The organism is Microbulbifer sp. SE14, from assembly GCF_059834885.1.
The window spans coordinates 57,672-115,342 of sequence record NZ_JCBAJA010000014.1; the positions used below are offsets into that span (position 1 = coordinate 57,672).

Annotated in this window: 51 protein-coding genes (2 of these 51 cut by a window edge); 24 read left to right on the plus strand and 27 right to left on the minus strand. The window is 62.2% G+C overall.

The annotated features are described in order from the left end of the window. Together AC6R19_RS11560 and AC6R19_RS11565 are read right to left on the minus strand one after the other, a co-directional pair. Positions 1-247, minus strand: partial view of a YeeE/YedE thiosulfate transporter family protein gene (locus AC6R19_RS11560; RefSeq protein WP_500579970.1) — the beginning only. Its footprint begins 284 nt before the window's first position; 247 of the gene's 531 nt are visible here — the first part of the coding sequence; the start codon lies at positions 245-247; its stop codon lies off the left edge, out of view. Continuing rightward, positions 244-792, minus strand: coding sequence for a YeeE/YedE thiosulfate transporter family protein (locus tag AC6R19_RS11565; protein ID WP_500579971.1), 549 nt, complete (start codon positions 790-792; stop codon positions 244-246). Before AC6R19_RS11565 ends, AC6R19_RS11560 begins: the two co-directional genes overlap by 4 nt. A gap of 160 nt (positions 793-952) precedes the next feature. On the opposite strand from AC6R19_RS11565, the gene AC6R19_RS11570 reads away from it, so the two are divergent. Genes AC6R19_RS11570 through AC6R19_RS11615 form a run of 10 tightly spaced genes read left to right on the plus strand, consistent with a single transcriptional unit; the run spans position 953 to position 9,233 of the window. Beyond that, the gene (locus AC6R19_RS11570; RefSeq protein ID WP_500579972.1) at positions 953-1,660 is read left to right on the plus strand and encodes a thermostable hemolysin; all 708 of its coding nucleotides are present in this window, start codon (positions 953-955) and stop codon (positions 1,658-1,660) included. Continuing rightward, positions 1,651-3,117, plus strand: coding sequence for an AMP-binding protein (locus AC6R19_RS11575; RefSeq protein WP_500579973.1), 1,467 nt, complete (start codon positions 1,651-1,653; stop codon positions 3,115-3,117). The genes AC6R19_RS11570 and AC6R19_RS11575 overlap by 10 nt, the downstream gene beginning before the upstream one ends. A gap of 10 nt (positions 3,118-3,127) precedes the next feature. Continuing rightward, the gene (locus tag AC6R19_RS11580) at positions 3,128-3,799 is read left to right on the plus strand and encodes an iron-containing redox enzyme family protein (RefSeq protein ID WP_500579974.1); all 672 of its coding nucleotides are present in this window, start codon (positions 3,128-3,130) and stop codon (positions 3,797-3,799) included. A 1-nt stretch (position 3,800) separates the two neighbouring features. Further along, positions 3,801-4,637: an SDR family oxidoreductase gene (locus AC6R19_RS11585; RefSeq protein WP_500579975.1), complete on the plus strand. Its 837-nt coding sequence runs from the start codon at positions 3,801-3,803 to the stop codon at positions 4,635-4,637. After that, entirely contained in the window at positions 4,634-5,296 is a 663-nt protein-coding gene (locus AC6R19_RS11590; protein WP_500579976.1) for a tetratricopeptide repeat protein, read from the plus strand. The genes AC6R19_RS11585 and AC6R19_RS11590 overlap by 4 nt, the downstream gene beginning before the upstream one ends. A gap of 2 nt (positions 5,297-5,298) precedes the next feature. Then, a complete protein-coding gene (locus AC6R19_RS11595) occupies positions 5,299-5,970 on the plus strand; it encodes a response regulator (RefSeq protein ID WP_500579977.1) in 672 nt (223 codons plus the stop codon). Beyond that, on the plus strand, positions 5,967-7,328 hold the full coding sequence (locus AC6R19_RS11600; RefSeq protein ID WP_500579978.1) for an ATP-binding protein: 1,362 nt from the start codon (positions 5,967-5,969) through the stop codon (positions 7,326-7,328). The genes AC6R19_RS11595 and AC6R19_RS11600 overlap by 4 nt, the downstream gene beginning before the upstream one ends. Before the next feature lie 37 nt (positions 7,329-7,365). Further along, entirely contained in the window at positions 7,366-7,665 is a 300-nt protein-coding gene (locus AC6R19_RS11605) for a cupredoxin domain-containing protein (RefSeq protein ID WP_500580020.1), read from the plus strand. Between the two features lie 28 nt (positions 7,666-7,693). After that, positions 7,694-8,506: an FTR1 family protein gene (locus AC6R19_RS11610; protein ID WP_500579979.1), complete on the plus strand. Its 813-nt coding sequence runs from the start codon at positions 7,694-7,696 to the stop codon at positions 8,504-8,506. Next, entirely contained in the window at positions 8,484-9,233 is a 750-nt protein-coding gene (locus AC6R19_RS11615) for a hypothetical protein (RefSeq protein ID WP_500579980.1), read from the plus strand. Before AC6R19_RS11610 ends, AC6R19_RS11615 begins: the two co-directional genes overlap by 23 nt. Here AC6R19_RS11615 and AC6R19_RS11620 read toward each other — a convergent pair. The 12 genes from AC6R19_RS11620 to gap all read right to left on the minus strand — a co-directional run bounded on the left by AC6R19_RS11620 (position 9,175) and on the right by gap (position 20,077). Further along, entirely contained in the window at positions 9,175-11,115 is a 1,941-nt protein-coding gene (locus tag AC6R19_RS11620; RefSeq protein WP_500579981.1) for an LTA synthase family protein, read from the minus strand. The genes AC6R19_RS11615 and AC6R19_RS11620 overlap by 59 nt on opposite strands. Before the next feature lie 141 nt (positions 11,116-11,256). After that, the gene (locus AC6R19_RS11625; protein WP_500579982.1) at positions 11,257-12,021 is read right to left on the minus strand and encodes a ZIP family metal transporter; all 765 of its coding nucleotides are present in this window, start codon (positions 12,019-12,021) and stop codon (positions 11,257-11,259) included. Further along, entirely contained in the window at positions 12,003-12,884 is an 882-nt protein-coding gene (locus AC6R19_RS11630; protein ID WP_500579983.1) for a F0F1 ATP synthase subunit gamma, read from the minus strand. Before AC6R19_RS11630 ends, AC6R19_RS11625 begins: the two co-directional genes overlap by 19 nt. After that, a complete protein-coding gene (locus AC6R19_RS11635; protein ID WP_500579984.1) occupies positions 12,881-14,368 on the minus strand; it encodes a F0F1 ATP synthase subunit alpha in 1,488 nt (495 codons plus the stop codon). The genes AC6R19_RS11630 and AC6R19_RS11635 overlap by 4 nt, the downstream gene beginning before the upstream one ends. Further along, entirely contained in the window at positions 14,365-15,105 is a 741-nt protein-coding gene (locus tag AC6R19_RS11640) for a F0F1 ATP synthase subunit delta (protein ID WP_500579985.1), read from the minus strand. Before AC6R19_RS11640 ends, AC6R19_RS11635 begins: the two co-directional genes overlap by 4 nt. A gap of 13 nt (positions 15,106-15,118) precedes the next feature. Then, positions 15,119-15,394: an ATP synthase subunit C-like protein gene (locus AC6R19_RS11645; RefSeq protein ID WP_500579986.1), complete on the minus strand. Its 276-nt coding sequence runs from the start codon at positions 15,392-15,394 to the stop codon at positions 15,119-15,121. Beyond that, positions 15,387-16,085, minus strand: a complete 699-nt coding sequence (locus AC6R19_RS11650; protein ID WP_500579987.1) for a F0F1 ATP synthase subunit A — start codon at positions 16,083-16,085, stop codon at positions 15,387-15,389. The genes AC6R19_RS11645 and AC6R19_RS11650 overlap by 8 nt, the downstream gene beginning before the upstream one ends. 3 nt (positions 16,086-16,088) lie before the next feature. Next, positions 16,089-16,364, minus strand: coding sequence for an AtpZ/AtpI family protein (locus AC6R19_RS11655; RefSeq protein ID WP_500579988.1), 276 nt, complete (start codon positions 16,362-16,364; stop codon positions 16,089-16,091). A gap of 16 nt (positions 16,365-16,380) precedes the next feature. Further along, positions 16,381-16,782: a F0F1 ATP synthase subunit delta/epsilon gene (locus AC6R19_RS11660; protein ID WP_500579989.1), complete on the minus strand. Its 402-nt coding sequence runs from the start codon at positions 16,780-16,782 to the stop codon at positions 16,381-16,383. After that, the gene (gene atpD / locus AC6R19_RS11665; RefSeq protein WP_500579990.1) at positions 16,779-18,179 is read right to left on the minus strand and encodes a F0F1 ATP synthase subunit beta; all 1,401 of its coding nucleotides are present in this window, start codon (positions 18,177-18,179) and stop codon (positions 16,779-16,781) included. The genes AC6R19_RS11660 and atpD overlap by 4 nt, the downstream gene beginning before the upstream one ends. A 140-nt stretch (positions 18,180-18,319) precedes the next feature. Beyond that, positions 18,320-18,790 carry a Spy/CpxP family protein refolding chaperone gene (locus AC6R19_RS11670; RefSeq protein WP_500579991.1) on the minus strand — a complete coding sequence of 157 codons (471 nt, stop codon included), beginning with the start codon at positions 18,788-18,790 and terminating at the stop codon, positions 18,320-18,322. A gap of 288 nt (positions 18,791-19,078) precedes the next feature. After that, positions 19,079-20,077, minus strand: coding sequence for a type I glyceraldehyde-3-phosphate dehydrogenase (gene gap, locus AC6R19_RS11675; RefSeq protein ID WP_500579992.1), 999 nt, complete (start codon positions 20,075-20,077; stop codon positions 19,079-19,081). A 143-nt stretch (positions 20,078-20,220) separates the two neighbouring features. On the opposite strand from gap, the gene AC6R19_RS11680 reads away from it, so the two are divergent. Beyond that, complete coding sequence (locus AC6R19_RS11680) at positions 20,221-21,339, plus strand: RNA-guided endonuclease InsQ/TnpB family protein (RefSeq protein WP_500579993.1); 1,119 nt, start codon at positions 20,221-20,223, stop codon at positions 21,337-21,339. Between the two features lie 132 nt (positions 21,340-21,471). Here the strand turns inward: AC6R19_RS11680 and AC6R19_RS11685 are convergent, their stop codons facing one another. Both AC6R19_RS11685 and AC6R19_RS11690 read right to left on the minus strand, forming a co-directional pair. Continuing rightward, entirely contained in the window at positions 21,472-22,020 is a 549-nt protein-coding gene (locus AC6R19_RS11685) for a cytochrome b (protein ID WP_500579994.1), read from the minus strand. 108 nt (positions 22,021-22,128) lie between these two features. Further along, a complete protein-coding gene (locus AC6R19_RS11690; protein ID WP_500579995.1) occupies positions 22,129-23,409 on the minus strand; it encodes a hypothetical protein in 1,281 nt (426 codons plus the stop codon). Positions 23,410-23,664: 255 nt separating this feature from the next. Between AC6R19_RS11690 and AC6R19_RS11695 the strand changes: the two genes are divergently transcribed. The 6 genes from AC6R19_RS11695 to AC6R19_RS11720 all read left to right on the plus strand — a co-directional run bounded on the left by AC6R19_RS11695 (position 23,665) and on the right by AC6R19_RS11720 (position 31,544). Beyond that, the gene (locus AC6R19_RS11695; protein WP_500580021.1) at positions 23,665-24,381 is read left to right on the plus strand and encodes an ABC transporter ATP-binding protein; all 717 of its coding nucleotides are present in this window, start codon (positions 23,665-23,667) and stop codon (positions 24,379-24,381) included. Positions 24,382-24,468: 87 nt separating this feature from the next. After that, positions 24,469-26,862, plus strand: coding sequence for an ABC transporter permease (locus tag AC6R19_RS11700; RefSeq protein ID WP_500579996.1), 2,394 nt, complete (start codon positions 24,469-24,471; stop codon positions 26,860-26,862). Position 26,863: 1 nt separating this feature from the next. Continuing rightward, positions 26,864-28,075: an efflux RND transporter periplasmic adaptor subunit gene (locus AC6R19_RS11705; protein WP_500579997.1), complete on the plus strand. Its 1,212-nt coding sequence runs from the start codon at positions 26,864-26,866 to the stop codon at positions 28,073-28,075. A gap of 195 nt (positions 28,076-28,270) precedes the next feature. Beyond that, positions 28,271-29,089 carry a GntP family permease gene (locus tag AC6R19_RS11710; protein WP_500579998.1) on the plus strand — a complete coding sequence of 273 codons (819 nt, stop codon included), beginning with the start codon at positions 28,271-28,273 and terminating at the stop codon, positions 29,087-29,089. Then, the gene (locus AC6R19_RS11715) at positions 29,071-29,487 is read left to right on the plus strand and encodes a TonB-dependent receptor plug domain-containing protein (protein WP_500579999.1); all 417 of its coding nucleotides are present in this window, start codon (positions 29,071-29,073) and stop codon (positions 29,485-29,487) included. Before AC6R19_RS11710 ends, AC6R19_RS11715 begins: the two co-directional genes overlap by 19 nt. Further along, positions 29,388-31,544 carry a TonB-dependent receptor domain-containing protein gene (locus AC6R19_RS11720; RefSeq protein WP_500580000.1) on the plus strand — a complete coding sequence of 719 codons (2,157 nt, stop codon included), beginning with the start codon at positions 29,388-29,390 and terminating at the stop codon, positions 31,542-31,544. The genes AC6R19_RS11715 and AC6R19_RS11720 overlap by 100 nt, the downstream gene beginning before the upstream one ends. Before the next feature lie 92 nt (positions 31,545-31,636). Here the strand turns inward: AC6R19_RS11720 and AC6R19_RS11725 are convergent, their stop codons facing one another. Further along, positions 31,637-32,488, minus strand: coding sequence for a pirin family protein (locus AC6R19_RS11725; protein ID WP_500580001.1), 852 nt, complete (start codon positions 32,486-32,488; stop codon positions 31,637-31,639). A gap of 50 nt (positions 32,489-32,538) precedes the next feature. On the opposite strand from AC6R19_RS11725, the gene AC6R19_RS11730 reads away from it, so the two are divergent. Both AC6R19_RS11730 and AC6R19_RS11735 read left to right on the plus strand, forming a co-directional pair. Beyond that, complete coding sequence (locus AC6R19_RS11730; RefSeq protein WP_500580002.1) at positions 32,539-33,555, plus strand: LysR substrate-binding domain-containing protein; 1,017 nt, start codon at positions 32,539-32,541, stop codon at positions 33,553-33,555. Positions 33,556-33,703: 148 nt separating this feature from the next. Further along, complete coding sequence (locus AC6R19_RS11735; RefSeq protein WP_500580003.1) at positions 33,704-34,033, plus strand: hypothetical protein; 330 nt, start codon at positions 33,704-33,706, stop codon at positions 34,031-34,033. 126 nt (positions 34,034-34,159) lie between these two features. On the opposite strand, the gene AC6R19_RS11740 is transcribed toward AC6R19_RS11735, so the two are convergent. Next, the gene (locus AC6R19_RS11740) at positions 34,160-35,077 is read right to left on the minus strand and encodes a pirin family protein (RefSeq protein WP_500580004.1); all 918 of its coding nucleotides are present in this window, start codon (positions 35,075-35,077) and stop codon (positions 34,160-34,162) included. 139 nt (positions 35,078-35,216) lie between these two features. Next, positions 35,217-36,113 carry a LysR substrate-binding domain-containing protein gene (locus AC6R19_RS11745; RefSeq protein ID WP_500580005.1) on the minus strand — a complete coding sequence of 299 codons (897 nt, stop codon included), beginning with the start codon at positions 36,111-36,113 and terminating at the stop codon, positions 35,217-35,219. Between the two features lie 133 nt (positions 36,114-36,246). Between AC6R19_RS11745 and AC6R19_RS11750 the strand changes: the two genes are divergently transcribed. Then, positions 36,247-37,374: an S-(hydroxymethyl)glutathione dehydrogenase/class III alcohol dehydrogenase gene (locus tag AC6R19_RS11750; RefSeq protein ID WP_500580006.1), complete on the plus strand. Its 1,128-nt coding sequence runs from the start codon at positions 36,247-36,249 to the stop codon at positions 37,372-37,374. Positions 37,375-37,386: 12 nt separating this feature from the next. Further along, entirely contained in the window at positions 37,387-38,226 is an 840-nt protein-coding gene (gene fghA / locus AC6R19_RS11755) for an S-formylglutathione hydrolase (RefSeq protein ID WP_500580007.1), read from the plus strand. A gap of 35 nt (positions 38,227-38,261) precedes the next feature. Here the strand turns inward: fghA and AC6R19_RS11760 are convergent, their stop codons facing one another. Continuing rightward, positions 38,262-38,726 (minus strand): Fur family transcriptional regulator, encoded by a 465-nt coding sequence (locus tag AC6R19_RS11760; RefSeq protein WP_500580008.1) that lies wholly within the window; start codon positions 38,724-38,726, stop codon positions 38,262-38,264. Positions 38,727-38,882: 156 nt separating this feature from the next. Here AC6R19_RS11760 and AC6R19_RS11765 point away from each other — a divergent pair, with 156 nt between their 5' ends. Further along, the gene (locus AC6R19_RS11765; protein ID WP_500580009.1) at positions 38,883-39,716 is read left to right on the plus strand and encodes a mechanosensitive ion channel family protein; all 834 of its coding nucleotides are present in this window, start codon (positions 38,883-38,885) and stop codon (positions 39,714-39,716) included. 75 nt (positions 39,717-39,791) lie between these two features. Here AC6R19_RS11765 and AC6R19_RS11770 read toward each other — a convergent pair whose 3' ends face one another. Further along, entirely contained in the window at positions 39,792-40,751 is a 960-nt protein-coding gene (locus AC6R19_RS11770; protein WP_500580010.1) for a LysR family transcriptional regulator, read from the minus strand. A gap of 115 nt (positions 40,752-40,866) precedes the next feature. Here AC6R19_RS11770 and AC6R19_RS11775 point away from each other — a divergent pair, with 115 nt between their 5' ends. After that, complete coding sequence (locus AC6R19_RS11775) at positions 40,867-41,472, plus strand: FMN-dependent NADH-azoreductase (RefSeq protein WP_500580011.1); 606 nt, start codon at positions 40,867-40,869, stop codon at positions 41,470-41,472. A gap of 91 nt (positions 41,473-41,563) precedes the next feature. On the opposite strand, the gene AC6R19_RS11780 is transcribed toward AC6R19_RS11775, so the two are convergent. Both AC6R19_RS11780 and AC6R19_RS11785 read right to left on the minus strand, forming a co-directional pair. Next, positions 41,564-43,618 (minus strand): TonB-dependent receptor, encoded by a 2,055-nt coding sequence (locus AC6R19_RS11780; protein WP_500580012.1) that lies wholly within the window; start codon positions 43,616-43,618, stop codon positions 41,564-41,566. A 182-nt stretch (positions 43,619-43,800) separates the two neighbouring features. After that, positions 43,801-44,610, minus strand: coding sequence for an aminotransferase class IV family protein (locus AC6R19_RS11785; protein WP_500580013.1), 810 nt, complete (start codon positions 44,608-44,610; stop codon positions 43,801-43,803). 138 nt (positions 44,611-44,748) lie between these two features. On the opposite strand from AC6R19_RS11785, the gene gcvA reads away from it, so the two are divergent. After that, complete coding sequence (gene gcvA, locus AC6R19_RS11790) at positions 44,749-45,663, plus strand: transcriptional regulator GcvA (protein WP_500580022.1); 915 nt, start codon at positions 44,749-44,751, stop codon at positions 45,661-45,663. A gap of 348 nt (positions 45,664-46,011) precedes the next feature. Here gcvA and AC6R19_RS11795 read toward each other — a convergent pair whose 3' ends face one another. From AC6R19_RS11795 to AC6R19_RS11810, 4 genes are all read right to left on the minus strand, one after another. Further along, positions 46,012-53,643, minus strand: a complete 7,632-nt coding sequence (locus AC6R19_RS11795; protein ID WP_500580014.1) for a beta strand repeat-containing protein — start codon at positions 53,641-53,643, stop codon at positions 46,012-46,014. A gap of 94 nt (positions 53,644-53,737) precedes the next feature. Then, on the minus strand, positions 53,738-54,433 hold the full coding sequence (locus AC6R19_RS11800; protein WP_500580015.1) for a transposase: 696 nt from the start codon (positions 54,431-54,433) through the stop codon (positions 53,738-53,740). A gap of 225 nt (positions 54,434-54,658) precedes the next feature. Next, entirely contained in the window at positions 54,659-55,045 is a 387-nt protein-coding gene (locus AC6R19_RS11805; protein ID WP_500580016.1) for a hypothetical protein, read from the minus strand. 8 nt (positions 55,046-55,053) lie between these two features. Continuing rightward, positions 55,054-57,671, minus strand: the 3' portion of a protein-coding gene (locus AC6R19_RS11810; RefSeq protein ID WP_500580017.1) for an RHS repeat domain-containing protein. The gene runs 1,948 nt beyond the window's last position; the window shows 2,618 of its 4,566 coding nt (coding positions 1,949-4,566); its start codon lies beyond the right edge, outside the window; it ends in the stop codon at positions 55,054-55,056.

Here is a 57,671-nt window from a genome sequence, read left to right on the forward strand (position 1 = left end):
GACCACCGCCGATCAGCACCGCACCGACATTCATCGCCTTGTGGCTCAGCTGGATCACCTCCAGCTGCGCCAGCAGCAGTATCCCGACCATGCCCACCATTATCGCCGACAGCATGAACTTGAGGATGGTCATGTCGCGAAACAGCAGCGCGCCAACCTGTTTCTCGAAGCGCAGCACCCTGCCCTTCTGTAACAGGAAACCGAATACGATTCCGGCCAGCAGGCCCAGCCAGTGTTCAGCGCTCATCGCCCTCCCCTCCTGTAGACTGCGTTGGCCACCAGTGCGCCCACGCTGAAAAACATCGCCAGCGCCACCAGCCCGCTGATCGACAGCTGCATCATGCCACTGAGCCCATGGCCGCTGGGACAGCCGCTGGCCAGACGCACGCCGATCATCGCGACGATACCGCCGCCGACAGCGCCCAGCGCACGCTTGCCCACCGAGGGGCCGAAGCGCTCGCGCCATATCGGCGGCACCGCTTCCAGCCTGTAGCTCTTGTCCGTGAGTGACGAGATGAGTGCGCCGATAAAGATGCCGAGCACCAGCATAAACTGCCAGTCGATCTTGACTTTGGTCTTGGCGAAGTATGCGTTCTCCGCCACATGGGCCGGCGCTATCTTTTCCTCCACCAGTCCCGCCGCGCGCACGAAGGTGGTCGACGCGCCGAGATAGTGGGTCTTGCCGAGCATTTCCGTGGTCAGCCACGCCGAGGCCACGGCCAGTATCCCGGCCAGCGCGCCGGCGAGATAGGGGCTCCAGCCGCCGTTGTTACCTTTCCTGCTTGACGACATGGCACCTCCGTCAAATTTGTCCGCTCAAGTGAATATAGCGTTGATAGCCGTTGTCGGGGGCCGCCCCGGGCGCGCGGTAGATTTATAGAGGAGCCCTTAAGGTTCACTTAATCTTGCCCCCCTAGACTGCCCTCTATCCAATCTCCCAAGAGGGTATGCAATGGAAGCGGAAGGAAACCGGCACTGCGAATCCCCCGGCATTACCCAGCGCCAGCCGCCGGTGCCCGCGCACCGCTTTGCGCTCACTACCGCCGGCGACTCGGGGCGTGCCGAGGTGGAAGCCTATATCGCACGGAAGTTCTCCGAAACCTACGGCGCACGCATCCACAGCTTCCTGCCCCAGCTGCTGTCGCTGCATGCCGGCGGCGTCCTCGGCGCAGCACTGGGGCTGCGCCGCGCCGACAGCGGCACGCTCTTCCTGGAGCAGTATCTGGACCGGCCGGTGGAGCAGCAGCTGGCGGAGGCCGCCGGGCGGCCGGTGGCGCGCGTGGACATAGTCGAGATCGGCAACCTGGTCTCCACCTCCCGCGGCAGCAGCCGGCTGCTGTTCCTGATGCTCGCCGAACTCTTCGCCAGCGCCCGCGTGACCTGGGCGATTTTTACCGCGACCCCGGAAGTGCACAAACTGCTGGCCAGGCTCACCGCCGACCATGTAGTGCTGTGCGAGGCGGACGGCAAACGCCTGGGGGCAGAACTCAAAAACTGGGGCAGCTACTACGACACCCGCCCCGCGGTCACAGCGATCAACGTACCGCTCTCGCGGGACGCGCTGTTGCAGCAGCCGCTTGCACGGGAGCTGCTACAAAAGTGCGCCATACAGGCGAAACCCCTGGCCCGGTTGTTTTTGGAGGGCAATAGATGCAATTGATCGAGAGTCTGCGCAACACCGCCGCGCAGTATCCGGAGCGGCTGGCGCTCACCGGCGACAGCACATGTTTTACCTATGCAGAGCTGGTGCGGGCGGTGGATGCCATCGCGGAGCAACTTCAGGCCCGGCGTATTTCCACCCTCGGGCTCTACGCCGACAATGGCCCCGACTGGCTGCTGGTGGATCTCGCCTGCCAACGGGCCGGCATTACACTGGTGCCGCTGCCCGGATTCTTCTCCGAACAGCAGCTGGCCCACACCCTGAACGCGAGTGGCATGCAGGCACTTTTGACGGACGACTGCGAGCGCTTTACCGCGCTGGAGCAGGTGGGCGAGGCGTCGGCGGAGATCGCCGGGCTGGCGCTGATCAGCGTTGTTCAGACGGAACCGCCGCAGCTGCCGGCGCAGACCGCAAAGATCACCTTCACCTCCGGCTCCACCGGTACGCCGCGCGGCGTCTGCCTATCGAATCGCACCCAGTTCACCACCGCGCAGGCGCTGCGCGACAGCCTCTCTGCGCTCAATCCCAGCCGTCACCTGTGCCTGCTGCCGCTGGCCACGCTGCTGGAAAACGTGGCCGGCGCCTACGCCAGCTGGCTTATCGGCGGCGGCGTGATTGCACCCGGTCTCGCCAGCCTCGGGTTTTCCGGCAGTTCACAGCTGGATATCGCGCAGCTGTGCCGCTGCATAGACACGCAGCAGCCGCACAGCCTGATCTTGCTGCCGCAGATGCTCAAGGCGTTGGTGGAGCAGAGTGTGCACAAGGGCTGGCGGCCGCCGCGCTCGCTGGCGTTTGTCGCCGTGGGCGGCGGCAAGGTATCCGCGGAACTGCTGTGGCAGGCGCGCTCCCTCGGGCTGCCGGTGTACGAAGGCTACGGCCTGTCCGAGTGCGGCTCGGTGGTGACCCTCAACCTGCCCGGAGCCGACCGCCCCGGCAGTGCCGGGCGCCCCCTGCCCCACTGCGACATCAAAGTGGCGGAGGGCGAGGTGCTGGTGCGCGGCCCGCGCTATCTCGGTTACCTGGATGATGCGGACGGCACCGGCGAGTGGCTGGCCACCGGCGACCTGGGCGAGTTCGACAGCGACGGCTACCTGCATATCACCGGGCGCAAAAAGAATATCCTGATCAGCTCCTACGGCCGCAATATCTCCCCGGAGTGGATCGAGAGCGAAGTCCTGCTGACACCACTGCTGCTGCAGTGCGTGCTGCTCGGCGACGGCCGCCCCCACTGCAGTGCATTGATTTTCCCGCGCCCGGGCACCGAGGCCGAACAGGTCGAGCAGTGGCTGCAAACCGTTAACCGGTGCCTGCCGGATTATGCGCGCGTGCGCCGCTGGGCGCCGCTGCCACAGCCACTGACCTTCCCCGGCGGCCTGCTCACCGCGAACGGCCGCCCGCGGCGCGACGCCATCGCCGAGCGCTACGCGGAAATCATTGAAAACCTGTATCAATCCTGAGGACAGCCCTATGCAGTTTTACGACCAGTTGCAGCAGCAGACGGAGGCGGCGCGACGCTCGCTTTTGGAGGTTCCGCTGATCCAGCGCGGCGCGCGCGGCGAGCTGACGCTCGACGAATACGTGTCCTTTCTGGCCCAGGCCTACCACCACGTGAAGCACACGGTGCCGCTGATGATGGCCTGCGGCAGCCGCCTGGGCGAACAACAGGAGTGGCTGCGCGTAGCCATCGCCGAGTATATCGAGGAGGAGACAGGCCACCAGGAGTGGATACTCGGCGACATCGCCGCCTGCGGCGCGGATGCGGAGGCTGTACGCAATGGCGCGCCGAATCTCAGCACCGAACTGATGGTCGCCTACGCCTATGACACCATCGCGCGCGGCAATCCGCTCGGGTTTTTCGGCATGGTGCATGTGCTCGAGGGCACCAGCATCCAGCTCGCGGACAGCGCCGCCTCCGCCATCCAGCAGTCCCTCGACCTGCCGGACAAGGCGTTCAGCTACCTGCGCTCCCACGGTGCGCTGGATATCGGCCACGTGGCCTTTTTCAAGGGGTTGATGAACCGCATCGAGGCGGAGGGGGACCAGCGGGCCATAGTGCACAGCGCGCGGGTGATCTACCGTCTGTACGGCGATATCTTCCGCGAGCTGGACTCGGCTTCGCGGCAGATGGAGGTGGCCTGAGATGCGCGCGCGCAGACGCGATGATATGCCGCAAACGGTGCTGCTCACCGGCGCCAGTGGCGGCATAGGCACGGCCATAGCGCAGGCCCTGGCGGAGGATGGCCACCGTCTTGTTCTGGTGGGCAGGAATGCGGGAAGGCTGGAGCGCCTGAAGGCGGACCTGGCCGGCAGCAAGCGGCATATCGCCGTGACCGCCGACCTGCTCGACGCAACCCGGAGAAATACCCTGGTGTCCACCTGCACCGCGCTGCCCGGCGGCGTGGATGTGCTGATCAACAACGCCGGCGTATCCACCTTTGCGATGCTGGGTGATATCGGCGACCGGACGCTGGGTGCCATGCTGAACACCAACCTGCTCGCACCCATCGCCCTGACCCGCGACCTGCTGCCGCTGCTGCAAAACAGCGAGCGCGCGGCGGTGATCAATATCGGTTCCGCCTTCGGTCACATCGGCCACCCGGGATTCAGCGTCTACAGCGCCAGCAAATTCGGCATGCACGGCTTTACCGAGGCGTTGCGCCGGGAACTGGGCGACAGCGACATCGCGGTGCACTACCTGGCGCCGCGCGCGGTGGATACCGAGCTCAATACCGAGGCGGTCAACAGCCTCAACCGCGCGCTCGGCAACAAATCCGACCCGCCGGTGCGGGTGGCGCAGCAGGTGCGACACCTGCTTACCCGAAGCGGCAGCGAGCGGCGTTTTATCGGCTGGCCGGAGCGTTTCTTTATCAAACTGAACGCGCTCTTTCCCTCGCTGGTGGATGGCGCGCTGAGTAAGAAGATGCCGCTAATCCGCCAACATGCCAAACAAAATTACATCTCAGGAGAATCCACATGAAGTTCATGCGCATAAAACATTCCCTAAAGATTTTCGCTGCGATCTTGAGCCTGGCGGTTTCCCCCGCACTCTGGGCCGACCCGGCAAACGACGCGGTCGTCGAACTGCAAAAGGCCTGGGCACAAGCCAAATACCAGACACCCGAGAAACAGCAGGAAGCGGCCTTCGGGGTGCTGGCGCAACAGGCGCAAGCCGCCACCGCCAACTACCCGCAAAGCGCGCAGGTATGGGTGTGGAGCGGGATCATTCGTGCCTCCCACGCGGGCGCCAAGGGCGGGCTGGGTGCGCTGTCGCTGGTCAAGGCGGCCAGGGCGGATCTGGAGCAGGCCATCGCCATTGATGGCAGCGTGCTCGACGGCGCCGCCTTCACCAGCCTCGGCTCCCTCTACTACCAGGTGCCCGGCTGGCCTTTGGGCTTCGGCGATGATAAAAAGGCGGGCGAATATCTGCGCAAGGGCCTGCAGTTCGGCACCGCGGATATAGACGCCAACTACTTCTACGCCGACTACCTCTACCGGCAGAAGGAATATGCACAGGCGCTGGACTATCTGCAGAAAGCACTGGCCGCACCCGCAGACCCGGAGCGCCCGGTGGCGGACCAGGGGCGGCGCGGGGAAATCCAGGTGCTGATGACCAAGGTAAAGGAAAAGCTCCGGTAGCAATGCGGATACTGCTGATCGAAGATGATCTGTCGCTGGCCGACGGCATAGCCGCCGCACTGAGGCATGCTGGCTATGCCGTCGACCACACCGGGCGGGGCGCCGAGGGCATAGCGCTGGCGCAGGCGGCGCGCCCGGACGCAATCATCCTCGACCTCGGTCTGCCGGACATGGACGGGGTCGGGGTGCTGAAAGGTCTGCGCAAGAAATCCGTCGATTCCCCGGTACTGATTCTCACCGCGCGCGACGACCTGCCCTCCAAGGTGCAGGGACTGGACGCGGGCGCCGATGACTATCTCACCAAACCCTTCGAGGTGGACGAGCTGCTGGCGCGGCTGCGGGCGCTGGAGCGCCGCACCGGCTCCGGGCTCAGCGCGGAAATCCAGCTGGGCGACGTCACCATCAATCTCGCCAATCACCAGGTCACCCGCGCCGGCCAGGCGGTAAACCTGTCCCGCCGTGAATTCTCCCTGCTGCGCGCGCTGGCAGAGCGGCCGGGACAGATCCTCAGCCGCGAGCAGCTGGAGGACAAGCTCTACAGCTGGGGCGAGGAAGTATCCAGCAACACCGTGGATGTGCATATCCACAACCTGCGCAAGAAACTGTATCCGGAATTTATCCAGACCATCCGCGGTGTCGGTTACAAGCTGGGACCAGGGCGAGGCCCTGAGTGAAATCCATCCGCATCTACCTGGTGGTCGCGCTGTTGTCCATCATCACCCTGGTCAACTTCGTCTCCGCGCTGCATGGTTACCGCGAGAGCATGGCGGAGGCACAGCGGCTGTTCGACCGCCAGCTGGCGGATACCGCCAGGCTGCTCACCGCCATGCCCGCCTCGAATCGGCTGTCTGCAGTGGTGGAGCACACCGAGCAGATGGCATTCCAGATCTGGTCCCATGACGGAAGGTTGCTGGTGCGCTCCGCCAATGCGCCGCGACAACCGATCAATGCCCTGCAGGAGGGCTACGAAGACGTCAATTTTTCCGGCTACCGCTGGCGGGTGTACACCCACTTCTCCCCCGAGCGCAACTACTGGACCCAGGTGGCCGAGCGCATCGACCTGCGCTACCAGCTGGCGGACAAGGTGGCGCTGGAATCGGTGACGCCGATCCTGCTCGGCCTGCCGATTGCGGGCCTGTTGATCTGGATAGTGGTGGGGCACGGCCTCAAGAGCCTGCGCAAACTGGCCGATGCACTGCGCCAGAAGCGCGCCGACGACCTGAGTCCGCTACCGCTGGAACCGGTGCCGGAAGAGCTGCTTCCAGTGGTGCAGTCCACCAATGCCCTGCTGGCGCGGCTGGAGGCCTCGTTCGGGCGGGAGCGGCGCTTTTCCGCCGATGCGGCCCACGAGCTTCGCACGCCCATCAGCGCGATCAAGGTACACGCGCACAACCTGGCCCGCGAGCTGCAGCAATGTGCGCTGAAAAATCACCCGGATTCTCTCGCCAAACTGGAGCGGAGCGTCGAGCGCATGGCGCACCTTGTGGAACAGATTCTCAATCTATACCGCACCACACCGGACCACTACCCGACGCAGTTCGAGCCGCTGGACCTGCACCAGCTGGCGCGCGAGGCCATTGCGGAACTGCACGGGGATTTTTCTGCAAAGGGACAATCGATCGAGCTGGCCGGCGGTGCCGCGCCGCTGCAGGGAGACCGCTTTGCCCTGGGTATCTTGCTGAAGAACCTGCTGGACAACGCCAACAAATACAGCCCCGAAGGCGGCCCCGTGGAGGTAGAAACGAAGGCGGAGGACGGCTGCGTCCTGCTCAGGGTCGACGACTCCGGCCCCGGCATCGCGGAGGTGGAGCGCGCGCGGGTTTTCGAGCGCTTCTACCGCGTGGGCGGCGACCGCCACCAGTATGCAGTCAGCGGCTGCGGCCTGGGGCTGTCGATAGTGCAGCATATCGCCGAGCTGCACGGTGCGGATATTTCCCTGGGTGATTCAAAATTCGGCCGCGGGCTCTCGGTGCTGGTACGCTTTCCGGCCGAGCCCGCAGTAACCTCTATTCATGGAGATTCCGGTGACTGAGCGATACCGCCTCTACTGGCATGTGCTGCGACTTGCCATGTTTGTCCTGTTTCCGCTTACCGCACAGGCGGCGCGACCGGAGTTCGAAATCGAGATACGCGGGCATCTCTTTTATCCCTCGGAACTCACCGTGCCCGCCAATACCAAAGTCAAGCTGATCGTCTACAACCGGGACCCGACACCGGAGGAGTTCGAAAGCTACGAACTGAACCGGGAAAAAGTCATTATGGGTGGGCAGAAGGCGATTATTTTTATCGGCCCGCTGGCGCCGGGTGTCTATCCATTTTTCGGCGAATTCAATCCGAAGACCGCCCAGGGAAAAATCGTCGCACAATGACCTGGACCATGACCTGGAGAAAAAAGCGGTGCTGCTGACCAGTGTGATTATCATTCTGCGCGAAGTGCTGGAGGCGGCGCTGCTGCTCAGCATACTGCTGGCCATGACCCGCTTCCTGCAGCTGCGTTTCCGCTGGTTTTACTGCGCCCTGGCGGCGGGTCTCGCCGGTTCAGTTCTGTACGGAACCCAGCTGGCGGCCATCTCCAACACCTTCGACGGTGTGGGTCAGGAGCTGCTGAACGCCGCCTTGCAAATCACCGTCTACTGGCTCTTGGTCGCGATCGCCGCACTGATGATCGCACACCATTACCGGGACGGAAGATCTGCGACCCTGCTGTCCACGGCCATGGTCGCCGCAGTGGCCGTGGCGGTGACCCGCGAGGGATCGGAAATATTTATCTACCTGTCGGCCTTCCGCTACCAGCCGGACGCTTTCTCGAGCGTGCTGAGGGGCGGGCTGCTTGGCGCGGGTATCGGCTTCAGTATCGGCGCACTGTTTTACTATCTACTGCTCAGTTTTCCGCGCCGGCGCACACTGCTGGCGGCCTGTGTGCTGCTGACACTGGTGGGAGGTGCCATGTGCGCGCAGGCGGCCAGGGAACTGATCCAGGCGGACTGGCTGCCCGCGCAGGCACCGCTGTGGGACACGTCAAAGCTGGTGGCGGAGGAGTCGGTCCCCGGGCAGCTGTTGTACGCGCTGGTCGGCTATGAGGCCACGCCCGCCCCGCTCGAGGTGTTTATCTATCTCGGCAGCATGTTGCTGATGGCGGTGTTGCTGTTACTCACCTGGTTGGTTCACAGAAAAAATAAGGTTTCCCATGATGTTCAAATGGCCGGCTGACCGTTGCGCGCCCGCAAAAATCCTGGCGAGCGGGTGCCTGGCCCTGGCGGCATGGGGGCCGCTGGCACAGGCGGATGGCATTGTCGTGGACAAGGTCTACGATCCCTATGTGCAGCCGCTGGAAACAGAAATCGAGTGGCGGGCCCTTGCCATGCGCGATGACGAGCAGGATGACCTGGACTCGCTGCAGCTGCACCGCCTGGGGCTGGGTCGCAGTTTTGGCGAGCGCTGGTTCGGCGAGGCCTACCTGATCGGCGAGCGGGACGAAGACGAGAGTTTCGATATAGAGGGTGTGGAGCTGGAGGCCAAGAGACAGCTGACCGAACAAGGCGAGTACGCGGCGGACTGGGGCCTGCTGTTCGAGCTGGAGAAGGAACGCAGCGAGGATCAGTGGGAGGCGGCGGCAGCACTGATCGCCGCCCGTGAGTGGGGCCGCTGGGTGGGCACCGCCAACCTGTTCGCCATCTACGAGTGGGGCGACGACATCGACAACGAGTTTGAATCCCAACTGCGCCTGCAGGCCCGCTACCGACTGTCCGAGGCCTTCGAGCCGGCGCTGGAACTCTACGCCGGTCAGGATACCGTGGGCATAGGGCCAGTGGCCCGCGGGGTACAGCGCTTCACCGGCGCGCGCCAGCTGTACTGGGAGTTCGGCCTGATTCAGGGGATTACCGGTGATAGTCCGGATCAGACGCTGCGGTTGCTACTGGAATACGAATTCTACTGAGCTGGGTTGTGGCGTCTTGAGTCGTATACCAACCCTGCCGATACGCCAGGCCGGGCCAGAGGGCGTGGGCGAGTGCCGCTTTTGCCAGCGAGTCCTGCAGTGGCCGTGGCCTGAGCACGGCGCCGGCGACTTCAAACTGTCTCGGTTTTTCGTCCGGCCGCAGAACCACCATCTGGTTGCCGCTGCGGTAGCCATAGCTGTTGCCGTACTGCATCAGCGCGCGATTCGGATTCCTGAGATTCAGGTCCTGCCCCAGCATCGGGTGCTGCCCGCTGATGCCCATCAATGACAAGAGCGTGGGCGGCAGATCCAGTTGGCTGGCGAGGCGGGAATCTTTTCGCGGCTCAATATCCGCGCCGAGAATGAGCGCCGGGATATGGAATCGATCCACCGGCACCGCGGATGCGCCTGTCGCCCGGGCGTCGTGATCGGCGACCACCAGGAACAGGGTGTGATCCCAGTAGCCCGAGCGCTTCGCCTTTTCGAAAAAGCGCCCGAGGGCCCAGTCGGCGTAGCGGACGCTGTTTTCCGGTGATTTCGCCGCGCCGGCCGGCACTATGCGCCCGGCGGGATATTCCCAGGGGCTGTGGTTGCTGACACTGAATGCCAGGGTAAAGGTCGGCGCCTTGTCCCCCTGCAGCAGCTGGTGGAGTTCGTTGAACATGTCCTCGTCGCTGGCGCCCCAGGAGCCCTGGAACTGCGGCCGGGTAAACGTCGGAAGGTCGTGAATTTCGCGGAAACCGTTGCCGAGGAAAAAACCCTTCATATTGTCAAAGTGGGATTCCCCCCCGTACACGAAGCGGCTGTGATAACCCCGCTCGCCCAGGTAGGTCGCCAGGGTAAAAAAGTTGCGCTGGGATCTCGGCAGTTTCAGCACCGCCCGTGCCGCGGTGGGGAAGAAGCCGGTGGTCAGTGCTTCCAGGCCGCGCACCGAGCGGGTACCCGTGGCGTAGAGCTGTTCGAACCACCAACCCTGTTTCGAAAGCGCATCCAGGGAGGGCGTCAGGCCGGCTCCGTCCAGCGCGCCCACGTAGCGGGCGCCGAGCGACTCCTCGACGATGATCACCAGATTGAGCGGGGGCCCGGTGCGCCGGCTCGCGGCCTGGAAGTGCAGGCTGGGTTGCTGCGGGTAGTCCGCGGTCGCCGGCAGGCCGGCGGCACTGCGAACCCGGGATACCACCTCCCGGTCCGGCATTTTGCCGTAGCGATTGCTGAGAAGGCTTTCCTGCTTCAGGGAGTAGGCCGCGTAGGCGGTACTGTAGAGGGAGTTGAGGGCCAGGGCGTTGAGCAGGTTGTCATCGCTGAAAGCCACCAGCGACGGGTTGATGGGCCGGTGATGCAGGGTGCCCCGCGCGGCGACAAAGCACAGCAGCAACAGCCCAAGGCCAACCCAGGGTCGCAGGCTCCTGCGGATGCCCTCGTCCCCGTGCTGCGCAAACCAGTGCCGGCTCATCCAAGCGGCGATGCCCATCGAGGCGAATACGGAGAAAATGACCGCTTTGTAGCCGCTCCAAAGCATGGCCGACACTTCCCCGGGGCTTTGCAGATATTCGAAAAACAGCCGGTTGGGGCGGGTGTCGTAATCGACGATAAACTGCGGCGTGCACAACTCCATAAACAGTATCGCCAGCCACCAGATTCTGTACCACCAGGCGGTCGCGTCTGCCGCCCGCGGGCGATGCCCCAGCCAGGGGGCCAACAGCAGCGGAAAGGCGGCGACCGTTGCCAGCAGGCTCAAATCGATCCTCAGGCCCCCGATCAGAATGCGGCCGAGCGCGGCGAGACCGTCGACCCTGTCGAACTGCCACAGACTCAGGCCCAGCCTGAAACAGGTCAGGGTGACCAGGGAAATTACCAGGAAGCGAAGGGAGTGCCGCCACATGGGTCAGGCCACACCGCCACGGAGTGGATTTTCGCGGAGTTGTCTGCCCTTCACTGTCATCCGTTCCTACTGCTCAGATTGCGACAACGGCAGTCTATAAAGGGCAGATTAAGGCAGTCTTAAGGGCTGGGCAGGAGGCCCCTAATGCGGGTGGAAGCAGCAGGCCAGCGCAAACATCAATACCAGCCCCAGGGCAAAGAAGCCGAAATGCAGCGCCACCGGCCCCAGACCGGCCTGCTGCTTGATCTCCGGTATCAGGTCCGACGCGGCGATATAGATAAAATTGCCGGCGCCGAACAGTACCAGCCAGGCTACGTCGAATTGTTGTGACAGCAGATAGGCGATCAGGGCGCCGAGGGGAAACGTCAGCGCGGACAGCACATTCCACAGCAGCGCGCGGCGCCGCGACCAGCCGCCGTGCACCAGCACACCGAAGTCCCCCATTTCCTGGGGTATCTCGTGGGCGACGGCGGCGATCCAGGCGGAGATACCGGCGCGGGGATCGATCAGGAAGGTGCTGGCAATGGCGAGGCCACCGATAAAGTTGTGGATGCCGTCGCCGAGCAGTATCAGGTAGGTCACCGGCCGACGGCGCTCCTCCCGCGCGCTGTGGGAATGGTGCCAGTGCAGGAACTGTTCCAGCAGCAGGAAGGCGCTGAAGCCAGCCACCAGCCAGGCGGCCGCGGCGAGCGGCGCCAGGGAATCCAGTCCCTCGGGCAGCATATGAAAGAAGGCACCGCCGAGCAGCGTGGCGGCGGCCAGGGACACCAGCGGCAGCAGTATGCGCTCCAGGGTGGCGGGCTTCATAAACACGGTGATGCCGCCCACCATGGCGATGGTGCTCATCAGCAGGCCGCCGGCAATGATCCAGCCCAGCGTGGCCTCCATCAGCGTTGGTCCTCCCATGATTCCTTTTTTGGTGGCTGCTTTGTACTGTCCGCATTCAGCAGTATCATCTCTATTTCCTCGGTGATCTCCTCCTGGCGCAGCTGCCTTCCCCTGCGCCGCAACCTTTCCAGTTTTTCGTCCAGGTAGCGCTGTGCGCCTTCCAGGTGTTGCATGCGCTGCTGGTTTTCCGCCATCAGGGAGACGGTGAGTATTTCGTGCAGCGCGGCGAACAGGTACTGCTCCACCAGCTCCTCCAGAAAGGCCCGCGGCGCCAGGTTGAGCCGCGGGGCATGGGGGAATTTTTCCGGCGCACCGCGCAGCGGTTCGAATGGCGGCAGCAGTTGGCGGACGACCACTTCTCTTTTTTCCGGATCCCGGTGAAGGACAGTCAGCGCTATGGCGTTGTCGGCCTGCAGATCTGCCAGCTGCTTCACCAGTTGCAGCAGCCGCTCACCCATTTCGTCCAGCAGCGCGGCACCTTCCAGGGCCGACAGCAGTTGCGGATGCCCTTCCAGCTTGATGGAGAGCTTGCGCCCCCAGCCGATAATGCTGTTATTTGCACTTTCCGCCGGCTCTTCCTCCAGGCACTGTGCCAGCCGCCGTACCAGGCTTTCGTTGAAGTTGCCGCAGAAGCCGCGCTCGGAACCAATCAGCAGGTAGATGTGACGCAGCTGCCGGGTCTGCAGCGGCAGGGCCTGGGGATAGAAACCGAGAAAGTCCGCGGCGGCGGCGTTCATGGTTTCCACCACCCGCCGCTGGTTGTCGAGGGTGCGCCCCAGGCGGCGCACCTCGATAAACGCCATCGCCTTCATGGCGCTGACGATCTCGCGCGTCTCGCCCAGTTGCCGTTCGTGGCGCCGCAGCTCGCGCTGGCGGCTCACCCTTCTGCCCCCGCGGCGCTCGGCGGCGACTCCCGCAGCCATTCCTGTACGCGCGCCGCCCATGCACGGCGCGGGTCGTCCAGCCGCAGGTCGCTGGCCTCCACCCTGCCCTGTAGTTCGGCCATCAGTGCCTGCACCTGTTGCGGCTCGATCGCATCCAGCAGGCCGTCGTTGAAGGCCAGCATCCACGCCAGCTGGAATTCTATCGGCAGCGGCGCCAGCCGCTCCTGCTTGAGAATTTCCCTGAGCAGGCGCCCGCGGCGGATGGCCTTTTCCATTCCAGCTTCGAGCCGGGCGCCGAAACGGGTGAACATTTCCAGCTCGAGAAACTGCAGGTAGTCGAGTTTCATGCGCCCGGCCTCGCGTTGGATGGCCGGGTGCTGGGCGCGGCCGCCGATGCGGGATACGGACAGGGCTATATCGATGGCCGGGCGGAAACCGGCAGTGAAGAGTTCGCGGTCCAGGTAGATCTGGCCGTCGGTGATGGAGATCAGGTTGGTGGGAATATAGGTGGCTATCTCGCCCTGCTGGGTCTCCACGACCGGCAGCGCGGTCATGCTGCCGCCGCCCTCATCCGCGCTGAGGCAGGTGGCCCGTTCCAGCAGGCGCGCGTGCACGGAAAAGATATCACCGGGATAGGCCTCGCGCCCCGGCGGCCTGCGTAATAGCAGGGAGAGTTCGCGGTAGGTCTTGGCGTGGGTGGAGAGATCGTCGTAGACCACCAGGGTGTGCTTGCCACGGCGCATCCAGTATTCGGCAATGGCGCAGCCGGCGAAGGGCGCCAGGTGCTGCAACCCGGGCAGCGCGCTGGCCTCGGCCACCACCACCGTCGTGTAGTCCATGGCGCCGTAATCGCGCAGCAGTCCTATGGTATTCACCACCGCCGAGCGCTTCTGGCCGATCAACACATAGACGCAGTGGACGTCCGCGTTGCGCTGGGCAATGACAGTATCCAGTGCCAGGGCGCTGCGCCCCAGCCCCTCGTCGCCGATCACGAGCTGACGCTGGCCACAGCCAATGGGGATTAACGTGTCCAATACCTTGCTGCCGGTGTACAGGGGCCGGTGCACGAAATCCCGCTGGGTAATCGGCGGCGACGCCATTTCCAGGCGCCGCCAGCCGCGACAGTCCGGCGCGCCCATACCGTCCAGTGGGTTGCCCAGGGGGTCTATTACCCGCCCCAGCAGCGCGTCCCCGACCGGCAAGCCCAACGGCTTCGGGTACAGGCGCGCGGTGGTGCCGGCGGTCAGCTGTTCCGTCTCGGTCAGCAGCACCGCGCCCAGCAGGCTGCCGGCGAGATCGAACACCAGGCCGCGGCTGCCGTCGGCAAATTCCAGCAGATCGTCCATCGCCGCGGTGGGCAGGCCGGCGACCCAGGCGATGCCGTCGCCGACGGAAACCAGCCGTCCCTGCTCGCAGATGCGTAACTGGGGCGAGTAGTTCTCCAGCCATTGCGCCCGGCGCTGCAGCAGTTCTCCGTTCATCTAGTCATCTGCGTGAAGGCCCGCAGTTCGTCGCGCACGCTGGCGCCCAGTTGCCAGGAGCCTATGTCGATACGCAGGCCGGCGAGCAGTTCCGGGTCCTCGACATAGCGGCAGGGAATATCCCTCTGCAGGATTTCCCTCAACACCTGTTCCAGCTCCTGGCGCTGACCCTTTACCAGGGGGAAGGCACTGGTGATTTCTGCTATATCGGCCGGCTCCGCGAGTTGCTGGCGCAGCGGCTGCCGCTGTTCCTCCGGCAGTTGGTCGAGGGAGCGGAGTAGCAGTTCCAGCAGCCGCTGCTGCAATTCCGGGCCGGCTCCCTGCTGTAGCAACCGCGCGGCGAAGCGGCCGCCCTGCTCCATGGCCTGCTGTTCCAGTTGCCGGCGCATCTCCCGCTGGTGGCGCTGTTCGACGGCTTCCGCTTTCTGCCGCTGCTGTTGCAGTGAATCCTCCAGCGCCTTTTCCAGCTTCGCGCGCTCGGCGCGTATCTCCCGCTGCAGATCCTCCCGCGCCCGCCGGCTCTCATCCTGCCACTCCGACAGGCGCTGTTCGTACTGCTGCTGCAGCTGCCGGGCCTGCTGCTGTGTCTCCTCCGCCGCCGCCAGCCGCGCCTCTATGCCCTGCTGGCGGCGGGCAATGACCCCCTGCAGCGGCTTGTAGAAAAATCGCTTGAGGATCCACACCAGCACCAGGAAATTGACGATTTCCAGCAGGAAGGTCGGCCAGCTGAGTTCCACGGCTTATCTCCCGTTAAGGTGTGGACTCCAGCAGGTATTCCAGCAGCGGGTTGCGGAACAGGATGATCAATGCGATCACCAGCACGTAGATCGCCAGGGATTCGATCATCGCCAGGCCGATAAACAGGGTGCGCATGATGGACTTCTCCGCCTCCGGTTGGCGCGCCAGCGCGTCCAGCGCACTGCTGATGGCACGGCCCATGGCGAAGGCCGGCAGCAGCACACCGATGGCAATGCCGAACATGGCCGCGATGGTCGAAAGCAGCGCAAACCAGGATATGTCATTCATTGATTTTTCCTTCCTGCCCTTGCCTCAGCTGTTGGGACTGCAACCCTCCGGCGATATAGATCAGCGCCAGCATGCCGAAAATATAGGCCTGCACCAGGGCTTCGATAATGTGCAGCATCAGTATAGGAACAGGAGCCAGGAAGCCCGCCACCAGCAGTATCAGCAGCGCGGCCATCTCCAGGCTCATGATGTTGCCGAACAGGCGCACCGCCAGGGCGATGGTGCGGGTGATCTCGCTGATCAGGTGGAACGGCAGCAGCAGTGGGCTGGGCGTCAGGTAGTGGCGCAGGTAGGATTTCAGGCCCTGGCTGCGGATGCCAAACCAATGCACGGAAAGAAACACCAGTATCGCCAGCGCCGCGGTGGCGGACAGGTCCCGCGTCGGCGAGTGCACGCCGGGAATCAGGCCGCTCAGATTGGCGACCACCAGGAAAATCCACAGGCTGGCGATAAACGGCAACAGCAATCTGACGTGATCCGGCGCCACCGCGCGGATGGCGTCCTCCACCGCGCCGAGTATGCCTTCCGCCAATGTCTGTACCGGCCCGGGCTGCATTTGCAGGCGGCGCGACACTAGCCAGGATGCAAGCCAGAGCGCGGCGATGATCGCCCAGGTGGTGACAAGGGTACCGGTGACCTGCAGCGGGCCAAGGCTGAAAAGTACTGAGGGAAAGAGTTCGCCGCCTTCCACGCGCTACTCCCGGATCAACAGATAGACATTGAAGGCGCCCACCACCAGACCGACAAAAATAAGACTCAGGGTCCAGCGGGTGGAGTAGCCCTCGGCCAGGCTGTCCAACCAGTGGCCGAGATAGGCGCCGCCCACCACCGGCAGCACGAACACCAGGCCCAGGGTGCCGATGTAGATGGTCTGTGCGAACAGCGTCGGGCGCTCGCGCTCGGCCTTCTTCATGCGTTTGGCCTGGCGCTCGACTTTGTCGCGCAGTTGTTTCCCTTTATCCGCTGTCATAGCCCATCATCGGTTACTACGTCGACCGCCGTCCTGCTTCCCATAGGCGGCGCAATAGAGATTCCTCCATGCGCCGCAGGCTTTCCTTCATCTCCGTCAGCTCCTGTTCCTCCGCCAGCAACTGTTGTTGCAGCAATTCCGAAATACGTTCGTAGTCGCTGTCGATCAGGAAATGTCGGGTACAGATCTGCAGGCGGTTGTCGACAAAGTAGAGCAGCCCGCCGGGCAGTGCCAGGTATTGCCATTCGTCCTCATGGCGGCGGAAGCGCGCCAGGCCAAAAACCAGCGAGGTCATGCTGCGCGCATGGTCGGCCAGGACGCCAAAACTTCCGGAGGCGTCCTCGCCGACGAAGGAGGTGACGCCGTCGATCTGCCGCTGTTCCGTGGCGGAAAGTAACTGCAGGCTGAAGGTTTTCACTGCCTGTTTTCCTGAATGCTGCCGCGCATATAACAGTCTTCCTCCGGCAACTCATCGTAGTCACCGCGCAGAAAGGCCTCGCAGTCTTGCAGCATTTCCTGCAAGGGTACGGAGACACCCGCCATGCCGGTGTGCGAAGCGGTGACATTAAACGGCTGCGTCAGGTAGCGTTGCAGTTTGCGCGCACGCAGTACTATGCGCCTGTCCCGCTGTGACAGCTCCTCGATACCGAGCATCGCGATAATATCCTCCAGCTCGCGGTAGCGGGCCAGGTGTTCGCGCACCCCCTCCGCCACGGTGTAGTGGCGATCGCCGAGGGTGTGGCGATCCATGGCGCGGCTGGCGGACTGCAGCGGCTCCACCGCCGGGTAGATACCCTTGCCCGCCTGCGCCCGCGACAGCACCACCGAGGAATCCAGGTGCCCGAGGATGGCGTCCACCGCGGGATCGGTCATATCGTCCGCCGGCACATAGACCGCCTGCACCGCAGTTATTGCGCCCTCGCGGGTGGAGAGTATCCGCTCCTGCAGTTCCGCCACCTCGCTGATCAGCGTCGGCTGGTAGCCGACGGTCGCCGGCATGCGTCCGAGCAGGCTGGAGATCTCGCTGCCCGCCTGCACGAAGCGAAAGATATTGTCCATCACGAACAGTACCTCCTTGTGCAGCGTGTCGCGCAGGTACTCCGCGTAGGCGAGTGCGGACAGGCCGACACGAAAGCGGACCCCCGGCGACTCGTCCATCTGCCCGAAGCACATCAGCGTCTGCGCCATCACCCCCGCCTCGCGCATCTCGTGCCACAGCTCGTGGCCCTCGCGAATGCGTTCGCCGACGCCGGCAAAGACCGACACGCCGCTGTGCAGGGAGGCCACCGCGTGCATGAATTCCATCACCAGCACCGTCTTGCCCACCCCGGCACCGCCGAACAGGCCGGTCTTGCCGCCGCGCACGAAGGGGCACAGCAGGTCGATGACCTTGATACCCGTCTGCAGGATATCGCCGGTGCCCACCGCATCCCACAGCGCCGCCGCCGGCGCGTGGATATTGCGATACTCCCGCGCGCTCAATGCACCACCACCATCCAGCGGCTCGCCAAAAATATTCAGCAGCCGCCCCAGGCAGTCGGGAGTTACCGGCACATGCAGGGGCGCACCGCTATCAAAGACCGGCATACCGCGGCGCAGGCCGGCGGTGCGATGCAGGGTGATGGCGCGCACGTGGCGCTGGTCCAGGTGCTGGTGGACCTCGAACAGGTAGCTCTCGCTGTCAATTGTCGCTTCAAGGGCCTGGCGCAGCGGCGGCAGCGTCTCGCAGCGGATCACCACCACCGGGCCGTGCACTTCGGCAATGGCGCCGATGGGACTTCCTTTGTTGGTTGCCGCTGTGTTCGCTTGTGCCATAGATTAGCTTGAGGCAAGTAACCCTGAGATATTGCCCATCTCAGGGACAGGCGGAATGGTCGTGGGAGGAGGTTATCCTCCCACACTTTCACCGAGAACCAGTGGCTGTATGCCCTCGATGAGTCAAGATGTGAGGCATATCAGTCTTCATCATTTTCGTGTTTTTTCATCCATTCCTGGCGGTGTTCAGCCTTGAACTTCTCGAGCTTCGCCTTCTGCTCTTCATCGAGCACCTCTTTGAATTTTTTCTGGTACCTGTGGGCCATCTCCATTTTCTTGACCTGGACCTTGCCCAACTCTGCGCCCAGGTTGTCGAGCGTCGACTGGCTCGCGTTGGATTCCAGGGCTTCCTTGATCTGCTTGTGCAGATTTTTGCTTTGCTCTTTCAGCTTCTTCCGTTCTTCGCGAACAGCTTCCCTGTGCTTTTTCAGTTCCTCTTTCTGATCCTTCCGCAGCGCCAGCTTCTCTTCCAGTGTCATCCAGAATTTTTCGAATCTCTCAGAGTGATCGTGCTTTTGATAGTTCACCGCGGCAGCGTCGGCCTGAGCCGGCAGAGTGATCAAAGCGCCAGACAGGCTCATGCAGCCAATAAGGAATTTCCACGAATTCATAGGAACCTCTCATCATAGACACCCTTGGCTTCGCTATCCTAGTCAGCGGACTCCGACGCCTCAAGCGTCTGCATATACCCATTTAGACTGGTGAAGCCCCTAATTATTTCCTTGGGTCAGGGTTCCAGTCGATATATCAATCTTGCGCTTTGCCTCCAGGGAGACCAGTGGCGGCATCCCCATTGGTGATTTCGCTACCTGTACTGTGCACCGACCAACCGGTTGCCCCCGTGCTGGATAGAGGCGCGGTGGCATTCTGCTAAGGGCCTGGCTTTCCCTTCCCTAAGCCTACAACAGCACCCGCTCCGCCAAGTCGAGGCAGCGGCAGGCGTAGCCGTACTCGTTGTCGTACCAGACCTGGATCTTGGCGAGGCTTCCCTGCACGCGGGTGGAGAGGCCGTGCACTATGCAGGAGTGGGGATCGCCGACGATATCGGAGGAAACCAGTTCCTCGTCACTGTAGGCCAGTATGCCGCGCAGTTCCCCCTGGGCGGCGGCCTTGAAGACGCTGTTGATTTCGTCGGCGCTGGCATCGCTTTTCAACTGCGCGCAGATATCGGTGAGGGAGCCATCCGCCACCGGCACCCGCACCGCCAGCGCGCTCAGGCGATCCTGCAACTGCGGCATTACCGCGACCGTAGCGGCATCGGCGCCGGTAGCGGTGGGAATGATATTGACCGCCGCGGCGCGTCCCTGGATCCTCTTGCCGGCGGCCTGGTCCACCACGCTCTGGCTGGCGGTGTAGGCGTGAATGGTGGTGGCATGGGCCTGCTCTATGCCGAAGTTGTCATCCAGTACCTTCAGTGCCGGAGCCAGGGAATTGGTGGTGCAGGAGGCGTTGGAAATCACCTGGTGCCGGTCCGGTTCAAAGTCTCCCTCGTTGACGCCCATCACCAGGGTAATGTCCGCGTCACTCGAGGGTGCGCTGATCAGTACGCGCCCTGCACCGGCCTGCAGGTGTTTGGCCGCGGCGGCGCGCTTGGTAAAGCGCCCGCTGCTGTCGATCACCAGATCCACCTTCTCCTCATCCCAGGGCAGCTTTTCCGGTTCCCTCTCGGAAAACAGGGGCAGATCCAGCTCGCCCAGGCGCAGCCTGCCCTGCCCGATGGAAACGTCGCGGTCCAGCCTGCCGTGCACCGAGTCGTACTTGAGCAGGTAGCGCAGGTTTTCCGCCGGCATGGGCTCGTTGACCGCCACCAGGGCAAAGCGCTTGTAGCCTCCTTGGAGGCAGCGGCGCAGCAGTAACCTGCCGATACGGCCGAGGCCGTTGATGGCAACGCGTTTCATCTGGCTTCTGCCGAGAAACCCCGTCCTTCAGGTCGGGGTGGGATAGGCATGCCGCCCGCAGGGCGGCCCGCTCTCGGCTTCCTCCTATGCTGTTTGTGGCCCATCTTGGTTGTGGTACTCTCTGTCACATGTATAAACGTACAGTGTCCCTGAAGCTGTTAACCAGCACCGAACAGGCGTCGGCTCTGGCGACCTTGGCGGATTCCTTTGCCACGGCCTGTAATGCAATTGTTCCTGTTGTACAGGAACATCGCTGCTGGAACCGGATTTCGCTGCACCACCTGTGCTATTACGCCATCCGGGAGCAGTTGCCCACCCTCGGCAGCCAGATGGTGTGCCAGGCGTTGCGTCGGGTGGCGGATGCCTACAAGACGCTCAGGGCCAATAACGGGATTGCCGCGGACAGTCCGGTCCCCGCCATCAACTTTCGCCCGTCTTCGGTCAATTTCGATCAGCGTACCTACTCGCTTCGAGGGGGCGAGGTGTCGCTGTTCAGTCTCTCCGGCCGCATTCAACTGCCCTTCGCCTGTGGCAAGCACCAGCGCAATCTGCTCGCCAGCGGCAGCCCCCGGGAGGCGCGGCTGGTCCGGCGCCGGGGCAGCTGGTATTTCAATCTCGTCCTCAATCTGCCCGAGACGCCCCGGATTTCTACCGGCGGCGTTGTCGGGGTGGACGTGGGCGAGAACAATCTCGCCGCCACCAGTACGGGCAAGGTGCTGGGTGGCGGCAAACTGCGGCACCGCCGCGACTGCTACCTTGCCCACCGCCGCCGTCTTCAAGCCAACGGTAGCCGCGCAGCGATTCGCAAGCTGCGGGCTATCTCCGGGCGCGAGCGGCGGCATGTTCGCCACGTCAACCACGAAACCAGCAAAGCCATTGTGGCGGAGGCCCTGAGCGCCGGGGCCGGGGAGATCCGCCTGGAGGATCTGACCCATATCCGTAGCAATATCAAGGCTGGCAGGCGCGTCAGGTCGCGGCTGCACCGCTGGGCTTTCCGGCAGCTGCAGAGCTTCGTCGCCTACAAGGCCGAAGCAGCCGGGCTGCGCGTGGTTGCGATCGACCCCGCGTACACCAGCCAGACCTGTTCTGCCTGTGGGGCGCTGGGAAAACGGGACAAGCACCGCTTCTCCTGTTCGTGCGGAAACCGGCGGCACGCGGACGTGAATGCGGCCGCAAACATTGCCGGTTTTGCTGGGTCTATCGGCCCGGCAAGGGCTGTTGTAAGCCAGCCTGAATTCGCGCATCAGCCACTCCTGGTGTAGCGAAAAGCTCCGACCTTTAGGGCGGGGTTGTTTACTGGATGTCACTTCACTGGATGGGTTTCCCTCAAGGATAGAAACACTTGGGCGGCTTGGCCCAACAGTCACTCCAAGGCCGTAGCTTTGACACAGGATTCATTCGCTCTTTATCCACGGCAACATGTGCCGCAACATATCGTCACGACTGACAAAGTGATGCCAGAGCGCACCGCTGACATGCAGTACCAGTAGCGCCAGCAGCGCATTCCAGAGCAGCTCCTCGTGCATGTACTCAAGCTGCTCAGCAATTTTGTCATTCTCCGGTACCCATGGAGGTAGTTTGAACAGCCAAAACAGCGGCGTTTCCTTGCCGGCAAACTGGCGCATGGCTATGCCGCTAATCGGCATGGCCAGCATCAGTACATATAAAAACCCCTGAACCAGCAGCGACAGCTTGCGCTGCCAGCGGCCGCCGAACAGCTTTGGCCGGGGGTGGGTGGCGCGCCAATAGAGGCGCAACAGGACGAGCAGCAGTATGCTGAAACCGATCGTGAAATGCAGATACTCCCACCACTCGCGCATCGGCTCGTCTTTCTCATAGAGTTCGTGCATCTCCATGGAGGCCCAGGCACACAAAATCAATATGGCAATCAACCAATGGAGCCCTTTACTCAGTGGATGCCAGCTTCCAGTACTAGTTTTCATCGATCATTCTCAACCATATTTAATGTCATTCCAGCCACACCGAAAGTCCGGGACAGCAGTACCAAGGGCGGTATTGCTATTTCAAACCGAGGGAAGCCGACATCCCCATCAGAAGGCGGCATCAAACCCAAGCAGGAAATAATTTTCCTTATCGAGATGGCCGACGAAGTAATCCCCATCCGGATTATCCTTTCCCAGGAAATCGATGTTCAGCTCTATCACGCCCTTGATATTGCGCATGAAATAATAGGATGCGGTGAATGTCAGGGTGTCCAGGTCGATCCCCTTATAAATCGTGTCCGTGTCGTCAAAATCGGAGGCGTCGGCGTGGTTGTACAGCAGTGAGAAGGCCCAGGGCCCATCGGGCGTGTAGTCGAGACCGAGAAAACCGCCGTTCCAGTTGTAATCGCGGTCCGGCTCGAGGAAGTCGTCCCAACGGTTCCACAGGTATTGGAAGAACCAGGCTGTATCGTTGCCGACATAGCCGGAGAGATCCACGCCGACGATATCCATGTCGGTATCCCGCTCCCCCGCTTCCAGCCCCGCGGGCCCTTCGGCATTGGGCTGCTGGCCGGAAAGTCCGAATAGACCTGCAGACACCGGGCCCAACTCTGCACCCAGGCGTCCGAATACGCTTTTGGAATTGTCGTTGTCAAACAGCCTGTCGGGGCGGCGGTATCCGGGGCTGTTGATGTTGAAACTCTCTGTGATTCCGTTGCCATTAACCACACCCAGGGCGGCATTCACGGGACCGAGCTGCCGGTCGAACAGCACACCTCGCTCGTAAGTGATACGGGCCATGCGATAGACGATATAGTCCTGGAAAGTCAGTCTTGTTTCACGTGGAAACATCAAGTCCGAAACCTGGAATTGGCCAAGTTGCAGACCGATTCCAGTGCAAAAGATGTCATCGTGGCGAAACCAGGCATCTTCGACAAGCGCTTCGCCGTTTTCCCCCTTCTCGGCGAGAATGGCGTAGAAATAGTAGGTGATATGTTCGCTAAGGGGTGCGCTCGAGAGTAGCTTGACCAGATAGGGGGACTGGAAATCCGTGTCCGCCTCAATTCGTTCACCCGTGATCGTATTGATTGATTCTGCCGTCCGCGCCTGTACATAGGCCTGGGCGCGTACCGCGAAGGGTGCATGGTCCGGTAACGCCAGCCGTTCGTCACCGGTATCCAGGGTCTTTTCACGCCAGTTAGGCAGGCGAAAGTTGTTGTCGGCGAAATTCTCACCGAAGGCATTGAGACGGGGAAAAGCACTGTGACAACTGCCACAACTCAGGTCGTAGGTTCGCGCAAACTCCGGAATCGCCAACGCCGGGATGGCGAAGAAGAATAGCGCGATCACAGAGAGCCCGGCCTGGAATGCGGTGATTTTTCCCTGCATGGTCGTGTCCTCTCCTTTTGGTTGCCAAAGTAGTAGACCACCCTCTTTCTCGACGCAATATTCCGGGCAATGAACTGGAAGAGCTTCCCCATCGATGCATGTAAATGACTTTGTATCTTCGCAGTTTCACGCAAGCGGAGGGGATCCCTTCCAGGATGGGACCGCTATATCCCTTCGCACGGATGCGGGAGCCCGTATCCGCATGACTAGAATTAGTGGGTCGTGTAACAAGGGGCGAGGAAGCGACGGCGATTGATGGACACGGAAGAGCACCCGGCATTTCGCGCCGAGGGCCTGACCAAGGTCTACGGCAGTGGCAAATCCAAGGTTTACGCCCTGCGCGGTGTGAGTCTTTCGGTGCCGCGCGGCGAGATGGTGGTGCTGCTCGGGCCCTCCGGCAGCGGCAAGTCCACGCTGCTGAACATCCTCGGCGGCCTGGACTCGCCCACCGAGGGGCGGGTTTTTTTCGACAGTTGGGAGCTCACCGCCTTCGACGACCGCCACCTGACGAATTTCCGGCGCGAATATGTGGGCTTTGTATTCCAGTTCTACAACCTGATCCCGAGCCTGACCGCGCGGGAGAATGTGGCCCTGGTGACGGAGATAGCGCAGAACCCCATGGCAGCGGAAAAGGCGCTGGAGCTGGTGGGCCTGGGCAGGCGCATGGATCACTTCCCCGCGCAGCTGTCCGGAGGTGAGCAGCAGCGGGTGGCCATAGCGCGGGCCATCGCCAAGCAGCCGCGGGTGCTCTTCTGCGACGAACCCACTGGTGCACTGGACAGTGTGACCGGCATCGTCGTGCTGGAGGCCATAGCGCGGGTGAACCGCGAACTGGGCACCACGGCCATGGTCATCACCCACAATGCGGCCATCGCCGCCATGGCGGACCGGGTGCTGAATATGGCGGACGGGCAGATACAGCAGACGCGGGTCAACGAGCAGCCCTGCGCCCCCTCTCAATTAAGCTGGTGATTGTAGGATGGGCAAAGGAGCGCAGCGACGTGCCCGTCAAGCCAATCATGATGGGCACGCTGCGCTTTGCCCATCCTACAAATACACATGATCGAATTGCTGAGTCCCCTCGACCGCAAACTGCTGCGCGACCTCTGGACCATCAAGGGCCAGGCGCTGGCCATCGCCGTGGTGATCGGCTGCGGCGCGGGTATGTACATCATGTCCAAGGGCATGCTGATTTCCCTGGCCGAGACCCGCGTCGCCTACTACGAGCGCTACCGCTTCGCCGATGTCTGGGCGCCGGTCAAGCGCGCGCCCAATGCGCTGCTGGAGAAGATCAGCACCCTGCCCGGCGTGCGCCGCGCGGAGACGCGCATCCGTTCCGGTGTGATCCTGGATGTAGAGGGCGCGGCCGCGCCCATCACCGGGGAGATACAGTCCCTGCCGGAGATCCGCGGCCCCCATATCAATGACATAGTGTTGCAGCGCGGGCGCTATCCCGACCCGATCCGCGAGGAAGAGGTGCTGGCCCTGGACGCCTTCGCCGAGGCGCACCAGCTGCAACCGGGCGACCATCTCTACGCGGTACTGAATGGCACCAAGAAGAAACTCACCATCACCGGCATAGTGCTGTCGCCGGAATATGTGTACGCCATTTCTCCCGGCGAGATAGTGCCGGACAAGAAGCGCTTCGGCGTGCTGTGGATGAACCGCGACGCGCTGGCCCACGCCTTCGACCTGGACGGCGCCTTCAACGAGGCGGTGATTCTCACCTCGGCGGGTGGTGGCATCAACGGCAGCGGGGAAAGAGAAGCGCTGCTGGATCAACTGGACCAGCTGCTGAAACGCTACGGCGCCACCGGCGCCTACGGCCGCGACCAGCAGATCTCGGACCAGTTCCTCACCAACGAAATCCAGCAGCTGGAAACCATCGGCAGAATCCTGCCGCCGATATTCCTGCTTGTGGCGGCGTTTTTGCTCAACGTGGTGACCGCCCGCCTGATCGATACCGAGCGGGAACAGATAGGCCTGCTCAAGGCATTCGGCTATACAGATGGAGCCGTGGCGCTGCACTACCTGAAGATGATCGGTGCCATCACCGTCGTGGGCATCGCCATCGGCATCGTCCTGGGGCTGTGGCTGGGTCAGGGGCTGGCGCGCATGTATATGGACTATTTCAAGTTTCCGTTCCTGCTGTTTCGCGCGCCGGCGGATGTGTATCTGATCGCAGTCGGTTCCAGCCTGCTGGTGGCGGCGCTGGGCACCTCTGCCTCGGTGCTTAAGGTCATGCGCCTGGAACCGGCGGTGGCCATGGTGCCGCCACCGCCGCCGGACTACAGCCGCTCTGCATTCTTTCTGGAAAAGCTGGCGCGGTGGATAGACCAGCCGTCGCGGATGATACTGCGCCACCTGTACCGCTGGCCGAAGCGCGCGGCCATGACCTGCATCGGTATCGCCATGTCCATGGGCCTGTTGATCGGTTCGAGTTTTTCGATGGATGCGATGCTCTATATGGTGGATATCAGTTTTAATGTGATCGATCGCCAGGATGTCACAGTCAATTTTGTCGAACCGCGCAACCTGCGTGCGCTGCAGGATGTACTCCACGCGCCGGGGGTCATGGACGCAGAGCCTTTCCGTGCAATTCCCGCGGTGCTGCGCAACGGCACGCGCAGCCGTCGCGAGGCGATCATCGGCCTGGGCCCCAATGCCGAATTGAGCCGGGTGGTGGATACCAATCTGCAACCGGTAGCCCTGCCCCGCCACGGCATAGTGTTATCGGACAAACTGGCGCAGCTGTTGGATATAGAGGAGGGGGAATCGCTGCGGGTAGAGGTGCGCACCGGCCGGCGCCCGGAACTGGACGTCACCGTCAGCGGTATCGTCAAGACCTATATGGGCACCGCCGCCTATATGGACCTGGAAAACCTGAACCGCATGCTCAAGGAGGATACCGCCATCTCCGGCACCTATCTGCTGGTGGACCCGGACCACACCGATGCGCTCTATAGCGAACTCAAAAACACACCGGTGGTTTCCGGGGTCAGCCTGCAGGAACAGGCGCAGAGCGCCTTCTACCAGACCCTGCAGGAGAGCCTCGGCACCTTTGTGTTTTTCAATACCTTGTTCGCCGGGTTGATCGCGGTGGGCGTGGTGTACAACAGCGCGCGCATCTCCCTGTCGGAGCGCGGCCGCGAACTGGCCAGCCTGCGGGTGCTGGGGCTGACCCGCGGCGAAGTCTCCTACATACTGCTGGGCGAACTGGCGCTGCTCACCTTTCTGGCCCTGCCTCTCGGCGCGCTGCTCGGCTATGGGCTGGCCTGGACCCTGGTGCAGTCCTTCGATACCGAACTCTTCCGTATCCCACTGGTGATCTCCCCATCCACCTATGGCTATGCGGTGCTGGTGGTGGTACTCGCGGCGATCGGTTCCGGCCTGCTGGTGCGCCGGCGCATCGACCGCCTAGACCTGATCGCGGTGTTGAAGACCCGGGAGTGATATGCGCAGCAAGCTGATCAAGCGCCTCGTCACCCTCGGACTGCTCGCCGGCCTGCTGGCTTTTTTTGTCTACGCCTTCCGGCCCCAGCCGGTGCCGGTGGATATAGCCGAAGTCTCCCGCGGCCCCATGCAGGTGGCGGTCAGCGACGAGGGCTATACGCGAGTGCGCGACGTCTATGTGGTATCGGCGCCGGTGACCGGCTACCTGCTGCGCATCGAAAGCGAAGTGGGCGACCAGGTCACCGCCGATAAGACAAACCTGGCGGACCTGTTGCCAACCCATCCCGAGTTTCTCGACGAGCGCAGCCGCAACCAGGCCGAGGCCGCGATTCGCAGCGCCGAGGCGGCACTGCGGCTGGCGCAGGCCGAGCGCCGCGATGCCGAGGCTCAGCTGGAATTCGCCCGCGCCGACGCCCGGCGCGCGCGGGCCCTGGCAAAAAAAGGCCATATCTCCAAGGTGGAACTGGAGCGCACCGAACTGACACTGGACAGCGCCGAGGCCGCCCTCGACACGGCCCGCGCCGCCGAGCGGGTGCGCCAGGGCGAGCTGGAAAACGCCCGCGCCGCACTGATATCCCCCGGGCGCGGCGCGCCGCAATTTGACGAAAAGGATGTGGTCAAGGTCACCGCCCCGGTCAGCGGCCGCGTGCTGCAGCGGTTACAGGAGAGCGAGAGAGTGGTGACCGCCGGCACCCCGCTGCTGGAAATCGGCAACCCGGGGCAGCTGGAGATTGTTGTCGACCTTCTGTCCCGCGATGCTGTAAAGGTGGATAGGAATGCACCGGTGGAGATCACTGCCTGGGGCGGCGACCTGCCACTCAACGGCCGCGTGCGTTTGGTGGAGCCCTTCGGCTTTACCAAGATCTCGGCGCTAGGTATCGAGGAGCAGCGGGTCAATGTGATTATCGACTTTACCGATCCGCGCGAAACCTGGTCGCGCCTCGGCCACGGCTACCGTGTCGACGCGGCGATCGAGATCTGGCGTGCAGAGGATGTGATCCGGGTCCCCACAGGTGCGCTGTTCCGCCACCAAAACGCCTGGGCGGTGTTCAAGGTGGTGGATGACCACGCAGTGCGAACCGATGTGGAGATCGGCCACAACAACGGCCGGGAGGCGGAAGTTCTGGAGGGCCTCGCGCCCGGCGACAGGGTCGTTTTGCATCCCAGCGAGCGGATTGAAGACGGGAGCAGGTTGAAGGCGCGGGAAATTTAGCTGTCGTTATTATCCCTGGAGCTTACTCGTCACCTTCGTACCCCAGAACCGTAAATTTTTTACGTAGGCGGATTAGCGCAGTAATTGCGCCGATCGCCAGTCAATAACAGCCCCCCCCTCATACCTTGGTCATAAAGACACCCCTGTTGCCGATAGCTAGCATGGCAAAAAATAACAATTTAAAAGGGGCCATGGATGTTAAGTGCCATCGGCATCGCCCTGGGAATCTCCCTGCTGATTTTCTGGACCATCCGCGGGGTCAGCCTGTTGATCGCCGCCCCCGCCGCGGCGCTGCTGGTAGCGGTTACCGGCGGTATTCCGTTACTGGCCAGTGACGGCGCCGGTATCAGTTTTATCGGCAGTTACGCCGAGGGTTTCAGCGGCTTCGTTGCTTCCTGGTTTTTTATGTTCCTGCTCGGCGCGCTGTTCGGCAAGCTGATGGAGGATAGCGGCGCGGCGGACAGTGTCGCCGGCTGGATAGTCGCACGGCTGGGCATGCGCAACGCGGTACTGGCGGTGGTGATGGCCTGCGCGGTGCTCACCTACGGCGGAGTCAGTGTTTTTGTGGTGGCCTTTTCCGCCTACCCGATGGCGCTGGCCCTGTTCCGCCGCGCCAACCTGCCGCGACGGTTTATTCCGGCGGCCATGGCCTTCGGCTCCGTCACCTTCACCATGACCTCCGCCGGCTCCCCGGAAATACAGAACTGGATTCCGATCAAATACCTGGGCACCTCTCCCTATGCGGCCTGGGAGGTCAGCCTGGTGGTAGCGGTGTTTATGGCCGCCTTCGGCTACTGGTGGCTGTCGCGCATGTTGAAGCGTGCCGTCGCCGCCGGCGAGAGTTTTGAAGCGCGGACCGACGATCCGGATGAATCCCTCCGCTCGCTGCCGCACCCGCTGGTGGCGCTGCTGCCGCTGGCCACCGTGCTCGCGGTCACCTGGCTCAGCCACGACAGCCTGCAGCAGATACCGCGGCCGCCAACCCGGTTTCCTCGGTGGGCGCCGACGAGATGAAATACAGCGGCGCCGCCGACGTCACCGATATGATGAACGCCCTTCCACTTAGCAGCGGCGCGGAAAACCGGCCGGATACCTTCACCAGCTTTTACAGCCAGGGTACCTCCAACGTAAACCTGCGCGGGCTGGGCCTGTCCTCCACCCTGGTGCTGATCAACGGCAAACGCCAGACCATCTCCGGGGCCAAGGCCCAGGACGGCAGTGTGTTCGTAGACACCGCATCGATTCCCGCCATCGCGTGGAGCGCATCGATATCCTCAAGGAGGGTGCCGCGGCCAGCTACGGTTCTGATGCTGTGGCAGGAGTGGTCAACTTTGTCACCCGCGACGACTTCGAGGGCGTCGAGCTGGACAGCTCCTATTACACAATCGATGGCTTCGACCAGAGCGACCTGAACCTGTCCGCCATCGGCGGCACCGCCCTCGGTGACGACACCCACTTTGTCGCCGCCGCCTCGATGCTGCGCCGCTCCAACCTGCAGGGTTTCGAACGCCCGGACCTGGTGTACGACGCCGTCTCCGGCCTGGGCTCCGCATTTGTCGTCACCGAGGATACGACGGTAGACTCAGGTCCCTGGGCCGGCGACTATGCGGCCGGCGATAAGGTCGGCAATGGCGAATGTGCGGACTTCGGCGGCCGCCCCATCGGCAGCCACGACGCCGACAACCCCAGCGCCTGCGGCTTCTGGTATGGGCTGCACTACAACGTGATCAACGAGGAGGAGCGCGAGCAGTACTACGCTTCGCTGAGTCACGACTTCGGCAACGGCATCGAGAGCAAAAGCAAATTCTTCTATACCGACTACCGCATTATCGACAATTACTCGGTGCCCTCGCTGCCGAACCTGAACTTCCCCACCATCGCCGGCGATAATCCCACCAATCCCTTCGGCGTCGACGCGGTGATCTTCGGCCGCCACAATCCGACCCTGGATCCGAGCCAGTCCCGCGCCGCCCCGCGCGACAACCGGACGTTCCGTATCGAGACGGGCCTGACCGGCGAGCTGGCGAACAGCTGGGGCTGGGAAACCTCGCTGGCCTACAGCAGCAATGAATACGCGATCGGCCAGCCGGAGATGTCCCTGTCGCGCCTGAACCTGGCCATCGACGGTATGGGCGGGCCGAACGGCGATATGCAGTTCGACCATTTCGGCAACCCGGCCGCCCACGACCCTGAATTGCTGGACTGGCTGAAGACGGATTTCCGGGTCAGCACCGAAACCAGCCTGCTGGTGTGGGACGGCGTGATCAACGGCGAGGCCTTCGCCCTGCCTGCCGGTCCCGCCCACTTCGCCATGGGCGCCCAGTTGCGCGCGGAGAGCTATACCGTCAATCCGGCGGACAACTCCAGGATCGTCTACGACGCCAACGGCAACCCGACGCCGGACCACAACGATTTCACCTTCCTCGGCACCGTGGCGGAAATCGACGAGTCCCGCAGCACTTCCGCCATGTTCGCGGAACTGGAAATGCCGCTGGCCGACAGGCTGACCCTGAACGCGGCGCTGCGCTATGAGAACCTGGACACCGACAGCAGCCTGGACCCGAAGCTGGCGCTGCTCTACCGGGCCACGGATTCCCTGAGCCTGCGCGCCTCCGCCTCCACCTCCTTCCGCGAGCCATCCCTGTCGCAGATGTACGCCGACTGGGTCAACACCGCCAACGTGGTGGAATACCTGGATCCCAACGATCCGTCCCAGGGCTACAACCCCAGTTCCATCTTTATCCGCGTCGCCACCACCGGCAGCGAGGCACTGAAGCCCGAGCAGGCCACCAACTACAACCTGGGCGCCATCTGGACCGGCGATGCCTTCGAGACGCGCCTGGACTACTGGCGGGTGGACTACGAGGACGTGATCACCATCCAGAATGCCCAGCAGGTCTACAACGAGGATCCCTTCGGACCCAGCGTCGTCTACAACAACGGCACCCTGGCCGGCCTGTCCGTCGAGTACTTCAACGCCGCCGCCATCGACGCCTCGGGTATCGACCTGGAGACCAGCTATACGCTGGATATCGCAAACGGCAGCCTGAAGTTTTCCGCCGGCTGGTCCCGCTACCTGAATTACGAAGTGGAGCACGGCGGGGAGACCTTCGACGCGGTGGGCTCCTTCAACTTCGGTAACTTCGTGCGCTCCATGCCCGAGGACAAGGCCAGCTTCAGTGTCCACTGGCAGAGCGACCACCACAGCGCCTACGCGCGGGTGAACTATGTGGGCGAGTACGAGAACAACCGCCAGGGCGAGACCATCGACAGCTTCGCGCCGCTGGACCTGCAGTACCGCTACAGCTTCGACCTGGCGGACTCGGAGGCGGCCCTGAGCCTCGGCATCATCAATGCCTTCGATGAGGAGCCGCCGCTGGTGCACGACGGGGCCAACTTCAGCTACGACCCCAAGCAGCACGATCCGCGCGGGCGCATCTTCTACACCAAGGCGAGCTACAGCTTCTGACGGTAAAACTTCTCTCCTGCCCGTGAGTCCAGGGTTGCCCTTGGCGCGCCGGACCGGCGCGCCTTTTTTCCGGCCTCCAACAGAATTGATTGTCAGGCAATCGAGCCGAGGCGGCCGGCGGCATAGTCGGCGCTTACGCGTTCGAGTTCGTCGGGCGTACTCATCACGAAGGGCCCTTTCTGGATAAAGCTCTCGCGGATGGGATCACCCTCTATAAGCGCGAAGTGGCTCCCGCTCCCCGAGTGCAGTGCCAGGGCGCCCCCCTGCTCGCCAGTGTGCAGCGCGACGGCCTTGCCTTTCTCTATGCGGGTGCTTCGCGAGCCGATCCGCAGCTCCAGGTCACCGTTGATCCCGTAGAGCCAGGCTGCGCGGCCCGCTGCGAGGTCATGGGTAAACTCCGCTCCTCCCTCGAGTTTGCCGTCGAGGATGGTCAACGGCAGGGCCGGCGATTGCGCTGCCTGTACGCCCTGACTTGCGCCGAGCAGGACCCGGACTTTGTGGCCGGGCCCCTTGATCGCGGGGATATCTGCCGCCCTCACATGGAGGGATGCCGGTTCGGAATGTTTCAGGCGCGCGGGCAGATTGACAAATATCTGCAGGCCGTGGATGCGCGACCCCGGCACCGGCTCTTCACTGTGCACCGCGCCGCGCCCGGCCTTTAGCCAGTAGAGATCACCCGGCAACAGGTCGATATCGTTGCCCAGGGAATCCCTGTTGTTGAACCTCCCCTCGCTGTCCTCGAACAGGACGGACACCGCGGACATGCCCGCGTGGGGATGAGCACCGAAAGTCGGCTCGGTCATGGTGTAGTGATCCACCATGACCAGGGGATCCATCAGGCCGCCAAAGTGACGTTCCCTGAAGCTGAGGGCCTTGAAACCGCCGCCTATGTTCAGGGGTTCGGCGCCGGTCGGATCTGTCATGTGTACCCGGTCAGTAGTCATGGGTTCGCCTCCATTGGTTTGTTTCCCTACCACTGGCAACAAGAATATAAATGGAACGCCATCGGGGAAAAGTGGTAAAAATGGAATCTATCGTTCCTTACGTGGAACAACATGACGAAATTTCAGCCAGTACCTGGTGGCGCATGATTGATCTCAACGACTATTTCTATTTTGTGCATGTGGTCGAAAAGAGCGGTTTCGCACCCGCGGGACGTGCGCTGGACATGCCAAAGTCGAGACTCAGCCGGCATGTGAAGCAGCTGGAGGAGCGTCTCGGCGCACGGCTGATTCAGCGGACTTCGCGGCAGTTTTCCGTGACCGAAGTCGGCCAGGAGTTTTATCGTCACGCCCGGGAGTTGCTCGACCAGATGGAGGCCGCCGAAGCCGTCGTGAAACGGCGTTCAAGCATGCTCTCCGGCAGGGTGCGCCTCAGCTGTTCGGTGGGTATGGCGCACTTCGTTCTCCGGGATGTCATTTCCGCTTTTCTGAGAGAAAACCCCAAGATCGACATTATCCAGCAGGTCACGAACCAATCGGTGGATTTGCTTGAGGATGGGATCGACCTGGCAGTTCGCGCCCACACCGGGCCCCTGCCGGACTCGAGCCTGGTGCAGCGCCACCTGGCTCCCGCACCCTGGCACCTGTTCGCATCGCAGAGCTATCTCGATCGCGCGGGAATCCCTTCTTCTCCTCACGAACTGAACGGGCATGCGGGACTGAAGCTCGGCTGGAGGCCGGAGCAGGGCCACTGGTCGCTGCGAAATGACACCGACATAACGGCGACGGTTCCCTTCACGCCGCGCCTGTGCAGCGACGACATGGTCACCCTGAAGCAATCAGCCATTGAAGGGCTCGGCATCATCGCCCTGCCCGGCTATACGTGCAGATTCGAAGTGGAAACGGGACAGCTTGTGCGGCTGCTGCCCGAATGGACGGCCGGGGACGCAGAGATCAGCCTGCTCATGCCCTCGCGGCGCGGTGTCCTGCCTGCGGTGCAGGCCTTGTCGGAACACCTGAGGAAAGAGGTGCCGCGGATCGTCGCCGGTGCCACGCCTTTATCGGCTTGACCCTCCAGCCCTTCCCTGTTTTTGGCGTCAATTGGCACGACCGTAAAAAATTGGCAGCTATTTCATGCCGCCGGCCGCCGAATCTATTTGGCGGGATTGCGTCGTCCGCTAGTATGCGCCGCTCGATTTTATTGGGGGAGACAAGACCATGACGACCGGACAGAAAATTTATCACGCCATCGAACTGTTCAGCAGCGAAGCGCCGCACTTCGACCAGTTCAAACAGACCTTTCGCGAAACCCTGATCGACAACGGCGCCCCCGCGGCCAACGCCGAACAGATGGCGACGATTGCTGCAGAGACACTGCGCGTCTGCAATGAGGGCGACTACCACCTGGGCATGGCCCATATCATCACTTTCCATCCGGAGTTCGAGCAGGCCGCCGGCGGCAATCCCGAGGCGCTCCAGGCCATGCACAAGTACATGAACTACTATCTGGACTTCGCGGATATGCAGCAGTCGGAGGCTGTCAACTGACGCCGTTCCGCTGAGATGGGATTGGAGTTTTAATCTCTTTTCATACAGTAAGGGCCGTCAAGTGACGGCTCTTTTTTATGAGAATTTGATGCAGTTGCTTGATCCGTTAAGCCGCGGACCCGGAAGCTACTTGTCCGGAAATGGAATAAACTCCACCTCGTCGCCCGGCACCTTCGGGAAACCGCCGCCCTTCCACTGCCGCACAGCTTCGTCGATGCGCTCCGGACGACTGGAGACAAAATTCCACACGATGCACCGTTTCCCGAACGGCTCGCCGCCGATTATCGCGATACGACTTTCCTCTGGAGCTTTCAGCACTATGCCGGGTTCACTGGCAAATACCGCCAGCGAGTATTCCGGAATCTCCGTGTCGCGCGCGGTCAGGCGGCCGCTCGCCACATAGACGGCGCGCTCCGGCGCATCCGGCAATATGATGGTCTGGCCGGCCTGCAAATGGGCCTCCGCGTAGAGAGTCTCGGCAAAGGTCTTCACCGGCGAGGTCACGCCGTAGGCAGTGCCCATGATCACGCGAATCGGAACCCCCTCCACCGCCAGGGCCGGGATCTGCGCCGACGGATAGTGGTGGAACTCGGGCTCCATCTCCTCGAGTTCCTCCGGCAGCGCCAGCCACAGCTGCAGCCCGTGCTGGCGGTGCGCTGTTTCCCGGACCTGGGGACGCTCGCGCTCCGAGTGCACTATGCCCCGCCCGGCGACCATCAGGTTGATATCGCCGGGGCGGATCGGCTGCACGCTTCCCAGTGAATCCCGGTGCAGTATCTCGCCCTCGAACAGGTAGGTGACCGTGGCGATGCCGATATGTGGGTGCGGCCGCACGTCTATGCCCTCTCCGACCGGGAAATCGGCCGGGCCCATATGGTCGAAGAAGATCCACGGGCCGACCATCTGTTGCTCTCGGCTGGGCAGGGAGCGCCGCACGGAAAAGCCACCGAGCTCCCTCTCCTTCGGCTGCACTATCTCCACAAGCGCCCCGCAGCCCTGCACCACTTCACATTCCTGTTCGACCACTTTGGTCAAGTTGCTCATGTTCGCCCCCGGCAATAGCCCCTGTGGATTTACCGCCAACTATAGCCTCTTCTCGTTGACCAACAGTCTGACAAATGGATTGGCCATCGCCGCTTCGTTGATGGTATTGCTCTATTTCCCACACGGACCCTTGCCAGGTTCAAGCACAGCACCGAGGGACCATCTGTTGGTCGAGGAACTCGCCGAAGTAGTCCAGCAGCATACTCACCTTCGGCGACAGGTGGCGGTTGTGGGGATAGAGCGCCCAAATGCCGTCGTCCGCCTCCCGGTAATGTTCCAGCAGGGAAACCAGACGGCCCGCCCGCAGGTGCTCCTCGACATAGTAATCGGGCAGCTGCACTATACCGATCCCCTTCAGTGCGGCATCCACCAGCGCCCGGCCGCTGTTGCAGCGGATGCTGCCGCTGACTTTTATGTTCCTGGGCCGGTCCTGCTCCTGGAAGCGCCAGTAGTCCAGCGTGCCCGGCAGGCAGTTGTGCCGCCCCAGTTCCGACAGGCTGTGGGGCTCGCCGCGGGATGACAGGTATTGCGGCGAGGCGCAGACGTACAGGGTCCGCGAACCCAGTCGCCGCGCCATCATGCTGGAATCCTCGAGCTTGCCCAGCCTGATGGCGAGATCGTAGCCCTCCGCCACCAGGTCCAGCCTTTGATTGGTCAGGTGCATCTCCACCTGCAGCTCCGGGTAGCGCAGTGCAAAGTCGTTGACCAGCGGAGCCAGGGTCGTCTCGCCGTAAGTGACCGGTGCCGTGAGCCGGAGCCGGCCCCGGGGGACCTGTTGCAGCTCAGTGATGGCGCGCTCCGCCTCCTCCAGCCCGTCGAGCACCTGGCGGCAGTGCTGGTAGTAGACCTGCCCGGCTTCGGTCACCGAGACCTTGCGGGTGGTGCGGTAGAACAGCCTGGTCGACAGCCTGGCCTCCAGGGCGCTGACCTGGCGGCTGACCTGGGCCGTGGAAATCCCCAGCCTGCCGGCTGCAGCGGTGAAGCTGCCGGCCTCAGCCACGGCCACGAACTCGCTGACCCCTTCCCAGTTGAACATCTCCTCTCTCCGCGGCGATTGTTACAAAATAGAAAATATAATTTTCAGGAATGGCTGATTATAACTCACCCGGAAATGGATAGACTCCCTCCCCATTGCGGCAGACCGCCGCCCATGCTGAGAGGACTCTGTTATGACCGAGATGATCAAGTCCAGGGCCGCCGTGGCCTGGGGCCCCGGACAGCCGCTGTCCATCGAGGAAGTGGATGTGATGCCGCCCAAGGCCGGCGAGGTGCTGGTACGCGTGGTCGCATCCGGTGTCTGCCACACCGACGCCTTCACCCTGTCCGGCGACGATCCGGAAGGCATATTTCCGGCGATTCTCGGCCACGAGGGCGGCGGTATCGTCGAGGCGGTGGGGGAAGGCGTGACCAGCGTCGCCGTGGGCGACCATGTAATCCCGCTGTACACGCCCGAGTGCGGCGAGTGCAAATTCTGCCTGTCCGGCAAGACCAACCTGTGCCAGAAGATCCGCGAGACCCAGGGCAAGGGCCTGATGCCGGACGGCACCACCCGCTTCTACAAGGACGGCAAGCCCATCTACCACTACATGGGCTGCTCCACCTTTTCCGAGTACACGGTGCTGCCGGAGATCTCCCTGGCCAGGGTCAACAGGGACGCGCCACTGGAGGAGATCTGCCTGCTCGGGTGCGGCGTCACCACCGGCATGGGCGCGGTGATGAATACCGCCGGGGTCGAGGAGGGAGCCACCGTGGCCATCTTCGGCCTGGGCGGTATCGGCCTGTCGGCGGTGATCGGCGCCACCATGGCCAAGGCCGGGCGCATCATCGCCATCGATATCAACGAACGCAAGTTCGAGCTGGCGCGCAAGCTGGGAGCCACCGACTGCATCAACCCGAAGCACTACGACAAGCCGATCCAGGAAGTGATCGTGGAGCTGACCGACGGCGGCGTGGACTACTCCTTCGAGTGTATCGGCAACGTCAACGTGATGCGCTCGGCACTGGAGTGCTGCCACAAGGGCTGGGGGGAATCAGTGATCATCGGCGTGGCCGGCGCCGGCCAGGAGATCTCCACCCGCCCCTTCCAGCTGGTCACCGGCCGCGTCTGGAAGGGCTCCGCCTTCGGCGGGGTCAAGGGCCGCTCCGAACTGCCCGACTATGTCGAGCGCTATATGAAGGGCGAGTTCAGGCTGGACGACTTCATCACCCACACCATGGACCTGGAGAAAATCAACGAGGCCTTCGACCTGATGCACAAGGGCGAGAGCATCCGCTCCGTGATCCATTTCGACCAGTGACCGGAGTCCGCGATGACCATTGAAAACCTGGGCAGCAACCGGAGTTTCGGTGGCTGGCACAAGCAGTACCGCCACCGCTCCGAAGCCCTCAACTGCGACATGCGCTTTGCGATCTACCTGCCACCCCAGGCGGCGGGCGGCCGGCGGGTGCCGGCGCTCTACTGGCTGTCCGGGCTGACCTGCACCGACGAGAACTTCATGCAGAAGGCCGGTGCCCAGCAGTTCGCCGCCCGGCTGGGCATGGCGCTGGTGGCCCCGGACACCAGCCCCCGCGGCGAGGCGGTGGCGGACGACGAGGGCTACGACCTGGGCCAGGGCGCGGGCTTCTATGTCAACGCGACCCGGGCGCCGTGGAGCCGCCACTACCGCATGTACGACTATGTGTTAAACGAGCTGCCGCAGCTGGTGGAAGCGCATTTCCCGCTCAGCGGCAAGCGCGCCATCGCCGGCCATTCGATGGGCGGCCACGGCGCGCTGGTGCTGGCGCTGCGCAACCCGCAGCGCTTTTCGTCGGTGTCGGCATTCAGTCCCATCGCCAACCCGGTCGGCTGCCCCTGGGGCAGGAAGGCCTTTGCCGCCTACCTGGGCGGGGACAGCGCGGACTGGGAGGAGTACGATGCGAGCCTGCTGATGCGCCGGGCAAGTGCCAAGGTGCCGGCACTGGTGGACCAGGGAGAGGCGGACGACTTCCTCGCCGAGCAGTTGAAGCCGGAAACGCTGGAAGCGGCGGCCGCAGCCAGCGACTATCCGCTGCAGCTGAGGCGCCGCCAGGGCTATGACCACGGCTACTACTTTATCGCCAGCTTTATCGAGGAGCACCTGCGTTTCCACGCGCGGTACCTGGACCTTTAACCGCGAGCCGCCGGCCTATCGACTTCCGAATCGCACTAGGCACTGCGACTGCACTGTTCGCACAGGCAATCCAGTTCCAGTTGCGAAGTCAGCAGGCGGTAGCCGGCGCCCTCCACCGTGTCGCGCAGCGCGGCGATCACTTCCGGCTTGATGCCGATTTCCCGCACCCTGTTGCAGCGACTGCAGATCAGGAACTGCGGCGTTTCGTGGCTGTGGTCGCAGGCGATATGGCCGCATGCCAGGTACTTGTTTTCCGAATTGAGCTTGTGGGCCAGGTTTTCCCCGACCAGGAAATCCAGCATGCGGTACACGGACATGGCGGGAATGGGTTCGCCGTAATCGCGACCGTACTGCTCGGCGATCTCATAGGCGGACAGCGGGGTCTTGGCGCGCAGCAGAATCGCGAGGACATTCCTGCGCTTCTCGGTCAGCCGGGCGCCGGAGTCCCGGCAGCTCTGCTCCGCCTTGCCCAGGGTCTGTTTGAGTTGGGATGCTTTCATCGACTGTTTCGGTCCGGTTGTTTACACCAGATTATCACAGGGGCAGCCGAGCATGCAGGCGCTCCCCGCCGCGCTGCGCCGCGGGACTTCATAAGGACATCCCCCAGAAAAGCGTTTATCCTTCCCGACACAGGAACTCACCCAATCGGAGTCGCAATGCTGGAAGTTATCTCCGAGTACAAGTCGGTCCAGACCGTCCTGGCCATCGCCGTCATCCTGCTGTTGCGCTGGCTGCTGTCGTTCGCCATAGCCCGCAGCAGCTGGGCCTTAGCCGACAAGCGGCGGCGTATCAACACGGTACACAACTACTGCAACCTGCTGCTGGTTGTCACTGTCATCGCCATCTGGATCACCGAGCTGCGCGAGTTTGCCCTGTCCATCGCCGCTTTTTCCGTGGCGATCGTGATAGCACTGCGGGAATTCGTGCAGTGCTTTGTCGGCGGCCTTTTTCAGAGGGCCATGCGCTCGTACAACGTCGGCGACTGGGTCAAGATAGGGGACAAGTTCGGCGAGGTGATCGACAGCGACTGGCTGAGCACCACGCTGCTGGAGATAGATCCCCACGGTCTCGGCAACGGCTATACCGGTGCCACCCTGTATATTCCCAGCAGCGCCTTCTTTACCCAGTCGGTGAAAAACCTGAACTTTATGCGCCGCTATATCGAGCACAGCTTCTCGATAGTACGCGAGAGCAAGGGGATGAATCCCTTCGAAGCGAAGGAATTCATCGCCGGGCGGGTGCGCGAGCACTGCGAGTCCTTTCGCGAAGTCGCCGAGCGCTACTGCAAGCTGATCGAGCACCGCATGGGCGTGGAGCTGTCCGGCCCCGACGCCGAGGTGAGAATCACCACCAACGAGCTGGGGCACGATGTGCTGACGGTCACCGTCTTCTGCCCCCGCGAAGAGGCCCACGAGATAGAGCAGAAGGTCACCGAGGATTTCTACAACTTCTGGTACGAAAAAAACCGCTCCCAGGCAGAGAAGGCGTAGGGTGCGCCGTGCGCACCACACAGAGCCGGTGCGGGGTACAGGGCTTCTCGGTGCGCACGGCGCACCCTACGGCCGTTAACAGAGGCGCCCTCCAGTTGTTTCGGTACACTTCGAATGCCTCCGGGCAACCTGCTCGCGAATGATTTCCGCCAGCCGCAGAACGCCGGGGCCGGGTGATTCCCGGTCCGCGAAGATCAGGTACAGGGAAATACTGCGTTCACTGCCCTCGCCGAGCGGCAGCGGCTTCAGGATGCCCTCTTCCAGCTCCGCGCGAATCTTTTCCTCCGGCAGCCAGGCAAAGCCGTAACCGCGGCAGGCGGCGCCAATGGAGGTGGACATATTGGTCACCGTCCAGCGCTGGACCACGTCCACCGTCGCAGTACGGCTGTCGCGTTGGGAGCTGGAGTCGCGCACCACCAGGTGGCGGTGCTGGCGCAGATCGCGCAGCGTGACCTCGCGGCCCAGTTGGTGCAGCGGGTGATCGGGGTGGGCCACCGGAATGACTCGCGCCGGCCGGGGCAGTATCTCGCCGATAAAGCCCCGCGGCACATGGGGGGTAATCGCCAGGTCCACCCTCCCCTGCTCCAGCGCCTCCGGCGCGCCGCCGATCACCGTCTCGTACAGTTCCACCCTGGTCTGCGGGCTCTCCCGGCTGAACAGGTCCAGGCATTCCAGCAGCAGCCAGGTGGGAAACAGCACCTCCACGGCGATGGATATCTCCGACTCCCAGCCGGCGGAGGCCCTGCGCGCGGCCCGCTCCAGGCCGGCGGCGTCGTCAAGCAGCTGCCGCGCGCGCCGGTAGAGCATCTCCCCGGCCGGGGTCAGCACCGCCTTGCGCCCCTCGATCAGGAAGGCCTTGATATCCAGCACCGACTCCAGCTTCTGCACCGAGTAGCTGACCGAGGACTGGCTCTTGTGCAGCCGCTCGGCGGCCTGGGCATAACCGCCCTCCTCCACCACCGCCACCAGGCAGCGCCACTGCTCCAGGCTGATACGCGGTGTCAGCGACGATTCAGTATCATTCCGGGATGCCATATGATCTATCCATTCGATAGGTTTTAGCTAATTTTTATAATTTTTTATCGAATTAATCAATGCTTCAATGGCGCCATCTCGAAAACAACACCCCTGAACGAACGGAGGTATCGAAATGGCTATCCAGGAAAAGAAACTGCTCAAGATCCAGACCAGCCTGTTCCAGAACGACGGCGCTTCCTCCCAGCTCGCCGAGGCGTTCGCCCGCCAGTGGCAGGCTCGCAACCCGGACGGCCAGGTCATCAGCCGCGACCTTGCCGCAGAGCCGGTGCCGCACCTGGACCTGGCCCGCTTCCAGTCCCTTATCACCCCGGAGGCAGAGCGCAGCGCGGAGCAGAAGGCCGTGGTCAGCTATTCCGACGCGCTGATCGAGGAGATCGCCTCCGCCGACGTGCTGGTACTGGGCATCCCGATGTACAACTTCAGCGTACCCTCCACGCTGCGCGCCTACTTCGACCATATCGCCCGCGCCGGCGTGACCTTCCGCTACACGCCGGAGGGCCCCGAGGGACTGCTGAAAGGCAAGAGGGCGGTGGTGTTCATCACCCGCGGCGGCTACTACGGCGAGGATCACTCCCAGACCGCCTTCGTGCGCCAGTTCCTCGGCTTTATCGGCATCACCGATGTGGAGATAGTCCACGCCGAGGGACTTGCGGTGGGCGACGAGGCCAAGGAGAAGGCGCTGGGTGCCGCCCAGGAGCGCATCGCCCAACTCGTGTAATTCCTGCAAGCGCGCTTGCACGTGTCAGGCGGCGGACTTCCGCCGCCTTTTTTTCATTCTCAGCCGTGCGCCAGTGAACTCCCCACCGCTCCTACAGGCTTACCTCGGCTCCGAGGTACAGGGAGCGCCCCTCCCCGGGAAAATAGCGAGCGCCGCCGAAGCTGCTGTAATCCGCGCGCTCGGCATAGGCTTCGTCGGTCAGGTTGAGCAAGCGCGCCGACAGTTTCCAGGCGCCGAATCGCCACCGGGCGCGCAGGTTGAACAGGTCGTGGCCGGGATAGCCGTGCCGGTTCTGCGGATCCGTGTAATAGCGCCCCTGGTGCAGCCATTCCAGTTCGGCAACCACATCTGAACCTGGCTGCCACAGCAGGCGGCTGCTGCCGAATAGCCGCGGCGCCGAGTCGATCAATTTTCCCTGCAGGGACACACCGTCGAGCAGTCGCTCGTCCCGGTAGCGATGCTTCGCGTAGCTGGCGGACATCTGCCAACGCCACTGCCCGGAAAACCCATAGTCCAGCGCCAGCTCCAGGCCGCCGTGTCCCGTCTCGCCGCCCGACTGGTTGAAGAAATCCGCATCGCGGAAGATCACATTGTCCTTGCGCATTGCGTAGGCGACCAGCTCGTAGCCGAGGCCCGCGCCCTCGCCCCGGATACCCAGCTCGGCGCTGTCGATTTTCTCCGCATCCAGTTCCGCCACCGTCTGCTCCCGCTGCAACCGGTAGAGTTCCGTCGCCTGGGGCACGCGGAAACCGCGAGCCAGGTTGATAAACAACTGCCTGTCCGCATTCATCCGGTAAATGGCACCGAGCCGCGGCGACCAATTGCGGAAGCGGTCCTCGCGATCCGCCGGCCGGTTGAAACGGCAGCCGCCGAAGGCGCAGGGAGTGCCGTCCTCTGCGGTGCGGCCGGCGAGCATGCGGTTGTCGTAATCGTAGTCCAGCGTCTCGTAGCGCAGTCCGGCGTTCAGTGCCAGATCACTGCTCATCTGCCAGGTCGCCAGCGCAAAGGGCGCCGCCACCAGCGCATCCACCCGGTAGTCGTAATGCCTGCCGGTCGGAATCGTCGCCTGCAGGAACTCCGAGCCCTCGGTGGGATTCTGCTGGGATTCAATCAGGTAGCCCCGGGTAAATTCCGCGTCCAGTCCCGCAATCAGTTGCAGGTCCCGACCGAGATAGCCGCTGTAGCTGCTGCGCAGCCCTGCGCTGCGCTGGCCGTTTTCCTCCAGCGCCTGGCCGGGCAGGTAGTGCTGCAGGAACACCATGTCAGTCTTGCGCAAATAGGGAATCAGACTGATTTCGTTACCCTGCCCCATATCGAAATCGATCCGCGACGACAGGCGCAGGGCGCGCGCATCCCGGTAGGCCTCGGGATTCGGGTTGCTGCGGCTGAGTTCGCGGTCGCGATAGGCGCCCTCGCCCTCGATATAGCCGGCGGTTTCCTGGTTCAGATTGGTGGCGGCGAGGCTGGTGCGCACCCGCACCGCGCCGATACTTGCCTGGTGGCGCAGGCCGAGTTTCTGCTGACCGTAGCCGGATGCTTCGCGGTAACCGCCGTCGTGAGCCAGTGACAGATCCGCGCGCAAACCGCTGCCGTTATCCAGGCCGCTGTCGGCGGAAATCTTCGTGCGCGCAAAATCGTGGGGGCCCGCCACAATGCCGATGGTAGTCCCTGCCCTATCCCCGACCTGCGGCCCGATCACATTGATCACCCCGTGCATCGCATTGGAACCGTAGAGAGTACTGGCCGGCCCCCGCACCACCTCGATGCGGCTCGCCGTTTCACTGTGGGACTCGAAGAGTTCATTGACGTTGCAGAAACCCGCGGCGCGCAGCGGTATGCCGTCCTCCGCGGTCAGCAGGCTGCCGCAGGCACCGGCACCGGACAGCACCGGCGAGCGCAGGGACGGCAGGTATTCCTGGCCGTTGCCGCGGGCGAAATTGACACCGGGCACCCGGGCCAGGCTCTGCTGGATATGGGTGTGGTCGATCAGGTCGAGGGAATTACGGTCCAGCAGGGAGAGGCTGTCTGAATTGTCCCACAGCGGTTTGGCGCGGCGGCTGGCGGTGACGACCAGGGTTTCCAGTCGTGATTCTTCGGCGGCGGCGAGGCCGCTGCAGAAAATCAATACAAAAACTGCTGAACGCATTTCCCTGCCTTTTTGTTAATAGTAAAAGGCAGGGATTCTACGGGATTTGAAAAGTTTATGTAGCACCGAAAGCTCTATAAATAGATGCAACGGTCACTGGAACATGCATGCCGAAACCGAGCCCAGACCTCAAGGTCCACCTCTGGGCTTTGGCGAATCGCCATCAATACACTTCTCCGCAATCATGGTGAAGTCAGGGGCTCGGAATGATACGCGCGATGCAATAATTCCAGGAAATCGGGCGCTTCTGGCAGGGATACGGGCCCGATCCGGCTAACCGCCACACCCGGTGTCCAGGAATTCATAACCACCGCACCGGCCAACTCCGGCAGATCGGCAAGGGTTATGTCCTGAACCCGCTGCGGAATATCGAGACGTTCGAGCTGGCGACGCAGGATACCCATAGTCGTGCCGACAAGAATATCAGCCCGCGGCCACACCAGCGCCTCGCCATCCCAAAAAGCCAGATTCCAGATAGTCCCCTCACTGAGACGGCCCCGGCGATCCACAAAAGCGGCATCATCAAATCCTTTCCTGGCTGCCCGGCGTAGGAAGTGGGTCTTGGCCACCTCACCGACATGTTTCACGTCGGGAAGAACTCTCTCGTACTCGATCGCCGCTAGTTCTAGTGGCCCCTGCGGAGCAGACGCGGGCGGGCCGGTGCGTACCAGTATTTCCGGCTCTGCATCGACCAGTCTGAACTCCCCCGCGGGCTCGTAAACAGTGGCCGTCAACGAGAGGTCCGCTGGACCTTCTTTCAGCACCGCACGCAGGCAGGACAGCACCCTCTCATCGGGCAGTACCCGGCCGAACATTTCCTCCGAAGCGGCCCTCAGCCGCTGCAGGTGCAGATCCAGGCCACGGATCTTGCCTTCGCGCACCTGCATGGCTGTAAAGTGGGCATAGCCCGCAAACGCGAGCGGAGCCAGTTCCTCAGCGGTGGCCGTACGGCCATTTCGCTGCGCAACGAAAGAAGTAGTGGAAGCCGACATAGAATTACTCCTGAAATTTTGCGCCGCATCCCGGCGCGCCCCTTATCAATTTGTGTAACTATCTGCCATTGCCATGCGTTTGAAAAACAAGTATTTTTTTGCAAATCATTAAATATGACTTGAAGACCAATGAATCGGATGCTGCCGGGTACACGGGCTCTTAGAACCTTTGAGGCGGCGGGGAGACACTTGAACTTCACCCGCGCCGCCGACGAACTGGGATTGACTCCGGCGGCGGTCAGTTACCAGGTCAAGGAGATCGAAGAGCAGCTGGGTTTCACTCTTTTTTCGCGTACCAGCCGCAACATCCAGCTCACTCCGGCCGGCACCGTCCTGTTCGAAGCCGCCGCCGATGCGCTGGGCAATTTGCAACGCGCCACCAACCGCGCGCGCAGGGTGGCCCGGGGATCGACCGAGCTTAGACTGTCACTGGGCGCCAGATTCGCAACCAACTGGCTTCTGCCCAGACTGCCGCAATTCAGGGCGGCCAACCCGGCTGTGGAGCTGACCTTTGACATCACTGACCGGGTGCGTGATTTCGCGACCGACGATGTAGATATCGCCATCCGCTTCGGCAGAGGCAATTACGAAAAGGCACTTTCCGAGCGCCTGTTTGACACAGCCGTAATTCCCGTCTGCAGCCCGAAGCTTCTCGAATCCGGTCCCAAGCTAGAGGAGCCGCGGGATCTCTTCCAGCACACCCTCTGCTACGTGGATTGCGTAACTGACGGAGTAGTCTGGCCCAACTGGCCCATGTGGATGGCCGCTGCCGGTATCGATGGCTTTGAAGATAGCGGCTGCGTCGGCTTCGACGATTCAAATCATGTCGTACAGGCAGTATTTGACGGCGCCGTCGTAGGGCTTGTGGAATTGGCGATGGTTGCCAACGATCTCGAGCAGGGCCGCTTGGTGCGCCTTTTCGATATCGATGTCAGTGTGGCTCGAGACTATGCCTATTATCTCGTCTATCCCGAAAGCGCCCGCAAGGATTCTCGGGTATGTGCTTTCCGCGACTGGATACTCAACGAGGTCAGGGCGCAGCTTCAAGTTTGATTTGAATTTAACCGCTCATTTCGAAATTACTCCCAGAAGAAATCAAGCTCAATTCTCTTATGGGCAATCCAACAATTCACGATCAGTTTTGCCGATTTGAATTTGGGGAGGGACTGGGTAAGTCTTAATGGGACGTCGAAAGTAGTGACGATAGCTGAAGATTGTGAACCCGCCATCGTAGGCGGGTTCGCAGAGGATGCCTGGAGCAATCTCCGGCAGGGATTCTACGATATTTGCGCAGGGATTGCAGGGCCGAAGGCCCGTGAATGCATGGAGCAGCCCATGGCCGCCCCGCCGCTCCTACAGGGAGGATCAGTGGCTTTTTGCAGCCACTGATCCCGTTTATGCTCACTGCCAGGCTGCAGCCCTGGTGTCATTCACCTGCGTCTGCTGTTCTCCAGTCAGGGTGATGACACCGCCCTGGGGAACCCCGATTGATGTCATCAACTCGGCCAGGCTATCGATATTGGCCAGCGGCAACTCGGCACCGGATTCCGTCGCAATCACCTCGATGGCGCCCTCCGCCGACTGCCAGTAGCGGACCTGCACCTTCTCCGGGCCCGCCAGCAGGTAGATATCCAGCTGGCTGCCATTTTTCACCAGCCAGATATCTTCCGCCGCTATGGCGCCCTCAAAAAGCAGCCGGTCATCAGCGCTGGAACCGGCATCGGTCACCGTATCCACGCCGTCGCCGCGGGCGAAGAGATAGATATCGGCACCGCCGTTGCCCTGCAGGGTGTCACTGCCCTCGCCGCCGCGGATCATGTCGTCGCCGGCGGAGCCGAGCACCGTGTCATTTCCCTTGGCCGCATCTATTTCGGCAATACCGACCAACTGGGTTCCGGAGAAATCGAGGGTATTGTTGCCGGTGGTGCCCTGGATCTTGTCGGCACCGCCATTGCCGTTGATCCTTTCGACCGTATTGGCCCCGGAATAGGATGCCAGGCGGATCAGGTCGTCCCCGGCGGTGCCGCGTACCTCGTCCGCCCCCGCACCGCCGGAGTAGCGGTCGTAGCCGGTGTCTCCCGGAGTGATCAGGAAGAGGTCGTCGCCGCCCTCGCCGTAGAGGTTGTCGCTGCCGATACCGCCCTCGATCACATCGCCGGCCTGGGAGCCGTAGAGGGTGTCGTTACCCGCGCCGCCATCGATCAGGGCGACATCCACCAGGGCGGTGTTGCGGAAATCCAGGGTATTGTTGGCAGAACTGCCGAGGATCCGGTTGCTGCCGACCTTGCCGTCGATAATCTCGACGGTGGCATCGCCGGAGAAGACGCTGAGACGGAAGTCGTCGTCGCCGTCGGTGCCGATCAGGGTATCCGAGCCTTCGTCGCCCTGGTAACGGTCGTAGCCGCTGTCACCCGGCGAGTGCACGAAGATATCGTCGCCGGCGCCGCCGTAGACGGTATCGCTGCCGGCACCGCCCTCTATCATATCGCCGACCTCGGAGCCGTAGATGGTGTCGTTACCTGCGGCACCGTGAATCGAGGCGATATTCACCAGTTGGGTACCGCCGAAGTCGAGCGTGTTGTTGGCACTGGTACCGAGCAGGCGGTTCTGGCCTTCCCTGCCGTCGATCAGCTCCACCGTGCTGGCGCCACTGAAAACGCTGAAGATCATATCGTCGTCTTCCGCGCTGCCCAGCAGCCGGTCTGCACCATTGCCGCCGCTGTATTTGTCCGCACCCGTATCGCCGGCGCTGAACAGGAAAGTATCGTCGCCGTCGCCGCCCACCAGGTAGTCGCTGCCGGGCCCGCCGATGATGGTATCCGCCAGCGGCGAGCCGTAGATGGTGTCGTTGCCGCTGTAGCCGTCGATGGAGGCGATGCCGATCAGCTCGGTCGCGGAGAAGTCCAGGGTGTTGTTGGCAGTGGTGCCGAGGATACTGTCGCTGCCGCCCTGGCCGTCGATCACCTCCACCGAGGCCTCGCCCGCAAAGACGCTGAAGCGGAAGACGTCGCCGCCGGTGGTGCCCTGCAGCGTATCCCTGCCCTCGCCGCCGCGGTAGGAATCGGAACCGGTGTCGCCGGCAGTGAGTTTGAAAATATCGTCGCCGGCCTCGCCGTAGACGGTATCGCTGCCCAGGCCGCCCTCGATCACATCGGCACCCAGGGTACCGTAGATGGTGTCGTTGCCCGCGGCGCCGTCGATCAGGGCAATATTGACCAGCTCGGCATTGCGGAAATCCAGGGTATTGTCGGCACTGGTGCCACTAATAGTATTGGAACCGGCGCCGCCGTCGATACGCTCCACCGTCGCCGCGCCGCTGAATACCGACAGGACGATACTGTCGTCCGCGGCACTGCCCAACAGGGTGTCGAAGCCTTCGCCGCCGTCGACGCGGTCCGCGCCGGCCTCCCCCTCCAACACAAAGGTATCGTCGCCGCCGTTGCCGTACAGAGAGTCGGAACCGCTGCCGCCGAGGATGCGGTCCGCGGACTCGGTGCCGTAGACGGTATCATTGCCGGCGCCGGCATCGATCTCGGCAATATTCAGCAGCTGAGTCTCGCCGAAGTCGAAGGTGTTGTTGGCACTGGAACCGAGAATGCGGTTGTTGCCGGCACCGCCGTCGATAATTTCCACCCGCGCCTCGCCGCTGAAAACGCTCAGGCGAATCTCATCGTCGCCATCGGTGCCGAGGATGCGGTCGCTGCCCTCGCCGCCGCGGTAGTGATCGAAGCCGGTATCGCCGGCGGTGAGCAGGAAGGTATCGGCACCGCCATTGCCATAGAGCTTGTCGGAGCCCAAACCGCCCTCGATCATATCCGCGGCCGAAGTACCCAGCACCGTGTCGTTGCCGGCACCGGCGTCGATCAGGTCGATGGAAACCAGCTGGGTGTTGCTGAAGTCCAGGGTGTTGTTGGCGGAGCTGCCCAGGATGCGGTTGTTGCCGCCGTCGCCGTCGATCACCTCCACGGTGGCGCTGCCGGAGAAGACGCTGAAGCGGAATTCGTCGTCGCTCGGGGTGCCGACAATCCAGTCCTCCCCCGCACCGCCGTCGTAGCGGTCGAAGCCGGTATCGCCGGCGGTGAGCAGGAAGCGGTCGTCGCCTCCCTCGCCGTAAAGCTTGTCGCTACCCGGGCCACCGACAATGACATCCGCCGCACTGGTACCGTAGAGGGTATCGTTGCCGGCGCCGGCATCCAGGCGCGCGATATTCAGCAGACTGATGCCGCGGAAATCCAGCGTGTTGTTGGCGGAAGTGCCGGTAACGAGATTGGTGCCGGCACCGCCGTCGATCTGTTCCACCCGCGCATCGCCGCTGAACACGCTGAAGCGGAACCAGTCGTCGCCGTCGCCGCCGATCACCTGATCGAAGCCAGTACCGCCCTCGACGCGGTCGGCACCGGCATCGTTGCCCTCGATATGGAAGATATCGTCGCCGGCGTTGCCGTAGAGCTTGTCGCTGCCGGCGCCGCCGATAATCCTGTCATTGGCGGAACTGCCGTAAATCGTATCGTTGCCGGCCAGGCCATCGATAAAGGCGATATTGAGTAGCTCGGTGTTGGAGAAATCCAGGGTGTTGTTGGCGTTGGTGCCGTAGATGGCGTTGTAACCGCCGGCGCCGTCGATCCGCTCCACGGTCGCCGCGCCGCTGAACACGCCGATGCGAATGGCGTCGTCGCCGCTGCCGCCCTGCACCTGGTCGAAGCCGTCGCCGCCATAGAAGATGTCGGCATAGCCGTCGTTGCCCTCGACGATAAAGCGGTCGTTGCCGCCCTCGCCGTAGAGTTTGTCGGCACCCGGCCCGCCGATAATGGTGTCGTCACCGTCGCCTGCGTAGATGGTATCGTTGCCGGCCTTGCCGTCGATGGTGTCGGCACCGGCGGTACCCTGCAGGGTGTTGTTGCTGTTGTTGCCCTCCACATTGGTCTGGGATTCGCCGGGCTCTATGTCCCAGGAGAACTTGGCGAAATCCAGCGGCTGCGCGGCCGGGTGGCGGATCACCACCGTCTCGTTACTCAGCGCGCTGCCACCGGAGGGAATATCGCTGAAGGTCAGGCCGTTGCCGCCGACAATCGCCGCGGAATAGTCCAGGTCCGGGGACGGCAACAGGGTCAGGCTTGCACTGGCATCCACCAGTCCCGCCCCCTGGTTGTCCAGCTGGGCCCGGTAGTGGGATTCCACATCCCCGGTGCCGCTCACCGGCAGCTGCTGCTCCAGTGAATAATTGCAGATAAACAGTGTCTGGCCCGCGCTTTCGCTGTCCCTGTTGACGAACGACAGGCTGTCCAGCAGGTAGCCGCTGTAGGCGGGGTCGTCGCTCTGCGCCGGCTGGAATACCAGGCTGAAGGGGCTGTCCCCGTCCACGGCGCAGTCGTCCAGGCCGCGCAGCTGGATCACCTGGGGAATATCCCAGTTGTCCTCGGAAAACTGCAGGTAGTTGTCGCCGAGAATTTCCGCCTCGGAGGCATCGGAAAGCGACAGGTTCAGGGTCAACGTGGTACCGGCCAGCAGCGGCTGGTCCAGGCTCACCTCGACGCCAGCGATTGTGGTACCCGCCTCGTCCGTTTCCAGCGCGGTCAGCGGCGTGGCGGTGATGCGTTTTGTCTGCGACGGCACGGTGATAGTGCAGCAGCCGCTGGCAGTCACCGTGGTTTCGCCGTCGGTGATTTCCGCTTCCAGGCTGTAGTTGCCGGGCAGCAGGCCGGACACATCCCACAGGTACTGGTCAGCGGTGCCGTCCTCGTCCTCGGCGATATCGCCGACGATCAGCGTCCGGCCGCTGCCCTCGTAGAGGTAGTAGAGGGATACGCTGGCATTGCTGTCCGGGTCGCTGTCCTGCCACTGGATCAGCAGTTGCGGTTCGCTGACGGTGACCGCGCTGTCGGGCAGCACCAGGGCAATCTGCGGCGGGTCGTTTACGCCGTTCTCATTGATCGCGAACTGGTTCACCTGGCTCCAGTCGCCGGGCGTGCCCTTGACGTCTTCGGCGCGGGCGCGCCAGTAGTAGTGGCTGTTATCGTTGAAGTCGAAGCCCGGCGCCCACTGGGTGGAAGCTTGCAGCCGGCTCGCCACCAGCAGAGTCAGTGCCGCGTCGGAATAGACCTCGAAGCGGTACTGCACCGCATCGCCGTCGGGGTCCGCAACCGGATTCACTTCAAACAGCGGGCGCAGGTTTTCCACCACCGCGCCGGCGCCGGGGTTTTGCAGGCTGGGCACCGGCGGTGCGGCATTGTCGGTATCCACCTGGAAGCTGGCGCCGACCCAGTTGCTCTGCACCTCGCCGTCGCTGGCCTTGGCGCGCCAGTAATAGGTCACGTCCTCCTGCAGCCCCTCGGCAACCCAGGCGGTCTCGCCCTGCCCCGCGGCCACCGGGCCGGAGGAAATCGCGGCACCGCTGTCGAAACTCGCCACTGTGTCCAGCTCGAAAGTGTAAGTGAGCGGCTGTTGCTCCGGATCGCTCGCGTTGCCTACCCGCAATTCCACTCCGCTATTCGGCAGCCAGCTGAATACGCCATCGGAGGGAGAAACGATCGACGGATCCGTGGGCGCGTCGTTCAGGGTGCTGACCAGGAAGCTGCCGATTTCGCTCTCCGTGCGCGCGCCGTGCTCGTCCTCTACCCAGGCCTTCCACACATAGGCGTTGTCCTCGGCGAGCGGGTTCGGAACCTGCCACCTGGTCTGGAAGTTGCCGCCGGGCAGCAGTCCGTTCACCGACGCGATCGGCGTGTCCAGATCGGACTCGTGAAAGAGGTCGAAGCCGTAGGAGAGCGTATCCCGGTCCGCGTCGAAGGCGTGAGCCACGATCAGTTCCGGGCGGGTGGCTGCGACCACCGCGTTGATTTGCGGCGCGTTGATGGCCGGCGCCGAGGGCGCGTCGTTGGAGGTGTTGATAAAGAAGCGGCTGGACTCCCAGTTGGAGGCCACCGGCACATCGCCGCTGCCGGCTTCCACCACGGTGATCGCGCGCACGCGCCAGTAGTAGAGTTTGTTGTCGGCAAACGCCTGCCCCGGCAGCAGCTCGCCGGCGGCCACCGCCCAGCTGGTGCTGCCGCTGCCCTCGGCCACGGTGGCTTCCGCCACCCTGGTCACCATCGCCTGGTCGGAATAGAGTTCGAACTGGTAGGCGACTGTCAGCTCCGGGCCGTGCTCGCCGTTGCTCACCACCAGGGTCGGCAGCAGCTCGGCGACGCCGTCGAGGATTTCGGCATCGAACACCGGGCTGGCAATCTGCGGCGCGCCCGGTGCCACTTCCGGCACCGTCGGATCGCTGCCCACTTCCTCTTCCTGGGCATCGCTGCGGCCGTCCTCGTCGTAGTCGCCGCTGCCATCCCGGTCCAGGTTGCCGAAGTGCTCCATCTCCCAGGCATCGCTGAGGCCATCGCCGTCGGTATCGCCGGCGGGGTTCACCTTCAGGTTCACCGAGCGCTCGCTGGAGAGGGCGCCGTCGGAGGCGGTAAAGGTCACCGCATAGCTGCCCGCCTGGCCGATGGCCGGCTGCCAACGGAAAACACCGGTGCCGTCGCCGCCGTCGGTAAAGGTGGCGCCGGACGGCAGGCTGCTGGAGGACAGCTGCGGCACAGTGCCGTTCGGGTCCGAGGACTGCACCAGGAAGCCGATCTGGCCGCCCTCGTGGCTGTTGCGGTCGAGAATCGCCTGGATCACCGGCGGCTGCGGCAGTTCGGCGGAGTCGACAAAATGGAGCGTATAGTCGGCGCTGCTGTCGTAGTCGAAGACGTTGATAAAGTAATCGAAATCCACCTTGTTCTCGGCGCGCTTTTTCGACAGCCAGAAGTTGTTCGGATTCAGAGATTTGCCGTCTCCGCGCACCACCTTGTGCAGCGCCTTGGCGCCGGCGTAGGGGTCGGATACCTGGATATAGCCGAAGCCTTCCTGAGCGCCGCCGCTCAGGCTGCGCGTGCCGCCACTCTCGCCGCCGAGGGTGTAGGAGAGGGCCGCCACCTGGGCGCAGCTTTTGCACAGGGGCAGGTCGGCGCCGGTGTTTTCGCTCTCGTAGAGGTAGAAGCTTTCGTCGGCGCCGTAGGCGAGGAAGTCGAGCACTGCATCCCGCCCCGGCAGATCCACCAGCACATCCTCCACCAGCAGGTGCGCATTGGTGGCCTCGATCAGCGAAGTCAGCTCGCCACCCAGCTCGTCGGCGTGGGTAAAGCTGGCGGAAAACTCGGTAAATTTGCCGGACAGGGTGGACTCCATCACCCAGCGCCCCGCCTTCATGCTCTGCGGCGCTATCTCGCCGAAATTGATCAGCAGGCTGGGCTCCGCCGCCTGGTTCTCCACGAAACTGTTGGTAATCGTGAAGTCGATGGCCAGGCCCTGCTCGTTGTCGACGATTCGGGGCTGGGCCGATTCGATCTTGAGGTTGTTGGCGGCGCCGTAGCCGCTGTTGTCGATACGCACACCCAATGTATAGGGTTCCGGCGGCTCTATCTCGGTGGTAAAGGCATCGTCGCCGACTACTTCATGGGTCAGGAAGTAGTCCAGGGTCATCAGAGGCTGCGGCTTGACCACAATCGAGTCCGGCGCCACCTGCACGACTTCCTCCTTGCCGCCGTAGGCATAGGAAAGCGTCGCGCCGACGAAAAAGAGTTCGCCGTTGTCGGTCTGGCCGGCAGCGTTGGCGGTGGGCACTATCAGCCAGCGGAACTCGCCCACATTGCCGGCATTGATCACACCGTCGCTCACGGCGCCGTCGTCGCCGGTGACCAGGGAATTGACGTTCTGGGTATCGTCCACACGGATAAAGAATGCCGCATCGCTAGCCGAGGTGTCGGAAGTGGCGGTGACCGCATTGCCGTCAGCGTCGGTAAAATTCACCGAAATGGCGATATTCTCGATGGAATAGGTATCCAGGCTGTTGGTAATGCGCATGATGGCCTCGAAGCCCTGGCGCTCCAGTGTCAGCTCCTGGAGGATTTCTATGCGCACCTCCGCGCAGAGTGCCTCCTCCTGAGCTGCGGCGGCCGGTGCGCCCAGTGCGCAGATCCAAAACGCGGCCAGTATCCCCCAACGCTGCAACATGATTCCTATTCCCAAAAATGTCTTATGTTTCAAAATCTGTTTATGTTCATGACCTCGATTAGCGGTCATATGACCGCCAAAATAGGTCTTTCTTCTATTCGTCGCCCAACCTGGGACGCCCCGGCCGACGGTGCTCGATGCGCAGGCCGACCCTTCGTTCAATCTCGTCCACAAAGCGGCTGTTGCCAGTCAGCTGGTTTCTCGACCAGGCTTCACTCAAAAACGCCAGTTCATCCGCAGACACTCCGGCCCGAACAAACTCCCAGTACGCCTCTATCCGCTCTTTACCGTTCCGCCCGAGGCGCCTCAGTTCCTCATGGCTGTCCAATTCAAACCCTTTCTCTGCCCCGATCCTCGCCCTGTAGCTGGACCACTTGTACTGCCTTGGTCCGCGCACCATGCCCGCACGCACCGGATTCAGTTCAATATAGCGACAGCAGGCGAGAAAGTATGTGTCCGCCTGCACCACACTGGCCTTGAAGCGCCCCTCCCACAGGGAGCCCCTGCGCCCCTCCAGCTTGTTCACATAGGCCGCCTGGCGCCCGGCGAGCCGTTTCATCAACAGGGAGACGGTTTTCGGCCGATCCCCCGGCTCCACCAGTAGGTGTACGTGATTGGTCATCAGGCACCAGGCGTAGAGCTTTATGTCCAGCTTGTCCTTCCACTCGAACAGGTTGTCGCGGTAATACTGGTAGTCCTCGTCCGCCAGGAACACCGGTTCCCGGTTGTGGCCCCGCTGCACTATGTGATGGGGCATATTGGCCAGCGGTATTCTGGCCTTCCTTGGCATTGGTCTTCTCTCGTTAAACGGCGCCCTGAGGCATGTTTAAAGAGGTGTCAAAAATAGATCTGTCCCCTTTACCGCTATGTGATGGGGCATATTGGCTAGCAGTATTCTGGCCTTCCTTGGCATTGGTCTTCTCTCGTTAAACGGCGCCCTGAGGCATGTTTAAAGAGGTGTCAAAAATAGATCTGTCCCCTTTACCTAGTCCCCTTTACCTGCCCTTACTTCTATTTAAACTTTATACTTAAAAAACTCACCCTCATGTGAAACAAACAAGAAGAGCCTTGAATCTAAAGATGCAATCATACCATCGCGATCACCAGCCGCTATTATCGCATCTTCCAAAGCAAGCAATACCGGAGGATCAAGAAAATCATAATATATGCATTCTTCTTTCATTTCCGAATCACTAACAACACCTTTGCACTTGCTCACATCAATATCATTCAAAAGCTTATGCGAATTCTTAACTATTTTTTTCTTTTTAAACAAAATGCCTTTCCATCGATCAGCGCGACCATCAAAGAGGACCAGATCAAGCATTTGAAACAACAACTTTTCAGCAACCTCCATCGAAGCCACTTCTGCAGTATCAAGAATCTCGTATCTATCTTTCATAATTGCACCTACCTTTTCGGATACCGATGGTGATTGTTATTTTTTGCATTATCATTTTTATTCGAATCATGATAATGACTATCCGGGTGTTTTGAATCCGGATGACGCTCTGGATTTTTGTATTTCTGCTGATCTGAATAGCGATCACGCTTACTCTTTGGAGCATCTTTCTTTGGTTGCGGCCTGGGCTTACCCTTATGAGCATGACGAGCAGCATCCTTGGCCTTCTTTCGTGTAGAGTGTTGCTTACTTTTATTTTGCTTCCTTTTAAACCTATCAAATCCCTGCTTAAACGCACCATTGCCTTTAAACCAATTCAGTGGATTTAAGCAACCTAGCGCGCAATCAGCACTAGCATCCCCAAGATCAAAACAATCATCAGTTACCCATGATGCAGCCTTCTTAAAGGCCAAGCATCGGACCATGCACCTAACAAAACCCCAAGCCAATGCCGGAACAATTTCACCAGTGGGGTCAAAATAATTATTTGGATTATTGTATGCATACGCATAATAATTCAGCGCAGACTCGAATCTTAGTGGATCTTCCTGGAGGTACCGTCCGCTACTTGGATCATAGTCTCTAAACCAGTTTTGATAGACCCCGCTTTCCGCATCGGAATACTGCCCAGGAAACCGCAAACTATTCCCAACAGTCTCTACAAGAACCTCAGCCTTCCCAAACGCCTCATACCGAGCCTCCCAAACCACAGCCCCAGACTTATCCACCATCCGCTGCGGCGTACCCAGATGGTCATTCTGGTAGTAGTAGATCTCACCGGTAGGCACCCGCTGGAACAGCGGCTCAGTCATCCACGGCATGCCCGGCTTGAAGTGATACTCCTTAATCAGGTTGCCGGACTGATCGTACTCGGCCGCCATACCCTCTTCGTTGTAGAGGAAGTGGGTAACCTGGCCGGCCTCCTTGCGGATACGCTGCCCATAGGGATTGTACCGGTACTCGCCGACGGTAGCGCCGTTCTTGTCAACGGCGATCAACCGCTCCTCGTGGTTGTAGCGGTAGCCCCAGGCAATTCCAGCCTGGACTTTCTGGGTAGTGTGGCCGTTGTCGTTGTACTGAAAGCTGGCCGGATCGTTGCCGGTAGCTGCCGTCAGTTGGTTCTGGTCGTTGTACTGCAGCTCATTTGACGAGGACGGGTTAAAGCTCTCCTCGGCAACCCCACCAATTTCATGGCCAGTCCGGTTGCCAACACCGTCGTAGCTGAACTGCTCGTCGTTCGACGCGTTGTCCAGCGGGTAATCCGCCTCGGTCAGCCGATACAGATCATCGTAATCAAACGCATATTCGCCGTGCTCGGAGGTAATCTTGCGAACATTGCTTTCGAGATCGTATTCGTAGACAGACCGAGCCTTGTCGTTGCCAGCCGAGTCTTCCAGCACCCGCTTTTTGACCCGCAGGAAGTCATCATAGCTCAGCGTGATCTTATTGCCGCCGGGCAACAGCAGCGTCTGCGGCGCCAACCAGTGGAAGTCGGTCCAAGCCAGCTGCCCTTCACCAGGGATATGCACCGCGGCCAGCTGGTTGTTCTTGTTGTAGTAATAGGTATAGGTAACGCCTTCCGGATTGGTATAGGTCTTCTTCAACCCATTGCCGTAATAGCTGTAGCTGTAGCTCTTCGAGAAGGCGATCTCCGCAGCCTGCGCTCCCTCACCGTAGTAGTCCACGGTCACCGATTCCAGCCGGTTCAGGCTGTCGTAGCTATAGGTCTCGCCGTGATAGACGATATCCGCAGTGGAATTGGAGGTATCCGCGCCCGGCGTCTGGGTATAGCCGGTGTACTGAGCTTTGGCGTTGTAGTGATAGTCCACCACCTTGACCGGCTGCGGGTTGTCCTTGTGCGCATAGACCTGCAGCTTGCTCATACGGCCCATGTCGTCGTAACTGTAGACGCGCTTCTCCTGCTGCGGATTGGTAACCGCGATCAGGTTGCCGTTGGCATCGTAGTCGTAGACCCGCTGTTTATTGGTACCGATAAAGTCGTGCTTAGTCTCGGTCTTGAGGCGATCAGCCTTGTCGTACGTGTAAACGGTCAGCCGCCCTTCCGGGTCCTTCACCTGCAGCAGGTTGTCGCGGGCATCGTAGGTGAATTCAGTTTTCTTGGTCTCGCCGTTGACCGGGTCGACGATTGCCACCAGCCGGTTCAGCTTGTCGTATTCGTACTTTTCGGTGTTCTCCAGCGCGTCGGTATCCGAGATCAGGTTGTCGCCCAGGTCGTAGCCGTAGGATCTGAGGTATTCGAGATTGTTGGCCTGCTGCTTGCTCTGCTCTATGCGGTCGCGCTTGTCGTAGCCCAGATCTTCGGCGTAGGTGGGATAGGTGATCTTTGAGAGCAGGTTCTGCTGGTAGTTGTACTCAGTGCGGTTCTGCTCGCCGTCCACGATCGCGCGCAGGCGGTTCTGGCTGTCGTACTCCAGGCCGATACTGGCGTCCTCGGCGTCGGTGATCGTCGCCAGGCGGTTGCCCTTGTCGTAGGTCAGTGCGAGTTCATTGCCACTGTCGTCGGTGACGGTCAGCGGCAGGCCGGAGGCATTGTTTACGATATGCAGGCTGCTGCCGCTGGCATCGGTGACCTTGACCAGGTCGCCGGCGGGGTCGTACTCATACT

Bases quoted from the DNA above. Each gene is read 5' to 3' on its own strand.
- AC6R19_RS11565 (WP_500579971.1), bottom strand. From the start codon at position 792: ATGTCGTCAAGCAGGAAAGGTAACAACGGCGGCTGGAGCCCCTATCTC.
- AC6R19_RS11570 (WP_500579972.1), top strand. From the start codon at position 953: ATGGAAGCGGAAGGAAACCGGCACTGCGAATCCCCCGGCATTACCCAG.
- AC6R19_RS11575 (WP_500579973.1), top strand. From the start codon at position 1,651: ATGCAATTGATCGAGAGTCTGCGCAACACCGCCGCGCAGTATCCGGAG.
- AC6R19_RS11580 (WP_500579974.1), top strand. From the start codon at position 3,128: ATGCAGTTTTACGACCAGTTGCAGCAGCAGACGGAGGCGGCGCGACGC.
- AC6R19_RS11585 (WP_500579975.1), top strand. From the start codon at position 3,801: ATGCGCGCGCGCAGACGCGATGATATGCCGCAAACGGTGCTGCTCACC.
- AC6R19_RS11590 (WP_500579976.1), top strand. From the start codon at position 4,634: ATGAAGTTCATGCGCATAAAACATTCCCTAAAGATTTTCGCTGCGATC.
- AC6R19_RS11595 (WP_500579977.1), top strand. From the start codon at position 5,299: ATGCGGATACTGCTGATCGAAGATGATCTGTCGCTGGCCGACGGCATA.
- AC6R19_RS11605 (WP_500580020.1), top strand. From the start codon at position 7,366: ATGTTTGTCCTGTTTCCGCTTACCGCACAGGCGGCGCGACCGGAGTTC.
- AC6R19_RS11615 (WP_500579980.1), top strand. From the start codon at position 8,484: ATGATGTTCAAATGGCCGGCTGACCGTTGCGCGCCCGCAAAAATCCTG.
- AC6R19_RS11620 (WP_500579981.1), bottom strand. From the start codon at position 11,115: ATGTGGCGGCACTCCCTTCGCTTCCTGGTAATTTCCCTGGTCACCCTG.
- AC6R19_RS11625 (WP_500579982.1), bottom strand. From the start codon at position 12,021: ATGGGAGGACCAACGCTGATGGAGGCCACGCTGGGCTGGATCATTGCC.
- AC6R19_RS11635 (WP_500579984.1), bottom strand. From the start codon at position 14,368: ATGAACGGAGAACTGCTGCAGCGCCGGGCGCAATGGCTGGAGAACTAC.
- AC6R19_RS11645 (WP_500579986.1), bottom strand. From the start codon at position 15,394: ATGAATGACATATCCTGGTTTGCGCTGCTTTCGACCATCGCGGCCATG.
- AC6R19_RS11655 (WP_500579988.1), bottom strand. From the start codon at position 16,364: ATGACAGCGGATAAAGGGAAACAACTGCGCGACAAAGTCGAGCGCCAG.
- atpD (WP_500579990.1), bottom strand. From the start codon at position 18,179: ATGGCACAAGCGAACACAGCGGCAACCAACAAAGGAAGTCCCATCGGC.
- AC6R19_RS11670 (WP_500579991.1), bottom strand. From the start codon at position 18,790: ATGAATTCGTGGAAATTCCTTATTGGCTGCATGAGCCTGTCTGGCGCT.
- gap (WP_500579992.1), bottom strand. From the start codon at position 20,077: ATGAAACGCGTTGCCATCAACGGCCTCGGCCGTATCGGCAGGTTACTG.
- AC6R19_RS11685 (WP_500579994.1), bottom strand. From the start codon at position 22,020: ATGAAAACTAGTACTGGAAGCTGGCATCCACTGAGTAAAGGGCTCCAT.
- AC6R19_RS11690 (WP_500579995.1), bottom strand. From the start codon at position 23,409: ATGCAGGGAAAAATCACCGCATTCCAGGCCGGGCTCTCTGTGATCGCG.
- AC6R19_RS11695 (WP_500580021.1), top strand. From the start codon at position 23,665: ATGGACACGGAAGAGCACCCGGCATTTCGCGCCGAGGGCCTGACCAAG.
- AC6R19_RS11700 (WP_500579996.1), top strand. From the start codon at position 24,469: ATGATCGAATTGCTGAGTCCCCTCGACCGCAAACTGCTGCGCGACCTC.
- AC6R19_RS11705 (WP_500579997.1), top strand. From the start codon at position 26,864: ATGCGCAGCAAGCTGATCAAGCGCCTCGTCACCCTCGGACTGCTCGCC.
- AC6R19_RS11710 (WP_500579998.1), top strand. From the start codon at position 28,271: ATGTTAAGTGCCATCGGCATCGCCCTGGGAATCTCCCTGCTGATTTTC.
- AC6R19_RS11725 (WP_500580001.1), bottom strand. From the start codon at position 32,488: ATGACTACTGACCGGGTACACATGACAGATCCGACCGGCGCCGAACCC.
- AC6R19_RS11730 (WP_500580002.1), top strand. From the start codon at position 32,539: ATGGAACGCCATCGGGGAAAAGTGGTAAAAATGGAATCTATCGTTCCT.
- AC6R19_RS11735 (WP_500580003.1), top strand. From the start codon at position 33,704: ATGACGACCGGACAGAAAATTTATCACGCCATCGAACTGTTCAGCAGC.
- AC6R19_RS11740 (WP_500580004.1), bottom strand. From the start codon at position 35,077: ATGAGCAACTTGACCAAAGTGGTCGAACAGGAATGTGAAGTGGTGCAG.
- AC6R19_RS11745 (WP_500580005.1), bottom strand. From the start codon at position 36,113: ATGTTCAACTGGGAAGGGGTCAGCGAGTTCGTGGCCGTGGCTGAGGCC.
- AC6R19_RS11750 (WP_500580006.1), top strand. From the start codon at position 36,247: ATGACCGAGATGATCAAGTCCAGGGCCGCCGTGGCCTGGGGCCCCGGA.
- fghA (WP_500580007.1), top strand. From the start codon at position 37,387: ATGACCATTGAAAACCTGGGCAGCAACCGGAGTTTCGGTGGCTGGCAC.
- AC6R19_RS11760 (WP_500580008.1), bottom strand. From the start codon at position 38,726: ATGAAAGCATCCCAACTCAAACAGACCCTGGGCAAGGCGGAGCAGAGC.
- AC6R19_RS11765 (WP_500580009.1), top strand. From the start codon at position 38,883: ATGCTGGAAGTTATCTCCGAGTACAAGTCGGTCCAGACCGTCCTGGCC.
- AC6R19_RS11770 (WP_500580010.1), bottom strand. From the start codon at position 40,751: ATGGCATCCCGGAATGATACTGAATCGTCGCTGACACCGCGTATCAGC.
- AC6R19_RS11775 (WP_500580011.1), top strand. From the start codon at position 40,867: ATGGCTATCCAGGAAAAGAAACTGCTCAAGATCCAGACCAGCCTGTTC.
- AC6R19_RS11780 (WP_500580012.1), bottom strand. From the start codon at position 43,618: ATGCGTTCAGCAGTTTTTGTATTGATTTTCTGCAGCGGCCTCGCCGCC.
- AC6R19_RS11785 (WP_500580013.1), bottom strand. From the start codon at position 44,610: ATGTCGGCTTCCACTACTTCTTTCGTTGCGCAGCGAAATGGCCGTACG.
- gcvA (WP_500580022.1), top strand. From the start codon at position 44,749: ATGCTGCCGGGTACACGGGCTCTTAGAACCTTTGAGGCGGCGGGGAGA.
- AC6R19_RS11795 (WP_500580014.1), bottom strand. From the start codon at position 53,643: ATGTTGCAGCGTTGGGGGATACTGGCCGCGTTTTGGATCTGCGCACTG.
- AC6R19_RS11800 (WP_500580015.1), bottom strand. From the start codon at position 54,433: ATGCCAAGGAAGGCCAGAATACCGCTGGCCAATATGCCCCATCACATA.
- AC6R19_RS11805 (WP_500580016.1), bottom strand. From the start codon at position 55,045: ATGAAAGATAGATACGAGATTCTTGATACTGCAGAAGTGGCTTCGATG.